Here is a 55277-nt window from a genome sequence, read left to right as displayed (position 1 = left end):
CGGCGGCCGAGCGAGGTGCATGGCGTCCACTACCGCTTCATCACCATCGACGAGTTCATGGAGATGCGCGACCGGGGCGACCTGCTGGAGTGGGCGGAGGTCCACGGCAACTACTACGGATCGCCGCGCCGCGAGATCGACAAGGCCCTGGGCGCCGGCCAGGACATCCTGTTCGATATCGACTACCAGGGCGCGATGCAGGTCCGGGAGAAGGCGGCCGGTGACGTCGTCAGCATCTTCATTCTGCCGCCCTCGATTCCGGAGTTGAAGCACCGCCTGGAGCGGCGCGCCGAGGACAGCGCCGAGGTGATCGCGCGCAGGCTGGGCGCCGCCAAGATCGAGATCGACCGCTGGCGGGATTACGACTACGTGCTGGTCAACGACGACCTGGACCGCACGTTCAGCCGGCTGCGGGCGATCCTGGTCGCCGAGCGCTTGCGGCGGGAGCGGCAGACCGGCTTGCCTGACTTCGTGCAGGGCCTGCTGAACGAGCTCTGAGGCACGGGCGTGCGCGAAGGCGGACGTGGAGCGGCCTGAAATCAGGCCGCTCGCCCCCCATGCCGTCGCGCAAGGGTCGCCAGAGCCGCCGTCCCGAGGATTGGCGGGTCCAGAACTTCGCGACCCGCTCGCTCAGCATCGCGATCTCGGAGAGCAGCGACTCGCAAGTTGCGCATCTGCAAAAACTGCAACCCTAAGTGTTTGACCGGATCTCCTCACGTCGCCGGCGGAAGGCGCGAGCCAGGGCGACGAAGCCCTCGATTGGCACTGTTTCCGCGCGCGCGGTGGGATCGAGGCCTGCCGCCTCCAGAAGGGGGGCAGGGTCCGACGCCAGCGGCTTCAGGCTTTGCCGCAGCATCTTGCGGCGCTGGCCGAAGGCCGCGGCGGTGACGGCCGAGAGATCTTGCCTCGAGCAGGGCAGGGGGTCGGGCCGAGGAACCAGCTGGACCACGGAGGATGTCACCTTGGGCGGCGGCGTAAAGGCCGAGGGTGGCACATCGAAGAGGATGCGCGCCTTTGTGCGCCAGCCGCAGAGCACGCCCAGGCGGCCGTAGTCGATGCGGTTGTCCGTGGTCGCCACGATCCGTTCCGCGACCTCGCGCTGGAACATCAGCGTCAGGCTCTCATAGAAGGGGGGCCAGGGCTCGGCTTCCACCCAGTGGGTCAGGAGCAGCGTGCCGATGTTGTAGGGGAGGTTGGCGACGACTCGGACGGGAGAATCCGGCGCTGCCCGATGTTCAGCCGCCAGAGCGTTCCAGTTGGTCTCGAGGGCGTCGCCCGGGATGACCGTGAGCCGCCCGGGGTAGCGGGCTGCGATCGCGGCCAAGGCTGGCAGGCAGCGCTCATCGCGCTCGACGGCCACCACCTTGGCGGCGCCGCAGGCCAGCAGGGCGCGCGTGAGGCCGCCGGGGCCCGGGCCAACCTCGAACACGGTGACGCCTTCGAGCGGGCCGGAGGCGCGCGCGATCTTGGACGTGAGATTGAGGTCCAGGAGGAAGTTCTGGCCCAGCGACTTCTTGGCTGCGAGGTCGTGCTCGCGGATCACGTCGCGCAGGGGCGGCAGGTCGTCGATGGCGCTCAAGACTCGGTGGTTTCCGTCAAGCGGCCGGCAAGTTTCAGGGCGGCGATCAGGCTGTCCGGACGAGCCACGCCCTGGCCGGCGATGTCGAAGGCTGTTCCGTGATCCGGCGAGGTGCGGATGAACGGCAAACCCAAAGTGACGTTCACGCCCTCGTCGAAGGCCAGCGCCTTGATGGGGATCAGCGCCTGGTCGTGGTACATGCACAGGGCCACGTCGTAGTTCGCTCGCGCCCGGGCGTGGAACATCGTGTCCGCCGGAAGCGGCCCGACGGCGTCGACGCCCTCGGCCTGCAGGATTTCGACAGCCGGGCGGACCACCGCGTCGTCCTCGGTCCCAAGCGCGCCGCCTTCGCCCGCATGCGGGTTGAGGCCCGAAAGGGCGAGCCGAGGCTTCGCCAGCCCGAAACGCTCGCGCATGTCCCGGTCAGTGATTCGGGCCGTGTCCACGATGAGTTCGGTCGTCAGCAGTTCCGGCACGGACCGCAGCGGGACGTGAATCGTGACCGGGACCACGGCCAGCGTCTCCGACCACAGCATCATGACGGCTCGCGGCTCGGCCCCGCCCCAGAAACGCGCCGAGAGGGCGGCGAGGTATTCGGTGTGGCCTGGGTGGCGGAAACCCGCCTGGTAGAGAACGGACTTCGCGATGGGGTTGGTGACGACGGCTGACGCTCGCCCCTGGCGTACCAGTTCCACGGCCCGGTCGATGGACCCGATGGTGACGCTCGCCGTCGCGGGCGATGGCTTTCCCGGCTCGACATCGATTTCGGGACTGCCGGCCAGAACGGGCAGGCTCGTCGCAAAGGCGGCCTGAGCGTCTTCGGGCTCCACCTTGGAGAACGGTACGGCCAAACCCAGCTTCCGCGCCACTTTCTCCAGTTGCTCGCGACCCGCCGCGACCGCAAACGGCGGCAAGCCCGAGGCTTCACGGCCGAGCCACGCCTTGAGAGTGAGCTCAGGTCCGATTCCGGCCGGCTCTCCCAGTGTCAGGACCAAAGGCCGGGTCATGCAGTCAGGCCTTCTCGTCGGACGGTCTCAATAATGAGTGATGCCGTCTGACGTCTGGATCGTGCTCTGGTTGTACGAGTAGCTTGCCCCACCCAGGGTGCGCAGCTCGAGACGGAGCAGAACCGTCTGAACGCGCTCCTTGGTCCCTTCGGCAAGGCTGCCCTTTGCCGAGTTCTGGTAGACGACCGAGAAGGTCGTGCACTCGTCGTGGTAGCCCGCCCCCAGCGAAATGGCGCCCACGCCCACCGGGTTCGACGCCTGATAACCCTGGATCTGGTAGAAGCGCTCGGCTGCATGCCGGCTAAGGTCGAGGAGGACGCTTCCGGTCACGTACCAGTTCGGCGTGATGTTGTACCGCACCGAAGTCGAGACGCCCTCGCGCTTCGTGTAGATGCCCAACTCCGGCTGCGGCGCATACCGGGCGTAGATGATGCTGGTGGTCAGGTCGCCGAAGGTCGACTGGGCCTGCATTTCGACTCGCTTGAGCGCGAAGTCTTCCTCGTTGAATCGCGAGCGGGCCGTGAGCACGATGTTGCTGGTGGGAGCGATCTGGATCCGCGAAACGTAATCGGAGCGGGCGGTGTCCAGCCCCGAATTCAGCCCAGTGCGGGTGAGGTCCGGGTTTGCATAGGAGTTGAGGCCCGCAATCTGGTACGACTGTCCGAACAGCGAACTGATGTAGCCGCCGTTCAGCATGGTGAAGGTGTACTGCGCGCCGATATTGGCGCGCGTGCCGCCTTCCATGCGGTCATAGCCCGAGAACTTGGTCGTCGAGAACAGGTTGGTGTCGTCGAACACGAGGCTCTGGGCGTCCTCGTTGACGATTTTGCCGATGTTGGTCTCGTTCGGCCGCGCGATGATCTGGCCGATCGGCTCGATCACATGCGTGCCCCAGCTCGTGTCCGCCACGAACGGATAGCGGTACGTCACGCCGACGGCGGGCATGCCGCGGAACACGACGTCATCATTCGTGTCGAAGAAGTTGGGCAGGTACTGATTGAAAGGCGGCGACAGGTCGGGCGACTTGAACAGCACGTCCCCGCGCGCGGATAGGAACGGCGTCCATGTCTGGCCCAACGGGTCGATGAAGGTGCGGCGCCACGAGACGTCTGCGGTCATGCGCGTGTAGGTGCCTGCGGGGCCGCGCACGTAGCACTTGTCAGGTGTGTAGAACCCCGGCGCGCAGGTGTCGTAGAGGCGCGGATTTGTTCGCGAAAGCGGGTCGTACGCGAGGGGGAACAGGTACCGTCCGGGGGTGACGCCATTCTCCTGGACAAGGCTCTGATAGTCGGTCTGGGACCGGGTCAGGCTCGTCAAGTTCGCGTTGACGCTCAGTTCTCCGCCGATGAACGCAGGCGTGAATCTCCGGTCATAGTCGACCACCGGATGCACGACGGGCTGAACCTTCTGCCAGTCTGCATAGGACAGGCCGCGGAAGTAATAGGCGCGGGCGTCGAACCAGCTGCGCTCACCCTGGCCGGTCAAATAGATCGTCGAAGTGCTTTCACGGAAGCCGATCGTATTGCCGAAGGCGCTGAGGGCGGAGTCGTTCTGGTATCCGCGAAACTTGTAGTTGGAATAGTACCACTTGTCGGTGGATCCGGAGACATCCCAGCCCCAGACCCATTTGTCATTGATCAGGAAGCGCCCGCGCGACTCGACGGCGCCGCGGAAGTCGCGATTGCCCGCGCCGTAAGGCGGCTCCAGGAATGCGCCCGGGTCGGCCTGGAAGATGCCGGAGGCTCGGACCGTGTAGCTGCCGTTGATCAGCCGGTGCCGCCATTCGACATCGCCCAGCACGCCCTGCCGGGTGAGGAAAGTGGGAGTAAGCGTCAGATCGTAATTGGGCGCCAAAGCCCAGAAATACGGAACCGAGACGCCGTATCCGATGGCCGACGAAGCGATGTAGCGCGGAGCGAGAAAGCCGCTCTTGCGCTTCACCGTGGAGTCGGGCGCCGAGAAATACGGGATATAGGCGATCGGAACGCCATAGAACTCGAGCGTCGCGTCCTCGTAGTAGACCGTGCGCTCTTCATTCTTGTGGATGATGCGCTTGGCGCGCACCTGCCACAGCGGCGGCTTTGTTGGATCTTCCTTGCAGGCGTCGCAGGCCGTGTAGGTGCCCCGCTCGAAGACGGTCGTCTCGCCCCCGGTGCGCTCGCCTCGGGGGGCGACGAAGTGCGTCTTGTCGATCGTATCGATCCGCAGGGAATCGATAAAGCCGTCCTTGAAGTCGTCCGTGAGTTCGAATCGTGAGCCGTAGACGACCTGGCCATTGGCCTCGGTCATCTTGGCGTTGCCTTCGGCGTAGACGCGGTTGTGCTCGCGATCGTAAGTGACTCGATCAGCCTCCAGCACGCGGCCCTGGTAATAGAGGACGGCGTTGCCGACAGCTGAAACGGTATTCTTGTCCTTGTCGTAGACCAGTTCGCGCGATTCGACCGCCAGGCGGTCCTTTGATTGACCGGCCTTCTGCGATTTTTGAGACAGCCGCTCGGTCAACGTCTGGGCGACGGGCGCATCGGTCCACAGGACCGGCCCGACGCTTGCGATGCCGGCGGCCAGAGCCGCAATGTAACGACGCTTCACCATGCCCGAACCAGATCGGCCGAAGAACGCACGGCCCATGATCACCCGTCCTCTTGGTACAACAGAGCGAGCGTTCCGAGCAAACACCCGACAACCGCCGGCGACCATGCCGCGACCGTTGCCGAGAGAAGACCAGCGGCGCCGAGATCCTCGACCAAGTGGGTGACGACATAGAGCACGAACCCAGCCGTCACGCCACCAAGAACCATTTTCGCCACGCCACCAAACCGGAAAAATCTTAACGAAACCGATGCGGCGATGAAAACCATTGCTACGAAGAGTAAGGGACGGGCCAGAAGAGACTGAAATTGCAGCCGATATCGGGTTGCATCCAGGCCCGCGGCTTCAGTCTTTTCGACCAGTCCTGGCAGTTCCCAGAAAGGAACAGAATCCGCTGATGAGAATGAATTGCGCACCTGATCGGGCGTCAAAGCGGTGGCGACATTGTAGGAAGCGAAGCTCTGTGGCTCCATCCCCACACCCGTCAGGCGCGCGTCCTGGAGCTCCCAGAATCCGTCGCGCAGCAGGGCCTCGCGAGCCTCGACTCGGTCCAGAAACGAGCCGTCCTTGTTGAATTCGAAGACGGTGACGCGACTCAACCGCGTTCCGGCCTCCATGGAGCGCTCGGCGCGGATGATCGCCTGGCCGTCGAGGCTGCGCTGACGAATCCACAGCTCCTTTTCGCCAGCCGTCTTGGAGCGGCCGAGCTTGGCCGTCTCGACCTGAATCGCGCGCTCCTTCAGCCGGGCGGAGACCGGGTTGTAGACAGTGGCCGCGAAGAGGCCGATTCCCACCGCGACCAGCAACGGCGTCGCGAGGAACTGCCACACCGACACCCCCGCCGAGCGCATCACCACGAGTTCAAGCTTCCGTGAGAGGTTCAGCAGGGCCGCCATCGAGCCGAACAGCACTGCGAAGGGCAGGATCTGTTCGGCCACGGTGGGCGTGCGGAAGAGAGACAACTCGGCCAGGAGCGGTGTGGAGAGGTCAGCGACGTCGCTGGTGCGACGGACCAGCTCGACGAAGTCCAAGGTGTAGATGAGCGCGAAAACCGTGACGAAAACGCCCGTGATGGCGCGCACGAATCGAGCGGCCAGGTAGCGGCCGAGAGTGGGACCGATCAGCATGTCGGCTTTCTCCGGTCAGGCTGCAGCCGGGGCCCGGCCCCGGCGCGAGGGTGTCCGAAGTCTCAGCGTGCTCAGGGAGGGTCCCATCGCGAAAGCGAGCCCGCCAAGGAAGCCAAGCATCGGGATCAGATAGGCGAGGGCCACGGCCCAGGACGCCCGGGCCACGAGGCTGGAAACAGCGAAGCCGGCGATACGAAGCAGACCGACCGCGATGATGGACATGCCGATGGCCGCGCCCCGGCCCTGGCGGGTGGTGCGAGGCGTCCCAAGCGCGCCGAAGGCGATGGCCATCATGGCGAGGCAGTAAAGCGGGGCCGAAAGCCGGTCGTGCAACTCCGTGCGGAAACGGCCGGGGGTCCCGGGCATCTTGTAGTAGGTCTCGTTCACGTCCGGGCGGATGAGCGCCATCGTGTCGCGCTCGCGCGGCTTGTAGACCAACGCGCCGTTGTCCGAGCCGAACTGGCTCAGGTCGATGGCGTAGCGCTCGAAGACCACGAAGGCAGGATCGGAGGCCCCCGGCTGCTCCCTTTGAATGCTGCCCTTCTCGAGCACGAGGTAGGGCGTTCCGTCGATCTCGACGGTCTGGCCACGTTCGGCGATATAGATGGATGGCTTCTGCCTGTCGCGCCGGTCCTGCATGAAGATGCCGAGCAGCGCGTCTCCCGCGCGTTCGCGGTAGTGGAACGTGATCCCGATATCCAGCGTCGTGAATTGTCCTTCCTTCACGACATTGGTCACGAAGTCGGCGCGCACGTTCGTGATCAGGTCGCGCAGGGCGCGGAAGCTCGCCGGCATGGCCCAGGTCGTCATCAAGCTCACCAGGATGGTGACCAGCACAGTCAGCATCATCAGCGGGCGCAAAATCCGGCCCGGCGGGGCTCCGGCGGCGCTCATGACGATCAGTTCAGAATCGCCGTTGAGCTTGTTCAGCGCGTAGACCGTCGCGATGAACAGGGCCACGGGGGCGATGATCGCAACCAGCGCGGGAAGCGACAGGCTGGTGATCGTGAGAAAGGTGAGGATGGACTGGCCCTTGCCTGTCACCAGGTCGATCTCACGCAGCGCCTGCGTGACCCAGATGACGCCGGTCAGGCCCAGCACTGTCGCCACGAAGGCGACCCCGGCGATCCGGAAGATGTAGCGGTCCAGCAGGCTCATGAGGTCGCGTCGCGGTGGTGGCGGAAGCGGTAAAGGGTTCGGCGTGTCCGGGCAAGCCGGAGCATCGCTCCGGGCCGCCTGCAATGGCGCCTGAACCGGGCGGCCGCAAGGCCAGACCCAGCAAGAGCGTGAGGCATGGCGCCGCCGGGCGCGGGCCGCGGCGGAAACTGGCGTCCGTCGCGCGGGCGCGCTAAGACCCTTGTCTCCCGCCTGTTTTCCATTCCCGGAGCCTTCCATGTCCGAGCGTCTGAGAGCGTCTTTCGCCGAGCCGAGCCTGCCTGCCTCCGGGGCGATCGTCGTCCTGCTCGGGGATGACCTCGGCCTGCCCTCCGAGGTCCGGGACCTCATCGGCGAAAACGCGGCGGATGCTGTCGTGAAGGCCGCCGCGGCCGAGGGCTTCAAGGGCAAGTCCGGGTCCGGCTTCTCCATCCTGGCCCCCGCCGGCCTGCAAGCCGCCCGCCTCGTCGTCGTCGGCGTCGGCGGCGCGACGGAGCGCGCCTCCGCCGATTTCGTGACCCTGGGCGGGACGATCCTCGGCAAGGTGGGGAAGAGCCGTTCGGTGACCGTGCTCTTCCATGACGCCCCGGTCGGGTTGCGCCGTGACGCCGAGGCCGCCGCGGACATCGCGCTGGGCATGCGGCTGCGTTCCTATTCCTTCGACAAGTACAAGACCAAGAAGGGCGACAAGGACGAACCCGAGGGCGACATCGAGGCCGTCATCGCGGTGGCCGACCCGAAGGCTGCGGGCAAGGCCTACAAGAGCCGCAGCGCCGTGGCCGAGGGCGTCGTCATGGCCCGCACGCTCGTCAACGAGCCGCCGAACGTCCTCGATCCGGAGGAGTTCGCCCGGCGCGCCGAACAGCTCGAAAAGCTCGGCGTCGAGGTCGAGGTGCTCGACGAGAAGAAGCTCGACAAGATCGGCATGCGCGCTCTGCTGGGCGTGGGCCAGGGCTCCCGCAAGGAGAGCCGCGTCGTCATCATGCGGTGGAACGGGGCGAAGAATAAGGAGAAGCCCCTGGCCTTCGTCGGCAAGGGGGTGTGCTTCGACACGGGCGGCATCTCCATCAAGCCGGCCGCCAGCATGGAGGACATGAAGGGCGACATGGCCGGCGCGGCTTGCGTGGTCGGCCTCATGCACGCGCTCGCCTCCCGCAAGGCGAAGGCCAACGTCATCGGGGCGATCGGCCTTGTCGAGAACATGCCGAGTGGCGAGGCGCAACGCCCCGGAGACATCGTCACCTCGCTCTCGGGCCAGACCATCGAGATCATCAACACGGACGCGGAAGGCCGGCTCGTGCTGGCCGACGTGCTCTGGTACGTGCAGGACCGGTTCAAGCCGGCCTTCATGGTCGACCTCGCCACCCTGACCGGCGCGGTCCTGGTCGCGCTTGGCCAGGAGAACGCCGGGCTGTTCTCCAATGACGACGCCCTGGCCGAGAAGCTGCAGGCCGCATCCAAGGCGACCGGGGAGGGCGTGTGGCGCATGCCCTTGAGCCCCGCTTACGACAAGATCATCGACAGCAAGTTCGCCGACGTGAAGAACTCCGGCGGCCGGCACGCAGGCTCGGTCACGGCGGCGCAATTCCTGAAGCGCTTCGTGAACGACACGCCCTGGGCGCACCTCGACATCGCAGGCACCGCCATGGGGTCGCCCCAGAGCGAGATCAACCGTGGATGGGCGTCCGGCTGGGGCGTGCGGCTGCTCGACCGACTCGTCGCGGACAACTACGAGGGGTAGGGCGCGGCTGGGGGCCTGATGGCCGAGATTCTCTTCTATCACTTGCTGCAGCAGCCGCTCGAGGCGGTGCTTCCGCCCCTTCTCGAGCGCAGCCTGGCGCGCGGATGGAAGGCGGTGGTGCATGCGCCGACAGCCGAGCGGGCCGCGGCGCTCGACGACCACCTGTGGACCTACGCCGAGGACAGCTTCCTGCCCCATGCGGTGGACACGGAGCCTGGCGCTGCGGCGGAGGCGGTCGTGATCACGACGGGAGAGGGCAACCCGAACGGCGCCCAGGTCCGCTTCCTCGTGGACGGCGCCCCAATTCCGCCGGATGCGGCGTCTTATGAGCGCATCGTGCTCATCTTCGACGGGCGCGACGACGAGGCCGTCACCGCCGCCCGTGTCGTGTGGAAGGGCCTCAGGGGCCAGGACCACGCGATGAGCTACTGGCAGCAGAACGAGAGCGGGCGCTGGGAGAAAAAGGCATGATGGATGCGGCGCGGACCCGGCGGCTCGCCGGTTGGGGAGTTGCGGGCGTGATGGCGACGGTGTCGCTGGCGCTCTCCGGCTGCGCCGTGGAGGTGGGCGGCTTCATGAACGACAAGTCCGCCACGGCGCGGGTCGCTACCACTGAGGCCGTGGTGGGCGAGGATGGGCGCTGCACCGCCGACCTGTCGATTGACCCCTCCAAGTTCCGCGGGCGTGAAGGCGAGGGCCTTGTGGGTCTCACGGAATGCGAGCTCGTCGCCCTGAAGGGCGAGCCGCTCAGCGTCCAGACGGGCTCCAGCCCGCGCGCCAAGCGCGAGACCACGATGCTCTACATGGAGCAGACCGGGAAAGCGCTCTACCTTTTCCAGGACAACAGGCTGGTGCGCGTCGTGCGCGGCGGCGGAGCCGGCTAGGCTCTGAAACGGCCCAGCTTCGTTAGAGGCTCGGGATCACCCAGCGCGTCGCCATGAACACGAAAACGGCGGCCACGAGGCCGGCGAAGCGCGTTTCCGTGCGCAGGTCCGGAAGCTTGCCCGCGGCCACGGCGGGCCGAATGGCGACGTCCACCGCCAGCGACGCCAGGAGCGGCCAGAGGAAGCTTGGGACGACGGCGTCCTCAAGGTGGGGCCAGCGCGCGAAGGCGAGGCCCTGGAGCAGGCCGAACAGGGCCAGACCAGCGACGAAGATAATCGAGAAGCGGTTCATGAGGCCTGTCGCGCGTCGTGTCTTCTGTCAGCATGCCGCCAATGAAAAAGGCGCCGCAAGGGGTGCGGCGCCTTCGTAGTCTTGGAAATTGTCGCTCAGGCCGAGCTGGCGGCCTTCACGCCCAGGGCCGCCTGGGCGGCGGCGAGGCGGGCGATCGGCACGCGATAGGGCGAGCACGACACGTAGTCGAGGCCGACCTGCTCGCAGAAGGCGATGGAGGCCGGGTCGCCGCCGTGCTCGCCGCAGATGCCGAGCTTGATGTCGGGGCGCACCTTGCGGCCGCGCTCCACGCCAATCTTCACCAGTTCGCCCACGCCCTCCACGTCCAGCGTGACGAACGGGTCCGACGGAAGGATGCCCTTGCTCGTGTAGGGGCCCAGGAAGCTCGCCGCGTCGTCGCGGGAGATGCCGAGGCCCGTCTGGGTGAGGTCGTTGGTCCCGAAGGAGAAGAACTCCGCGGTCTGCGCGATCTCGTCCGCCTTGAGGCAGGCGCGGGGCAGCTCGATCATCGTGCCGACCTGGAACTCCAGCTTGGCGCCCGTCTCCTTCTCCACCGCCGCCGCCATGGCGAGGATGCGGTCCCGCACGATGTCGAACTCGGGCCGGCCCATCACCAGCGGAACCATGATCTCGGGGATCACGGGCTTGCCGGTCGCCTTCGCGGCCTCCACCGAGGCCTCGAAGATGGCGCGCGCCTGCATCTCCGCGATCTCCGGATAGGCGATCGCGAGACGGCAGCCACGGAAGCCGAGCATGGGGTTGAACTCGTGCAACTCCGCCGCACGGCGCTTCAGCTTGTCGGCCGAGGCGCCCATGGCGGCCGCCACCTCGGCGACCTCCTCGTCGGAGTGGGGCAGGAATTCGTGCAGCGGCGGGTCGAGCAGGCGGATGGTGACCGGCAGGCCGTTCATGATTGTGAACAGCTCCACGAAATCCGCCCGCTGCATCGGCAGCAGCTTGGCGAGCGCCGCGCGGCGGCCCGCCTCGTCATCCGCCAGGATCATCTCGCGCACCGCCACGATGCGCTCGCCCTCGAAGAACATGTGCTCCGTGCGCGACAGGCCGATGCCCTCCGCGCCGAACTGGCGGGCGGTGCGGGCGTCGAGCGGGGTCTCGGCGTTGGCGCGGATCTTCATGCGGCGCGCGCGGTCGGCCCAGCTCATGAGGGTCGCGAACTCGCCCGAGAGTTCGGGCTCGAGCATCTTGACTTCGCCCTGCATCACCTGGCCGGTGGCGCCGTCGATCGTGATCCAGTCGCCCTTCTTCAGGGTGACGCCGTTGGCCGTCATGGTCTGGGCGGCGTAGTCGACCCGAAGCCCGCCTGCGCCGGAGACGCAGGGCTTGCCCATGCCGCGGGCCACCACGGCCGCGTGAGAGGTCATGCCGCCACGGGTGGTGAGGATGCCTTCCGCGGCGTGCATGCCGTGGATGTCCTCCGGGCTCGTCTCGATGCGGACCAGGATGACCCTGCGACCGGCCGCGCGGGCGGATTCCGCCTCATCCGAGTCGAACACGATCTCGCCGCCGGCGGCGCCGGGCGAGGCGGGCAGGCCGGTGGCCAGCACCTTGCGCTCGGCCTTGGGGTCGATGGTCGGGTGCAGCAGCTGGTCGAGGGAGGCCGGCTCGATGCGGGCGACCGCCTCCTCCTCCGTGATCAGGCCCTCGGCCGCGAGCTCCACCGCGATCTTCAGCGCCGCCTTGGCGGTGCGCTTGCCGTTGCGGGTCTGGAGCATCCAGAGCTTGCCGCGCTCGATGGTGAACTCGACGTCTTGGACGTCCCGGTAATGCTTCTCGAGCAGGCCGCAGATGCGGATGAACTCGGCATAGGCCTCCGGCATCGCCGTCTCCAGCGACGGACGGTCGGAGCCTGCGCCGATGCGGGCCTTCTCGGTGATGTCCTGCGGCGTGCGGATGCCGGCCACCACGTCCTCACCCTGGGCGTTGATGAGGAACTCGCCGTAGAGCTCCTTCTCGCCGGTGGACGGATTGCGGGTGAAGGCCACGCCGGTGGCCGAGGTCTCTCCCAGGTTGCCGAACACCATGGCCTGCACGTTCACGGCCGTGCCCCAGCTCGCCGGGATGCCGTGCAGCTCACGGTACTTGTTGGCGCGAGGATTCATCCAGGAGCCGAAGACGGCGCCGATCGCGCCCCAGAGCTGGTCCTTGGGATCCTGCGGGAAGGGCTTGCCGAGCTCGGCCTGCACCGTCTCCTTGTAGCGGCCGACGATGAGCTTCCAGTCGTCCGCGGTCAGGTCCGTGTCGAGCGAGTAGGCCTTGAGGTCCTTGTACTCCTCGAGGATGTCTTCGAAATGATGGTGCTCCACGCCGAGCACCACGTCCGAGTACATCTGGATGAAGCGGCGGTAGCTGTCATAGGCGAAGCGGGCGTCGCCCGAGCTCGCCGCCACGGCTTCGACGGTGACGTCATTGAGGCCGAGGTTGAGCACCGTGTCCATCATGCCCGGCATGGACGCGCGGGCGCCGGAGCGTACGGATACGAGCAGCGGGTTCGCGGCGTCGCCGAACGTCTTGCCGGTGAGAGCGCCGACATGCTTCAGCGCGGCCTCGACCTGGTCGCCGAGGTCGGACGGGTAGGTCCGCTCATGGGCGTAGTAATAGGTGCAGACCTCGGTGGAGATGGTGAAGCCGGGAGGGACTGGAAGACCGAGGTTGCTCATCTCGGCCAGATTGGCGCCCTTGCCGCCCAACAGCTCCCGCATGCCGGCCTGGCCCTCCGCCTTGCCGTCACCGAAGGTGTAAACCCACTTGGTCATCAGCCCCGTCCTTTATTGCAGCCCGCGCGCGGGCGCAGCGCGACTTCCAATTGCTCAGCCCCAGCCAAAAGGCAATCGCCCAATCGACTCGTGTGCGAGCCGGAATTTGCGCACGACCATGGCTGAAGCGGGGCGGTGAACGCCCGCACCGCAACGCCTTGGCCTGCCCTTGGTTCCGGTCGCCCGTGGTCTTGGTATACCAGCGTCCGCTTACGCGCGACGCAACGCAAGTCCCATCGCGATCCAGCTCGTCCCGGCGAAGATCAGGTCGATGCCCAGGAACAGGCCGAGCACGAACAGGCTCGAGGCCGGCCAGTGGGAAAGGATCATGCCGCCGAGAAGCAGCGTGATGAGGCCCGAGAGCGCAACCCAGACCCAGGGCGTTCCCTCACGCATCTGGAAGGCGAGAACGATGCGGACGATCCCGGACGCAATCAGGCCCGCGCCCAGCAGCAACGTCAGCACCGTCGCGGCCAGGAAGGGGTTCAGGATGGCGAAGACGCCGGCCAGCGCGTAGAGCGCGCCGAGCAGCACCCAGAGAAAGAAGCGGCCCCAGCTTTTGGACGCGAAGCCGTGCGCCATCTCCGCGGCGCCGCTCAGCACCATCATGAAGCCCACAATGGTGACGCTGACGGCGGTCGCCAGCATCACGCTGCCGAGCGCGATTACGCCACAGATCGCCAGCAGGACGCCGATTGCGACGATCCAACCCCAGCGCGATCGCAGCGCTGCGATGCCGCTGCCCAGCGAGGAGCCGGTGCGCGGGTAATTTTCCGAAGCCATGGTCATGGGTTCGCCTCCTGTTCAGGGGGATCATGAACGCGGCGGGGCGCTGACGAGCATACATCTTAAAGTGGTGGAACGCAGCGGCGTTCCGATCCATTGTCTCGTTTACGGCGCCCCCTTTCGGCGGGCGGCGCCTCTCCGGCCGCCGGAAGCCGGGCCCAGAATAGCAAGGGACGGAACGCCCATGAGCCGCGCCTTCGTGAAGGAACAGGAGGGCGGAGAGGCCTTCGAGGACCTCCCGGACCGCCCCGTAAGCCCCCACCCGAATCTCGTGACCCCTGAGGGCCTGCGCCAGATCGAGGAGGCCGTGGAGCGTCTGCGCCGCGAACACGGGGAGGCGGTGGAGGCGGGGGATCGGCCCCGGGTGGCTCGGGCCGCGCGCGACCTGCGCTACTGGCAGCACCGTCTCTCCAACGCCGAGCTGGTCCACCCCTCCGCGGACAAGCAGACCGTTCACTTCGGAGCCTCCGTCACCATCGAACGCGACGACGGCCGGCGACAGACCTGGCGCATCGTCGGCGAGGACGAGGCCGATCCGGCCCATGGCACGCTTCCGCACGTGGCGCCGCTTGCCCAGGCTCTCCTGGGCAAGCGCGTGGGCGACGTCGTGGAGGCGGGGCAGGGCGAAGCCGAGGTCGTGGCGATCAGCTGACGGGGCGCAGGCGCGACGGATCTGGCATGGTAGGGCGCATGTCGTATGGAGCGCCCGTGAACACCTGCCCGACCTTGCCGCCCCAGTTCCCCCATGAGCCTGCCGGCCGCGGAGACGTGGTCGTGCTGGTAGGCCGCATTGCTGACTGGAGCGCCTCGCCGGACCTCCTGTCCGCCCCAGAACGCGAACGGCTGGGGAGCCTGCGCCATCCCGGAACCGCCGCCGCCTTCGTGGCGGGGCGCACCCTGGCGCGCCTGGCGTTGGCGCGATGGCTCCACTGCACGCCCGGGGAGGTAGCCATCAGCCTGGGCCGGCATGAGAAGCCGTCGCTCTGCCGCGAAGCCCCCGTGCGTTTCAACCTCACCCATTCCGACAGGCATGTCGCGCTGGCGCTCACGGTAGAGTGCGAGGTGGGCGTCGACATCGAGCCCACGGCGCCGCCGGACCGGGACGCCGTCGCGGAGGTCGTCATGGTGGAGGCGGAGATCGCCGCCTATAAGCGGCTGCCCCAAGGCGACCGCGACGCCGCGTTCCTGCGGCTCTGGACCCGGAAGGAGGCGGTGCTCAAGGCGGCCGGGTCCGGTTTTTCGGTCGACCCCACGGCCCTGTCGGTCGGCTTCGGCCCGATCGCCGGAACCGTGGCCCTGCCGGGCTACGCCGGGTGGTTCTCGGTCGCGGACGTGACGATCGTGACGCAGGAGGGCGCCTTGCCGGCGGCGGTCTCGCTCTGGAACGAAACCGTCGGCTCGGTCTCGGTGTTGCGCGCCTGATTATTCCATCACGTGGGCTTCGGACGGGTCGGGCTTGCCCTGGGGCCGCGCCGATTTCTTGATCAGGAGCAGCAGGGGAAAGGCGGACAGGCTGATGAACATCATCAGCTTGAAGTCGTTCGAATAGGCGATCACCGCGGCCTGCTGGGTCACAATGGCGTCGAGCATGGCCCGGCCCGCGTCTGAGGTCCAATCCATCACCGACTTCACATCCGGCATGTTGAGCGCGTCGTTGAAGGGCGTGACGTGCTCCACCAGCTGGCTGTGGAACTGGGTGGTCTTGCTGGTCAGCTCCGCGATCACGATCGAGATGCCGATGGAGCTGCCGATGTTCCGGATCAGGGTCCAGAGCGCCGTGCCGTCGGTGCGCAGTTCGGCCGGCAGTGTGGCGAAGGCGACCGTGTTGAGCGGCACGAACACGAAGCCGAGCCCCAGCCCCTGCACGATGTTCACCACGTTGATGTGCGTGGCCGAGGTGTTCGGCGAGAAGCCGATCATGGCCCAAAGCGCCCAGGTGGAGGCAGCCAGTCCCAGGAACACCAGGATGCGCGCGTCCACGAACCGCAGCAGCCGGCCCACGACCATCATGGCGATCAGGGTGCCGATGCCGCGGGTGCCCAGAAGGAGGCCGGAGGTGAGGACCGGGTAGCCCAGGACGTTCTGGATGAAGGGCGTCACCAGCGCCATGGTGGCGAGCAGGATGATGCCCACGATGAACATGAAGACCACGCCGACCGCGAAGTTCCGGTCCCTGAAGATGTGGATCGGGATGAACGGCCGCGGCGTCGTGAAGGCGTGCGACAGGAAGAAATAGAACCCGGCGATCGCGATGGCGAGCTCGGCCACGATCTCGCTCGAGTCGAACCACCCGACCTGCTCGCCCCGGTCCAGCATCAGCTGCAGGGAGCCGATCCCGACCGACAGGGCGATGAAGCCCAGCCAGTCGAAGGTGAGGCTCTTGTTGGTCTTCGTCTCCTCCATGATGGCCGACAGGCCGAGCACGGTGAGCACGCCGAAGGGCAGGTTGACGAAGAACACCCAGCGCCAGCTGTAGGTCTCGGTGAGCCAGCCGCCCAGCGTCGGGCCCATGATGGGCCCCAGCATGACGCCCATGCCCCAGATGGCCATGGCCGAGCCGCGCTGCTCGACCGGGTATGCGTCCAGCATCACGGACTGGGAGAGCGGCACCAGGGCCGCGCCGAACACGCCCTGGAGGAGGCGGAACAACACCATCTGCTCGATGGTCTGGGCCGCGCCGCAGAGCATGGAGGCCAGCGTGAACCCGGCGGTGCAGACGATGAACAGCCGCTTGCGGCCGAAGCGTGCCGACATCCAGCCGAGCGGGGACGTCATGATGGCGGCGGCCACGATGTAGGAGGTCAGGACCCAGTTCACCTGGTCCTGGGTCGTGCCGAGGCCGCCCTGCATGTAAGGCAGGGCGACGTTTGCGATGGTCGTGTCCAGCGCCTGCATGATGGTGGCCATCATCACGCACACGGTGAGCAGCATGCGCCGGGCGCCGCCCTCGTGGGCCGGCGCGGCCTGAAGGGAGGCGGCTGCGGCGGACATCAGTTGGCGCTCGCGTCCTTGCTGCCGGCGACGGCGCCGCCGAAGCCGAAGAGGCCGGCGAGGCTGCGCTGGCGGCGGGTGTCGATGGAGACGTTCGTGCTCATGCCGGCGCGCAGGTCGCGCACGTCCTGGCCCTGGTCGAACTCGATGCGCACGGGCACGCGCTGAACCACCTTCACCCAGTTGCCGCTGGCGTTCTGGGGCGGGAGGATCGAGAACTGCGCGCCCGTTCCCGGGCTGATGGCGGCCACGTGCCCATGCCAGACGCGGTCCGGATAGGCGTCCACCGTGACCTCGGCCTCCTGGCCGGGCTGAACGTAGGTGAGGTCCGTCTCCTTGGGATTGGCGTCGACCCAGGGTTGGTCGTCGGCCACGATGCTGAACACGGGCGCGCCCGCCTGGAGGTAGCGGCCCATCTGGATGCTGGTCACCTGCGTGGCGACGCCCGCGATGGGCGCGCGCAGGACGGTGAGCGACAGATCGCGCTGGGCGCGGTCCAGGGCCGCCTTGGCCTCCATCCAGGGGGCGAAGCCCTCGATGGGGAGGTTGGGGTTTCCCGCCAGCTGCGACAGGATGCTGGCGCGCTGCTGTTCGAGCTGCTCGATCTGGGAGCGGGCCTGGGCCACGGCGATCTCGGATGTCTCGAGATCGGCGCGCGAGCCGGCGCGGCTCGCAAGCAGGTCCTGCTTGCGCCCGTAGTCCGCCTGTCGGAGCTGGAGCGTCTGGCGGGCCAGCTGGAGCTGCGAATCCAGGCTCTTCACCGTGGATTTCAGGGTGTCGAAATCCGTGGCCACCTTGGCGAGGTGGGCCTTGGCCTCGTCCACCGCGATCTTGAACGAGGTCTGGTCGACCTCGAACAGCTCGTCGCCCACGGCGAGGCGCTGGCCTTCCTGCACGAAGATCTTCGCGACCTTGCCGGACACCTCCGGCGTGACGAGCACCTTCTGGGCGCCCACATAGGCGTTGTCGGTGGTCACATAGCGTCCGCCGTGCAGGTACGCGTAGCCGCCGCCGGCCAGCGCCAGCGCCGGGATAATGAAAAACAGCACGAACCGCAGGCCCCGGCGCTTGCGCGGGGGCCTGGCCACGGGGGCCGGCGAAGGCGACGCGCCGGCGAGCGCCGCGGGCTCCGTTCCGGCTGCCTTCTCGAGGGTGGGGGAAGCGCCGGGGGTGGCGCTCTTGGCGTCGTCGGTCATGTTCCAGTCTTCAAATCGGCGTCTGAGGGGGTGGTGGAGGCGCCCACCTGGAGCAACTCCTTCAGGTTGTCCTTGACGACCTCGAGTTGCCGGACGAGCGCGCGCACGGTCGCGTCGTCGAGCCCGGCCAGGGTCGCCTGCATGATTTCGGTCCCGAGTTCGCCCAGGGAGGCCAGAACCGGGTAGGCCTTGGGGGTGAGGTACAGGCGCTTGACGCGCCGGTCCTCGGCGTCCGGTCGGCGCTCGACCAGTCCATCTTCGCAAAGGCGATCCACGAGGCGCGCCAGGGTGATGGGCTGGATGTCCAGCATGCAGGCCAGCTCGTTCTGGCTCATGCCCTGTCGCCGCTCGAGCCGGTTGAGAACGGCCCACTGGGCGCGGGTTGAGCCGAACTCGCGCGCGCGCTGATCGGTGTAGGTGCGGAGCAGGCGGGCGGCGTCCGAGATCAGGAAGCCGAACTCGCGCTGCGGAGAAAGGGATCGTTCGGGCATGGCGAATTCAGGTTTGGCCGGCGAGTCGCGTCCGGCAAAATTCATAAGCCTGCTTAATATAGGGTCCCTTACCACTTCGTCCAGAGCACGGCGTACGTTTTTGGCGCGCGGCCCGCAGGCGGGGAGGGTTCGATTGCAACCATCGATTGAGCAGCTGCGAGAGCCTCGTCAAAAAATACTGTGAAGATGTTCTTCCCGCCTTCTGCCGCCCTCAATTGCATCTGTTGCGGGGGACGGGTGGTGCTATGCTCAAAACAGAGAATCAGTAGGCCCGATAGCTTGAGCTTGGACTAGGCCTTCAACAACCGCTCGGGTGGTGTTTGCCGATGTCGGACGAATTTGTCGGGAAAACCAGGCCCATGCAGCAGGCCCATGATCCGTTAGGCATGGCCGGCGAGCAGGCCGGCGACGGAGAGCAGCTCGATCTCATCGAGATCTCGGGCGTGATCAAGTGGTTCGACGTCGCCAAGGGCTATGGGTTCATCGTGCCGGACAACGGCATGCCGGACGTGCTGCTGCACGCCACCTGCCTGCGCCGGGACGGCTTCCAGGTGGCCTATGAGGGCGCGCGCGTGGTCTGCGAGGCGCAGCGTCGGGCCCGTGGCTTCCAGGCGTTCCGCATCCTCTCCATGGACACGTCCACGGCGCCGCATCCGTCGTTGCTGCCCCCGGCGCGCACGCATGTGACGGTGACGCCCACGAGCGGGCTCGAGCCGGTGGTCGTGAAGTGGTTCAACCGCCTGCGCGGGTTCGGCTTCGTGTCCCGCGGAGACGGGACGCCCGACATCTTCGTCCACATGGAGACCCTGCGCCGCTACGGCATCACCGAGCTGCGCCCGGGGGAGACCGTGATGGTGCGGTTCGGCGACGGCCCCAAGGGCCTGATGGCGGCCGAGGTGCGTCTGCTGGCTGTGAGCGGGCAGGCGCCGTCCTCCCACTGAACGGGAGGTCACCTGCGCGGCGTGCGCATTTGACCGGCGCCACGGCCGGAGGCAGCATCCCTGCCTCTGCGAGGAGCCCCATGAGAATCACTTCCCTCCGCCGGGCCGTCGGCTCGGCCGTCTTGCCCGCCCTGATCGCCCTCGCGGTGACTGCGTCGTCCGCTGCGGCCTGGGCCGAATCGGCGCTCGAGAAATTGGTCGTCGTCACCGCCGGCGGACCGCGCGCCTTCGAGGTCGAGGTGATGCGCACCGAGCAGGAGCGCGCCAAGGGCCTGATGTTCCGGCGCTACATGCCGGAAGACCGCGGCATGCTGTTCGACTTCAAGGAGACGCAGCCTGTCATGATGTGGATGAAGGACACCTTCATTCCCCTCGACATGGTGTTCATCCGCAAGGACGGCACGATCGCCCGCATCGCCGAGAACACCGAGCCGCATTCCACCCGCACCATCTCGTCCGGCGAACCGGTCTACGCCGTTCTGGAGATCAACGCCGGCGTTTCGGCGAAGCTTGGCATGAAGCCGGGGGATGCGGTCCAGCATCCGCTCTTCGGCCGCAAGTGACCGGCCCCAGCCGACCCCGCGGCGCGGCGCTCCGGCAGCCCACAAACAAAGAGCCCCGCGGGAGCTGACACCGCGGGGCCTTTGAACTGCGACCGGAGGGGGGCGTGTCCGATTGCGTGTCAACAACGCATCACGGCGGCCCTTGTTCCCGGGCGCCCGCTGACGCAGGGCGCGTCGCTACCGCAGCCAGTAGAGCAGGCCGCAGAGCGCCGCGACGACGATGAGCACGTCCGGGAGCTTGCGGAGCAGTTCCCGGATCGTCCTGGACACGTAGCAGTCGCCGCACGAGTAGCGTGTGAGCCGGCGCACGCGCTTGAACAGGAAGAAGGCCCGCTTCTGGCGTCCAGGAGCTTCCACCGTGATGGTGCACCGGACGGCCCTGCCTTGTGGCACCAGGCGTCCGCAGCTGAAACATTCGTGTGATTTTTCGACAGCGCTCACGGTCGCCTCCCTGTGCGGGGAAACGTATTCGCTAAGTCTTTCTACGCAGTTACGCTGGCGGTGATTGGAGGAACCAGTCTGTCGGGGTGCGGTGTACATAATAAGTCAAACGACGTCTTGAAATTCGTGATCAACATGGGCTCTTGGCGGCGCGCTCCATCAGGTGCGTCGGACGCACGAGGCCGTGCACTGGCCTTGTTGCGCCAAAAGCCCATGTTCATCGAAGCCGCGTCCTCGGCGACAAGGAGCAGCCACATGAGACGGCTCTTCGGAACAAGCGTCATGCTCGCAGCCGCGATCGTCGTGGGCGGCCCTGCAGCGGCGCAGGGCGATCCGCATCTCACGGTGGAGCAACTGCTGAACGATGGCTGGAAGGTGGCCGGCTACGCCGGCCAGGGCACCATGTACATCCTGTTCCGGCATGATGACCGGCCATACCTGGTCCAGTGTTCCGTTCTCTACGACACCACCCGCGGCGCGCGCATGACGGAGCGGGTCAGGACGAACTGCTACGAGCTGCGCTGAGCGTCTGGCCGGAGAAGCCCCGCTTGCCAGAACGCGAGGGTACCGATCCGATCAATCAAGGGCCGGCTGGCGAAATGAAGAGGGCCAACGCTTCGCCGGACAGAGCCAGGAGCCGCGCAGAATGGAACCGCGCGTGGCGTGCCGACTTGTCCCCGTGCTCCGCTTCCGGGGGTGACGCAAAGGCGAGAGGCCCCGATGAGGAATGGAACGGACTATCTGCGGCCGCGGACAGAAGTGAACGGCCCTGCGTCGAAAGGCGTCGCCAGCTTCGCCGGCTGATGCGGGACGAGCCTATGCCCAGTTCAGAACAGCTCTTCCGACGGCAGAAGATCCTCGCTGACTTCGGCGAGTTCGCGCTGCGTTGCGAGAGCCTCGACGCCATTCTGGACAAGGCATGCCTGCAGGTCGCCGAGGCGCTCGGCGCCAAGCGATCCAAGATTCTTGAAATCCAGGGCGACAGTTGTCTGCTCCGGGCTGGGCGAGGCTGGGACGAAGGCCTGATCGGCGCGCTTCGCCTCCCGATGAAGGAGCTCTCGTCGGAGAGCTTCGCCATTAAGGCGGGCAAGCCTGTCATCACGCAGGACATCCACAAGGAGGACAGGTTCCAGGTCCCCGACTTCATGAAGAAGGCGGGCATCGTGGCGCTGGCGAACGCGCCGATCTTCCTGCCGGGGGGCAAGGCGTACGGTCTCATCGAGGTGGACGATACTCAGGCGCGGGACTTCAGCGAGGCGGACACCGAGTTCCTGCGCACCTACGCCATCGTCCTGGGCCCAGTCATCGACCGCCTCCAGATCTCGACCTCGTTGCGCAGCACCGAGGAGCAGTTCCGCCTGATCGTCGAGAGCGCTAGGGACTACGCCATCTTCACCACGGACCAGCAGGACCGGATTCGGGACTGGTATCCCGGCGCCCAGGCCGTGTTCGGGTGGACGGCGGATGAGGCGGCGGGGGAGCCCGCCGCCATCTTGTTCACGGAGGAAGACCGCGCGCAGAACGAGGACAAGAAGGAGGCGTCGACGGCGGCGCGCGACGGAGCCGCGCCCGACGTCCGGTGGCATGTGCGCAAGGACGGCTCCCTGGTCTTCATCCACGGCTCCGTCCGGGCCCTGCGGGACGAAGCCGGCGTCCTGCTGGGCTTCCTCAAGATCGGCCAGGATCTCACGGACCAGAAGAGAGCCCAGCAGCGCATGCAGGTGCTGATCAACGAACTTCAGCACCGCGGCCGCAACCTGCTCGGCGTGATCGCCGCCATCGCCAAGCGCACCATTGGCCAGGGAGGCCCGCTGGACGCCTTCGAGGACCGGCTTACCGCTCTCAGCCGCGCCCAAGGCCTGCTGAGCCGCTCCGTCATGGATCCTGTGCCACTGAGCGACATCATCCGAACTGAACTGGCGGCGCATGTGGACCTGGGCTCGCCCAAGCTCTCGATCTCGGGGCCATCTGTCCGCCTGAAGGCGGCCCAGGTTCAAAACTTCGCCCTCGCCCTGCACGAATTGGCGACCAACGCCATGAAGCATGGGGCCCTGAGGGAAGAGGCGGGACTTCTCTTCATATCCTGGAAGACAAAAGGCCGGGGCGAGAGCCGGCATCTCGTCCTCAACTGGACGGAGACCGGTGTGACGCTTCCCCAGGATGCGCAAAGCCATCGCGGGTACGGTCGCGAGCTGATCGAGCGAGGGCTCGGCTACGCCGTCGGCGCCCGCAGCAAGTTCGAACTCGGCTCCGACGGCGTGCGCTGCGAGATCGAAATGCCGCTGGGCGACGATCGTGACCAGCGGGAACAGGGGCCGGATTGAATGCAGGGACTGCTCGCGGGGCGCAGCATCCTCGTGGTGGAGGACGACTACCTGATCGCGATGGATGTCGACAACGCCTTGCGGCAAGCCGGGGCGCAGGTGCTCGGCCCCGTTCCGGGCGTGGCGGAAGCCATGGCCCTGGTTCGAACCGTCAACCTGGACGCCGCGGTGCTCGACGTCGCCCTTGGCCGCGAGACGGCGCACGAGCTGGCGAAGGAGCTCCGCGCCCGGCGGACGCCCTTCGTGCTGGCGACCGGGAACGTGAACGTCGCCGGCCAGCCGGATTTCGAAGGGGCTCCGGTGCTGGAGAAGCCGGTCCGGTCCCAAGATCTGGTCAGGGCGATCGCGGCGATCGTGAGTTAGACGGCTCGCGCCTTCTGGGGCTTTCGCGAGGCGCGCCCTACCGAAGTGACCGTGATTCTTCCGTCCCCGTCTCCTGCGCGTCGAAGACGAAGCGATCTCGGGAAGCCTGTGAGCTCCTCGCTCTGGATCCTGGCGCGGCACGCCCCCCGAGCGCTGCGAGGCGCCGGCGGCGGCGATGGGGAACCGTGCTCCGGTCTGCTGCTCGCAACAAGACGACCGCGTTTGGGGCCAGAGTGGCGAAATCGCCTCTTGCCGCGAGGGGCCAGAAAACGTAGACGCTTCAACGTGGCTCGCCACGCCGGGGTATAGCGCAGCCTGGTAGCGCGGAAGTTTTGGGTACTTCAGGTCGCAGGTTCGAATCCTGCTGCCCCGACCACCGGCGAGCCCCTTCGACGAATTCGAGCAGCGAGCAGGCCATGTCCGCACGGATCTACCGCCCCGCCAAGAACGCCATGCAGTCCGGGACGGCGAAGTACACCCGCTGGCTTCTCGAGTTCGAGCGCGAGGCGAAGGACATCGATCCGCTCATGGGGTGGACCAGCTCGGGCGACACCCGCCAACAGGTGAAGCTCTGGTTCGACACCAAGGAAGAGGCCATCGCCTACGCCGAGCGCAACGGCATCGCGGCCACCGTCGAGGAGCCGCACGAGCCCAAGCGACGCCAGATGGCCTACTCCGACAATTTCCGCTTCAACCGCGTGGGGCAGTGGACCCACTGACCCAATCGCCAGCCCGCTCGGGTTCGGCCCCGTAGCTCAGATGGATAGAGCAAGGACCTTCTAAGTCCGAGGTCGCAGGTTCGAATCCTGCCGGGGTCGCCAGTGTTTTTTATGTAGCGATTTCAATTGGTTGCGGGGCCGGCCAATGGGTTTAGGGGGATAGATTAGCCGCAGTTTAGCGGAACTATCCAGGGGACACTATGTCCCAACTCTTTCACTCTTTACATCTTCAATACTCAAAGTTTGAAATGACTTGCGTCAAGCAGCGACGCTCCTATGCTCGCGGCCGCGCACAATCCGGTGCGCGCCGGAGAGCCGCGCCCAGACGTAAAAGCAAACGCCCCAGGCGGGGAGGACCCACCTAGAGCGCTGCACTGCTCGGAGACTGAACACCCCGGACAGTGCAGCAACATCGAATCGCGGTCAACACCGCGAGGGGCGAAGCTTTGCCCATTTGAGCGCGGCCACCATGAGGTGGACCGTGAACTACTCCCGTTGGCTGCCCTCGTCTTACAGCGGCGGCTATCGCCTGCCCGGCCTCATCAGCGAACGCATCCGCATTATGCTGGCGAGCTTCAAGAACAAGGAAGCCGCCTTCAAGCTGTTCGTGTTTTTGGCGCGCTTCCACACCGGTTGGCGCTCCGGCATGCGCCGCATGACCATCGACCGACGCAAGCTCGCCGGCCATCCCGCCCTGAAGCTGACGGAGGATCAGATCAAGGGCGCCATCAAGACGCTGCGCGCCGCCTTCCTGCTGGAGCAGATCCCGTACGCCGAAGCTTACGCCGATGGCCTCTGCCGCAATCCCGGCGAGCCCCAGATGCGCGCGGCTTGGTACGCCTTTTCGGCTGAAATCGCCGCCCTTTTCCCTTCCCATGGCCGAGCCCAAAAGACGGCTCAACCTTCTACACCGAATACAGAGATGAATGGACCCGTAAGGGGACATCTGGGGGAGGAGAAGCCCAAGCCCGTCAAAGAGCCGCAGCCCGCCGATCAGGCTGAGGAGGAGACGGGGCTTTATCGGGGCGTGCCGCCGCACGTGGAGCCCTGGATGATGAGGAAGCGGCCTGAGCCGGTACCGGACGAGCACTACTGGGGAGCCATCATGTCGGATATCCGCGCCATCTTCTCGCCCACGGATCTCACCCGAGCCATTAACGCCTTCCGTGATCCCGCCCGGCGCTCCGAAGTGATTGCGGCGGAGCGCGAGCGGCTGGGCGGCGGCCTGGAGCATGCGATGCTCATGCTGACGGATCTGATGTTCGAGGAGGGCTGACAGCTTGATAGTTCCGGAAATCCACATCCGATGATGCAACGAGTGACCGCGCCGAACTCGGCCGCCAGTTCACGCCCTGGCGACCACATGGTGATGGCGTCACCTCGCGGCCGGGGGGCAGTTGGTGAGTGCGTCCGCTACATTGACTGCACTCGGTCTATTGGGAAAACCTCTGGCGGACCTTGACGCGGATCAGCGAAATGTTCTCTTTTTGTTCTCATGGTCCGAACCCGACGACTCTTCACGCCCTACGAAGCCGACGCCCTGCTGGCGGATCTGAAGGATTGTCGGCGCGCCTGCGTCCGCGCCCTGGCCAAGGCTCCCATCAACGGTCCAGTTGCGCGCGCGGTCAGCGGGGTGACGGCGGCCATAGATCAGGTCGCTGAGGTGATCACGGGCGACCGCGAGCACTTCTGGTCCAAGACAGCGAGCACCGGGCCTGAGATGCGCGCCCACTTCAAGCCGGAAGACTAGCGATCACGGCCTCACGCTGATCCTGGTCATCCGTTCCCAAGCTTCCAGGGCGCCATGCAACGAGGCCACCGTGCGACCGCCGGATAATCACCTCCATGGCCAGAAGAGTCTCCAGGGTCGTCTGATCCAGGTTGAGGCCCACGGTCAGCGGCCGCCGGTACGCCTTCGCCGCATCGGTCGCCTTCATGGGGGCGTGCTTGCCGCTCCATCGCAGGTCCGACCATCATGAGCGATGGTCAGGTATTTACGATAGAGGACGCTCTTGGCCTTATGGTCTAGCGCCTTCCAGAAGCACTCCCGGCAGGCTCGCCGGCCTTTCGGCTCTACGGCAATGGGGAGATGCTGATGGCTGCTGTAAGGGCTTCTACGAGGCCGTAAACAGGCGTGCCTCGATCACTTGAAGGAACATGCGGCGGTGAACGCGTCTGATGAAACTTGGACGATGTTCGGGGGCAGTATCTCTGGGTGTTGGTCCAAGTAACTCACCAGGACGCGCGAAGCCTGCCGGCTGGTGTTGGCTTGGGCGTGGCCCCTGCAATGAGCTTCGCCCTTTCGGTTCACTTGCAGGGCCATGCTTTCTTGAACGCATTCATGGCGAGGTCCGTGATGTCCAAGTTCAACCGTGCTGGGTGCGATTCCATGTAGTTCACCAGAACGCGCACGGCCTGCATGTTGGTTACGCCGTCCGGAATGCAGATGTGGAGACGGCCTCTCGAATACCGGATGGCGTGAACAGCGCCGATGCAGAAGCCCTGATCGTAGGGTCGCAGGCTCGATTCGCCGAGGATTAGGCGGCAGACTGCAAGCTGCGCATTGCCGTCGGTCTGATCAGCGCGGGCGGGGTACTGGGAGGCGACCAGGGTCATGGCTGCCAGAATAACTGCTGTTCGCATCTTGGGTCTCGTTCGATGAGGGGGAGGGCGACGATAATGGGTGGAACGTCGCCGGAGCAATGCGGTGCGGTAGTCGAAAGCAAAACCCTGCCCGGATCGCTCCGGGCAGGGTCTCCACTAGCTCCGAAAGCGAATCGATAAACGGAGCAAAGGTCGTCTTCGGATCTTTTAATTAGGCGAATACGGTGCTTCCAGCCGGCACCACATTGCGCGCGCACCACTACAGCTTCAAGCTGCGGTCGAACTGATCGCCATCACCGACCGGAGGAAGGCTTCCGCGACTTGCGGGAGATGGCGTTGCCGTACCCGCCCAGCTGCCCCACGCGGGCGGGAAATCCATCACCCACCGGCTGTGCGCCGGGTTCAACTGGGCGCCAACGTCCGTCGCTGGTTCGACGAAATCGCACCTGTCCCAGAACGTCGCCGCCCGGTCCACGCCCTGGCCTGCGCCGCAATGGTCACGGTCGCCTTGCGCCCGTCCGGACGCTTGCCCGTCAGGCTGGCCCCCTTCGCCGCCTGCGAGCCCGTGGCGTTGCCCACCTTGCGCGCGTAAGCTTGATTTTGCCCTGTTTTTTGGAAACTTTAGCCCCACATAGCCCCACTATTTAGCCCCACTGCCCATTGCCGGCCGACTTTTTTATTTCGATCCGCGCCCCATGCGCAGCATCGTGACGGCGCTCAGGGATCCAGCGGTGACGGTGACGCACAGCCCGGGAAGTACCTGGCACGAGCTGCTGGCTGAACGGTGGAGCAGCTCGAAAGCCTGCTCGGCGCTCTGGGCTTTAGCTCGGCGCGGGAGGAATTCGCATCGCGGTCGGCACGAGATCGAGGCAAAAGCCGCCACCTCCTGTGCAGGGTATCGACTTGATCTCGGGCAGCAGACGTGCTTCTTCAGCCACCTCTGGGAGCGCGCGCAAGATGGCCGAAAACGAACCAAAATCTCTGGAGGCCTTTTTCCAAAAAAGCAATTTTTTCCGCGTAGTCCACGCAGACGGCTGCTATGGAGGGCTAACGCCGCGTGGCTCAATCCACTGCGGTTTTTACAGTGAGCGAGTCGCGATTCCACAGCGGACCTCCATCCCGATTATCGACGGCCAGCCAGGCCCAGAAACCATACTGGAAGGCAAGGAAGGGTTGGTGCGGGAGCTTGATGTGGATGTCGTCATGGACTTCACGACCGCTGTGTCGTTTCACATCTGGATGCGCGACAAGCTGGAGACTTTGCGAGTTCAGATGCAAGTCTCTGACGAAGACTGGAACGCTCTTCTAGGCAGGGCCAAATGACTGACCGCCTCTTTGCGACAACAGGCCAATCATTAGAGCGCTGGAAGCAGCACCGCGCCGTTGCGGACGGGGTCCGTCCGGTCTCAATTGATCGGCAGAAGGCCCGGCGCGCGGATGCCTACATCCCCGTTGTCCTTATGGGGGATTCGTCTCAGCCCCGCTTTTCCATAGAGATCCCGGCGCTGACGCAGATTTCGCCCAAAGCTCAACCGGACGAGACCGAGAGTGACATTCTGGTGCGGATGACCGCTCGCCAGAGATGGGCATATATCGCTGACAAGCATCCCCTTGAATTTTGGCTCGGCGTTGTTTCGGTGTTTGCCGCTACCTACGTCGTGGTTCAGGGGCTTGTTACGCTCTGGCCTGCATTGCAGTTTTCGGTGATCTCGTCCGCATTCGCACAAACCGCAAAGTCAGGGGATGCGAACATAGCGGGTGTTAGTATCCAAACCTTAGTGGCCGTGGTGATGGCTCTGGCCCTGCTTTACTGCTATGGACTAGCGAGCTACACGACTGCAAAGGTCAAGATCGACCTTGCCCGCGAAAACATAAAAGCACTTCAACAGTTCCTGGTAGGTCTTGCGACAGGAGCGGGCGCAAGTCGCCTGTAAGTCTCGACGGTGCAGCAGCGGAGCTGAGTTGCTGGCAGGCGGCAGCTGGACGTGGGTCACGCATGGACCACGCTCCTCCGCGAGGGAGCCGCCGGCCGTGCGCCGGGTTCAATTGGTCGCCACAACCCGTCAGGGGTTTCGACGAGATGGTGTTGGCACCATGCGCTAGATGGCGGCCGGTCCAGGCCCGTGCGCCTGCATGTTCAAGCTGACCGTCGCCTTCGAGCCGTCCGGCCGCTTGCCCGTCAGGCTGGCGCCCTTCACCATCTGCGAGCCCAATGGGTTGCCCATCGTGGGCGTGGACCACCCAGTAGAGTGGCTGTCGCACGTGGGGTCCACCGAAGCCCGCAACGCGCCGCAGGTGCATACGCATTGCCACATCGTGTCACGTTTGGCGTTTCGTTCCATCCAAGTCAAATTCGAACATCATGGTGTCGAGGCGGTCTCAGATCGCGCCATGAAACCCGAAAGTCCGAAGCCCCCCGACATGGATCACATGTCAGAGGGCTACATGTACAGAGAGCGGAGTTTTCAATAAGCTTCGCGCCGGTTTCGACGCGTCACTGTCCTTCAGCAGTACTCAGTCAGAAATGTGAATGTTGGTAAACAGCGCAGGCCGTTCGACATCATCCCACACGCTGCCGGTGCGCGGGGGCCACAAGGTGTCGCCCGTCATCGAAAGCAGGAAAATGGCGTTGCGGTTAGGGCTGTAGATCCGGACGTAGGGTCTCCAATCGTATTCGCCGAAGTGCGTCCAGGCGCGGCGGCCATGGCGCCGATGCACCTCGAAGATCTCGCCAGGATACGCGGCGTGCAGCACGTTGCTAAACAATTCGAGCACCGGGTCGAGCAGATCTTGGTAGTAGATCTCTGCACCCGTGACCGGATGCTTCACGTGCCAGCCGGTGCCGGATCCGGCCGTTTCGAACAGCGTCGTGTTCCAGTTCGGGAAGCCGTCGGCGCGGTACCACTTCTTGCGGGGCTCGTCCCCGGGCACGGCGCACTTACCCTTGTAGTTGTAAAAAGCAGACATTGAAAATTCACTCACGAAACAATGCCTGAATGTACCGAGCCGGCCGTCCACCCCGCAATTTTTTTCAGCATGAGGGACATCACGTAGAGGCGTGGACGAGTTGGGTCAGCTTCCCGCCTTATGGTTTTCGAGCACTGTCGGAGCTCTGGAGAAGTATGGTGCCCAGCACTTGCACCGAATGACCTCTGGGCGGACGTAACCTCGCATCAGGACGCAAAGCACGATCTCCTCCGACCTCGGCACGTCCTGCGTGCCCGCGAGATGCCTGCATCGTTTTCTCGTTGATGCCCAGCAGCACGGCTATTGAACCCTGGTGAACCGCAGATCCTGCATCACCACGGTGACCGGGGTTATGGTGCCAGCGGGTGGGCGTCAGGATGGTGTCAGGCTTGGTGATTTCATTGATGTACGGATTGTACGTACAAAAGTCTTCAGCCGTCATGAAAGAGCATCTGTAGGAATCCGAACCCCCTTGCCATGGCGGTCGCGGTCTGACATCAAGGTCGCCGTGCAGGGATGGCATGCCACTGTCCTTTTCATGCACGGCATGCATACTCAAGCCATTTAGAGAGAAATTATGTCTGCTATCAACACCATCAGCGGTTACTACTGGGTCAAGTTCTACAACATCGGCGAGATCTGCTTCAGCGCGGGTCGCTTCCCTGGCGCCATCTGCGCCGAGCGGGAATCCCAGACCAACGAGGGCGGCGAAGAGCCGGACGGGTTCGACGCCGACTGGGAGATCGTCCGCGTCGATTTCGAGACCACCGAGGCGGCGGTCGCCTTCACCGCTGGGCGTAGCCGCCCGCTGAGCGCCGAGGAAATCGATGACCATCTCGATTGGACCGGTCAGAACGATGACGACGACGCGTGATGGAGGAGAGCGCCTTCCTCACCCACCCGACCACTGGCGAGACCCACATCGTCAAGTAGTGGACCCGTCGTGTTCACAACCAGACCAAGGTTTCTGGGCCAAGCTCAGGCTCGCCTGACAAAACGAAACCAAGATTTCAAGAACGAAATATTTGAGGACCATCGTGATCAAGACTAAGAAGATCGCAGCCATGCTCATTATCTACTACGCCGACGGCACGACTTCGGGCGCCCTCGTCAGGGTGAAGCCGCTGGCTGGACTCAAGTTCATGTTCCCGAGGGAACTGTTCGAGACCGACTCCGCCTACCACCAGCGCAAGCTCAGCTGCTTCGGCCGGGACCTTGTGGACGCCGCCGAGCGCGGCGCCGAGAAGGACATGCAGGTCCTGTTGAGTGCCATCGACATCGAAATGGGAGGAGGGTCGAACTACGTGATCGCGCTGGACGAGATCAAGGAAGAGGTGCGCGTGAACCGTACGGCCGCCACGCTGCGCCAGATGCGCACGATTGCCGAGAACGCCCGCAACAACGCCGCTTAATGCGACCCCGGCGCGGTAGAGGCGCCGCGAGCCTCCACCGCGCCGAGAGGTCAATCGCCTCGACTTCCATGCGCTCGCAATGGAATCCCGAAGCTGTCCTTCGCGCCGGCGCTGACGCATTAGCGTGTACCTCATGAAGACATGCGGATGAGACGCAATACGTGTCTCAATAGGATTGACTCTCAAGTTTTGAGACACTACAAAGACGGGGTCTAAACCCTATTGAGACAGGGCCGCCCGCCGATGGCTACCTACGGCTACGCCAGAGTTTCCTCCATCGATCAGAACCTGCAGGTTCAGACCGAGGCCCTCAAGTCCGCAGGATGCGAGATCGTCCGGGCAGAGAGGGCAAGCGGCACCTCGCGTAAGGGGCGTCCGGAACTTGAGAGTCTGCTGGAGTTCCTGCGAGCCGGCGACACGCTGGTGGTCACCAAGCTGGATCGGTTGGCCCGTTCCGTCGCGGACCTGTCGGCCATCGTGGCCTTACTTGAGGAGCGCGGGGCGAAGCTTCGTATCCTTAACGCAGCCCTGGACACCGGCACACCAACCGGTCGGGCATTTCTGCAAATGTTAGGAGTTTTTTCCGAATTTGAAACAGCGATTCGTCGCGAGCGCCAGATGGAAGGCATCGCCAGCGCGAAGGCCGAGAACGTCTACAAGGGCCGGAAGCGGTCCGTGAAGCGCGACGAAGTCGTAAGGCTCCACAGTGAGGGCATGCGGCCCAGCGACATCGCCAAGGCTCTTAGAGTCGCGCGAGCCAGCGTTTATCGGGCCCTGGCTGAAGCTCGTCAGAACGGCACTTGAATTCAGAGATAATTGTGCATGACGGTGCATGTCGATCAGGACACAGTAGAACGGCACCCCAAGTCATACGACGGCTGGGCCTTGCGCGCTGCTCTGAGGCTTTGCCCCGAACTTCTTGCGTCTTCCTTCTACTTCTCTCCACTCAGGCGGCAGTGCCTGTTTCTCGCATTGGCCACCTTCGAAATTGGCCAAGACGTGGAAATCCGCGCGCGGCTGTTGAAGGTCGCGCCAGCATTTCTGAATTCGTGCAGTACGCTCGGCGATGGCGTCGCTCGTTCGCTCGCTATGCTCCGCGCGAAGGCAATGCTTGAGGCGATTCTCGGACAAGTTCCTCCTCCGGGCCTCCTCGGAACGCTGGCGCGACTTGGGAGCCAGCCACTGCCGCTTCCTGGCTCCTACGAGCGGCTGGTCGGCATCTTCAAAAGCCGTTCCCCTTTGGACCGGCAGCGCGCCAAGGTTCTTGGGCAGATCTCCGGACCTATAGCGGTCGAAATGCTCCGTGTACTGCATGTTCTTGACCCCATCTTCCTCCACCCGGCGGTAGTGGCGAACGTAAATGTCCCAACGGCATACGCCGCCAACGCCGCCCTGAGGTGGGTTCGAGAACACTGCTCAACGGCATCGGACGCCAACATCCGCGAGTCTTTCGTCTTGTTCGCCCGTGGTGGCCTTAAACGTTGGTTGAGGGCCTGGGCAGAACGCATGACACGCCTTCCATTCGAGCCACCCGTTAATTTCGCTAGCGGGTTCATCCCGCTCGCAAGCGGCCCCGCCATGCTCGATGCCGGGAGGCGGTTCCGGAACTGCCTTGCGGAAAAGGTCCCTGAAGTGGCGCTTGGTCGGCGGTACTACGTTGAACTGATGAAGGGTCACTCGTCGGCGGGGGCAATTGTTGAACTGTCACGAATTTCTACTGGATGGCTTCTCGCGTCCGTATATGGCCCGAACAACGACCGCGTTCCGCTGCCGCTCCAGGAGGAGATTAGAATCATGCTGCGGAATGCAGGCATCTCGGTTCCGGATCATGCACCCGGTGATCCTGATTATTTGGCCAAGTTGGCGGAAAGCTTCGGCATGTGGGGCTGGAACCGCGACCGCCTCGACGGTTCTGACCTGTTGATTGAACCCTTGGACGAACCCGCATGAGCGTGATCCAGGTACTTCGAGACGCTCGGGGTGCCATCATCGGCCACATCGAAACACAGCGATTGGACGGCAAGGCGGCAGCGCGAGATGCACAGGACAACTGCTGGGGATCCACGATCCCCGCGGAAATTTCACCCGCGATCCCGTCGGAAAGATCGTCGGCCGAGGGGACCTCTTGGCTGGTCTGATCCTCTCGGCCGATTGAGGGACGGGGGATGGCTGCGGCCCCGGCTCACTTCCCGGAAACTTCAGCCTATGGCCTGCTCCAGCATGAACAGCAGCAAGAAGCCGGCGAAAAACATTTCCGTGACCCAGGAGTTGTCTGGCTGCTCATGCGCCTCCACCAGGAGCTCCTCGGTGACCAGGTAGAGTAGAGCGATCAAACCGAAGGCGAAGAAGCCGGTGACCACGGGCTGTGACAGCCCCGAGACTGGGACCGCAGCCAGTGCTCCCAGCGGGAGGAGGAAGGCGAGACCCGCAATCGCCGCAACGACGGCCGTCTTCGACCCGATGTACTCGCTCAACTCCGTAGTGACAGTCAGCCCCAGGAAGAGGATCTCCAGGGTCAGGGCTGCCGTGAGCAGCAGGCCCTCTCGCTGGCCGGCCACGAAACCGAGTCCGAGCACCAGTCCATCGATAAAGACATCCACGCCGACCGCAGCGAGCAGCCCAACGGAGCCACGTGCCACGCCCCCTAGGCGCTTGACTCCGAGCGTGGCGGCCACGCCCGCCACGGCGCCGAGCACCACGGGCCAGAATCCTTTGTGCTTGAGGTCGGGCAGGATCTCGCCGGCGGCGGCAGCGAAGACCACGCCCGCTGTGAAGTGCTGGATGGCGCTGGTGAGCGTCGGACCGGGCGGTCGGCGAACCGCGAGGACCGCGCCGCCGACCGCTGCCACCACTGGGATGAAGACATAGGCCCAAACCGGCATCGGGCCTCCTCAGCCAGCCGGCGCCCGCAGCAGGCGCATGGCGTTCGCGGTGACCAGCACGGTCGCCCCGGTGTCGGCGAGGATCGCCGGCCACAACCCGGTCAGGCCCATGATGGTGGTGACCAGGAACACGGCCTTTAGGCCGAGGGCGATGCCGATGTTCTGACGGATGTTGGCCATGGTGCGCTTGGACAACGCGATCATCTCGGCAATATCCGTCACCCGCCCGTGCAGCACCGCCGCGTCGGCGGTTTCCAAGGCCACGTCCGTCCCCCCGCCCATGGCGATGCCCACGTGGGCGGCGGCGAGCGCCGGGGCGTCGTTGATGCCGTCGCCGACCTTGGCGACGCGCTGGCCGGCGCCCTGCATCTCGCCGACGATGCGTTGCTTGTCCTGCGGCAATAACTCAGCCCGCACTTCGATGCCGAGCTCGCGCCCGACAGCCTCGGCGGTGCGGCGGTTATCCCCTGTCAGCATCACAGTTTTGAGCCCCGAGGCGGTGAGCGCCTTAAGGCCAGCCCTGGCGTCCGGCCGGGGCTCGTCCCGCATGGCAAGCGCCCCGGCGAGTTCGCCGCCGAGCACCAGCACCGCAACGGTCTTGCCCTCATGGTTGAGGGCTTCGATGCGCTCCTGAACCGCAGGGTCGAGTGCCGTCCTTGCGGCGGCTTCCTTGGGCGAGCCCAGAAACGCCTCGACGCCGTCCACCAGACCTGTGACCCCCTTGCCCCCGAGCGCCCTGCCATCGGCCGCCGGCGCCGGCGCGACGCCGTCCGCTGCCGCGCGGGCGAGGATGGCCTGGGCGAGCGGATGGCTGGAGCCAGTCTCCAGGCCGGCGGCGACGCGCAGCACCTCGCCGGAGTCGCGGGCGAAGCCGATCACGTCCGTCACCTGCGGCTTGCCCTGGGTTAGGGTCCCGGTCTTGTCCAGCGCCACGGCCGTGACCTTGCCGATGTTCTCCAGCACGGCACCGCCCTTGAGCAGCAGGCCACGCCGGGCGCCGGAAGAGAGGCTTGCCGCGATGGCGGCCGGCGTCGAAATCACCAGGGCGCAGGGGCAACCGATCAGCAGGATGGCAAGGCCCTTGTAGACCCACTCCGACCAGGAGGCGCCCGCGAGGATGGGCGGCGCGACCGCCACAAGCGCGGCGGCGACGACCACGCCAGGGGTATAGTAGCGTGAGAAGCGGTCGATGAAGCGCTCGGTCGGCGCCTTGCTCTCCTGCGCCTCCTCGACCAGTTTGACGACGCGCGCGATGGTGTTGTCGGCGGCGGCAGCGGTGACCTGGATGCGCAGGGCCGCGTCGCCGTTCACCGTGCCGGCGAAGACGGCTTCGTTCGGTCCCTTGCGCACCGGGACGCTCTCGCCGGACACGGGCGACTCGTCGATGGCGCTCTCGCCCGACAGGATCACCCCGTCCGCCGGCACGCGGTCGCCGGGGCGAACGAGCACGGCCGCGCCGACGGGCAAGGTCTCGGCCGGAACCTCCTTGGTCTTGCCGTCCGTCTCCACCAGGGCCGTCTTGGGCACGAGCTTCGTCAGCGCCTGGATGCTATCGCGGGCCTTGCCCGCGGCGACGCCCTCCAGCAACTCGCCGACGAGAAATAGGAAGACCACGGTGGCGCCCTCCTCGCCGGCGCCGATGATCACCGCGCCGACCGCCGCGATGGTGAGCAGCATCTCGATGGTGAACGGGATCCCGGCCAGCGCCGCCATGAACGCGCGCTTGGCGATGGGGATGAGACCGATCAGCATCGCCGCTTCGAAGGCCCAGCGTTCGACGCCGGGGACGAGCTTGCCGACCACATAGGCGCCGACGAGGCCGATCCCGCTGGTGATGGTCAGCAGGCCCTTCGAGGATTTCCACCACGGCCCCTCCATCGGGCCGTGGTCATGGCCGTGAAGGCCGGCGACCTCCGCACCGTGGGCGTGACCATTGTTGGGGTCCTTGTGATCGTGTGAATGGCCTTCGTGCTCATGGCCGTGATGGTGGTCGTGGCTGCAGCAGCCCGCGTGTGCGTCGGGCGGGACCGCCTTTGCAGCAGCATCTCCGGAGCGCACGGCCTTGTAGCCGAGGCCGGCCACCTTTTTCTCCATTGCCGCGAGGTCCGCGGCGGCCGTGTGGCGGAGCGTCATGGAGCCGGCGGTGGGGGAGACGGCGACGTCCAGCACGCCGGGCATGCGCCGTACGGCCGTCTCGATCTTGGCGGCGCAGGACGCGCAATCCATGCCAGTGACGCGGTAACGGGTTTGAACATCGTCGGTCATGCCGGCCTCTCGATTCCGTTTCCGCCCGCTCTACATCCTCTAGTTGCTAGAGGAGCAAGCCCCATGGCGGCAGAAACGTTCCCAATCGGCGAAGCTGCGCGCCGCTGCGGCGTCAAGGTCCCGACCATCCGGTATTACGAGGGCATCGGCCTGCTGCCGGCGCCGTCCCGCACGGAAGGCAACCGGCGCTTGTTCGACGCCGCCGACCTGCGGCGCCTGGCGTTCATCCGCCACGCCCGGGAGCTCGGGTTCGAGGTGGACGCGATCCGGACACTGCTTTCGCTACAGGACGATCCCGATCAGCCTTGCGCCGCGGCCGACGCCATCGCCCGCGAGCGCCTGGCCGACGTCGAGCAGCGGATCGCCAAGCTGATGGCGCTCAAGGACGAGTTGGAGCGCATGCTGGAGCAGTGCGCATCGGGTCGCGTTGCAGAGTGCCGGGTCATCGAGACCTTGGCGGACACCACCCACAGGCACGGCCCTTTCACGTGACCGGCAGGTCTGGGCCACCCCTGGGATCCCGGACGACATGCGGCTTGGCGGCAGCCGGTCAGGTGAACGCCGTGCATCCTGACACGCCAATGCGGCCCTCACTCGGCGGCAAGCCTGGCGTCCCCGCAACTTTCGTCCGCCGAGCTCACGTCGCCCGCCGCCCCGGGCAGCCCGCGTCCCTTGATGAGCCCGTAGATCGCGGGGATCACGACAAGGGTCAGCAGGGTCGAGGAGACCATGCCGCCAATCATCGGAACGGCGATCCGCTGCATGATCTCCGAGCCTGTCCCTGTACTCCAAAGGATCGGCAGCAGGCCAGCCATGATCGCGGCCACCGTCATCATCTTGGGCCGGACTCGCTCGACCGCGCCGACCATGATCGCCTCGTAGAGGTCGGCCCGGGTGAACCGACGCCCTTGGGCCGCCCGCTCGGCCGCCCGGTGCTCCAGGGCCTGGTCAAGATAGATCAGCATCACGACCCCGGTCTCCGCCGCGACGCCGGCCAGGGCGATGAACCCGACGGCCACCGCGACCGACATGTTGAACCCAAGCCACCACATCAGCCACACGCCGCCGATCAAGGCGAAGGGCAGCGACAGCATCACGATCAGCGTCTCCGTGATCCGACGGAAGTTAAGGTAGAGCAGCAGGAAGATGATCAGGAGCGTGACCGGCACGACGATCCTCAGGCGGGCCTCCGCTCGCTCCAGGTACTCGAACTGTCCGCTCCACTGGACGTAGGCGCCCGCGGGGAACTTCACCTCGTTCGCGACCGCACGTCGGGCCTCGGCGACGTAGCCCCCGAGGTCGCGGCCGGCCATGTCCACGAAGATGTAGATCGCCAGCTGCCCGTTCTCCGTGCGTATCGAAGTCGCGCCCCGGTTGAGCTTGACCTCGGCCACCTCCCCGAGCGGCACGGCGCCGCCCGCCGGCAGCGGCACTTGCACCTCGGTCGCGATGGCCCGCGGGTCAGAGCGCAGGTCGCGGGGATAGCGGATGGTGACGGCGTAGCGCTCCCGTCCCTCGACCGTTGTCGTGACGACTTCGCCCCCCATCGCCGTCGCGATTACGTCCTGCACGTCGCCGATGGTCAGGCCGTAGCGGCCGAGCGCCATTCGGTCGGGCACGACGTCGAGGTAGTAGCCCCCGATCACCCGCTCCGCGTAGGCGCTGGTGGTGCCGGGCACGGCCTTGACCACGGCCTCCACCTGGCGGGCCGTCCTCTCCATCTCGGCGAGGTCGGCGCCGAACACCTTGATGCCCACGGGCGTGCGGATGCCGGTCGAGAGCATGTCGATGCGCGCCCGGATCGGCATCGTCCAGGCGTTCGAGACACCGGGGAACTGGAGGGCCTGGTCCATCTCGGCCTTCAGGCTCGCCAGCGTCACCCCCGGCCGCCATTCGCCCTTCGGCTTCAGGTTGATAATCGTCTCGAACATCTCCGTGGGCGCGGGATCGGTGGCCGTGAGAGCCCGCCCGGCCTTGCCGTAGACGGAGGCGACCTCCGGGAAGGACTTGATGATCCGGTCCTGTGTCTGGAGGAGTTCCGCCGCCTTGGTCACCGACAGGCCCGGCAGGGTCGTCGGCATGTACATCAGAGTGCCCTCGTCGAGGTCCGGCATGAACTCCGAGCCGAGCTGGCGCGCCGGCCAAACCGTTGCCGCCAAGGCCGCGAGCGCGACGAGGATGGTCAGCGTCTTGGCCCGGAGCACGCCACGGATCACGGGTCGGTACATCCAGATCAGCAGCCGGTTGATGGGGTTGCGATGCTCCGGGACGATCCGCCCACGCACGAAGATCACCATCAAGGCCGGGACGAGCGTGACCGAGAGCAGGGCCGCCGCGGCCATTGCGAACGTCTTGGTGAAGGCAAGCGGGCCGAACAGCCGTCCCTCCTGGCTTTCCAAAGTGAAGATTGGCAGGAACGACACCGTGATGATCAGCAGGCTGAAGAACAGTGCCGGCCCGACTTCGCTCGCGGCAGCGATCAGGAGTTTGATCCGGGGCTTGTCCTTCGGCGCCCGCTCCAGGTGCTTGTGGGCGTTCTCGATCATCACGATGGCCGCGTCGATCATCGCCCCGATGGCGATGGCGATGCCTCCCAGGCTCATGATGTTCGAGCCGAGGCCCATCAGCCTCATGCCTGCGAACGCCATCAGGATGCCGACGGGCAGCATCAGGATGGCCACGAGCGCGCTTCTGACGTGCAGGAGGAAGACGATGCACACCAGCGCGACGACGACGCTCTCCTCGACCAGCGTGTGCCTGAGGGTGGCGATGGCGTCGTTGATCAACTGAGAACGGTCGTAGACCGGGACGATCTTGGCGCCCTTGGGCAGGCTGGCCGCGATCTCGGTTAGTTTGGACTTGGCGCTGTCGATGACATTGAGGGCGTTGGCCCCGAACCGCTGCAAGATGATGCCGCTCGCGACCTCTCCCTCGCCGTTCAGCTCCGTGAGGCCGCGGCGCTCGTCCGGTCCGAGTTCGACTCGGGCGACGTCGCCGACGCGGACGGGAACGCCCGCCTCGGTCTTGAGCACGATAGCCTCGATGTCCTGGATGCTCTTCAGGTAGCCCCGCCCGCGGACCATGAACTCGAACTCGGACAGCTCGACCGTGCGTCCGCCGACGTCCATGTTGCTGGTGCGGATCGCGTCCCTCAGCCTTTGGAGCGGGATGCCCTGCGCCCGAAGACGGCGCGGATCGACGACCACGTTGTACTGCTTGACGAAGCCGCCGACGCTCGCGACCTCGGCCACCCCTTCGGCCTTGGAGGCGGCATAGCGCACCACCCAGTCCTGGAGCGAGCGCAATTCGGCCAGCGTCATGTCCTTGGCCACGACGGCGTACTGGTAGACCCAGCCCACGCCGGTCGCATCCGGCCCGAGGCTTGGGGTCACGCCCGCCGGGAGGCGCCTGGAGGCGGAGTTCAGGTATTCGAGCACCCGGCTGCGGGCCCAGTACGGGTCCGTGCCGTCCTCGAAGATCACGTAGACGAAAGACACGCCGAAGAACGAGAAGCCGCGCACGACCTTCGACTTCGGCACCGTCAGCATCGACGTCGTCAATGGATAGGTGACCTGATCCTCGACCACCTGCGGCGCCTGGCCGGGGTAATCGGTGTAGACGATGACCTGCACATCCGAGAGGTCGGGAATGGCGTCGAGCGGCAGGGTGCGCAGCGCGTAGACGCCCGCCAAGACAGCAAACGCCGCGCCGATGAACACCAACAGCAGGTTACGGGCCGACCAGGCAATGAGACGAGCGATCATGGCGTCGCCTTCGACGTGGCCATGCCCTGGAGCGCGGCCTTCAGGTTGCTTTCGGCATCAATGAGGAAGTTGGCCGACACCACCACCCGGTCACCTTCGGCGACCCCGTTCCGAATTTCGGTGAAGCCGGATCCCCGCACGCCGACCTGGACCTCGCGCGGCGCGAACCTGCCCTCGCCCCTGTCGAGGATCACGACCTGTCGCGCGCCCGTGTCGATCACGGCGCTGTCCGGCACGGCAACGACGGGCGCACGTGATCCGGACTCCAGTTCCACATCGGCGTACATGGCCGGCCGCAGAACCCCGTCCGGGTTGGCGAGCTCGATTCGGATGCGAACCGTCCGGGTCTCCGCCGACAGGTGCGGATAGATCCGGGCGACAACTCCCGTGAACGTCCGCCCGGGAAAGCTCCGGACCCGAACGGTCGCGGGTTGGCCCTCTTCGACACCGGCCAAGTCGCGCTCGGAGACGTCAGCCATGACCCAGACCGACGAATGGTCGACGATGCGGAACAGCACGTCGCCAGGCATCGCCCGCATGCCGTTGCTGACGTTCCGCTGGACGACTGCGCCGTCTCGCGGCGCCGTCCAGGTGATGGTCAGAGGCACCTTGCGGGTGCGTTCGATCTCATTGACGACATCGGGCGGAACTCCGAGGTTCTGAAGGCGACGCCGCGCTCCCTCCATGCCGATAGCGGTGAGGTACTGGGCAGCCGCGGCGGCGATCTCGGGCGAGTAGAGCCGGAACAAGGGTTGCCCCCTGTGGACGTGATCGCCCGTCGTGACGTTCTCGACGGCCTCGATGAAGGACTCCGAGCGCACCGATACGACCGAAACCCGGCGCTCGTCCTCGTCGAGGGCACCGGGGGCCCGAACAGGCCTCGTCAGAGCGCGCCGTTCCACCACCTCGGACCGTACCCCGGTCCGCTGGAGCTTGCCCGGAGAGATGGCGACGGTCGAAGCCTCGGCTTCGCCCTCGTAGACCGGGATGTAATCCATCCCCATCGAGTCTTTCTTCGGCGCGGTCGAGGTGTCCGGCAGGCCCATCGGGTTTCGGTAGAAGAGGACGCGCCTTGCTCCCGGCGTCACCGGGCGTGCGGGCTGCTCCGACACGGGCGGCGGATCACCCTCGAAGCTGATGTCCTCGCTGGCGTGGACGGGACGGTAGTCCCGTCCATCCTCGCTCTGCTTCGACTCCAAGGAATAAAACGGCTTCCCGTCCGGATGGCGGTAGTAGACCACCGGGCCGGCCGGCGCCGATCTGGGTTCCTCGGAGGCGGCCTTCGACTGCTCCAGACCGATTTGCTTCTGGACCGTTGACGCCAGCTCACTCACCTCCGGCAGCTTGAGTCCGTCGCGGCCCGCCCAATAGCCTCCCGCCCCCGCCGCGAGCGCGGCGAGAGCTCCGGCGATCCATGAGCCCTTAGTCATTGTGTGGCCTTGAGGACCAGCTTGTTCTCGACCGTTCCTTCCTCGCCCTGGATCTTGGCGCCGAGCGAGAGTTGCCAGCCGCCGGCCATCGTCAGCCGTGTCTTGAAGCGATAGACGCCGGGCTCGGTGGAGGGCTCCTGCTCGATGGGCGATGCCATCATCGCCATGCCGTCCGGGGCCATGTCGATGCGCTTGGCGAAGATCACAGCATCCGGCACGGGCTTGCCAGAGCGCCTGTCGACGAGACGGGCTGCGACGACGGCCTCGCCTACCTTGATTTCCTTCTGAACGAGTTGGAATTCGTAATCCTTGGGGTCGGCTTTTGCAGATCCGACAAGGGCAAGGCCAAGCAGCGCGGCCCCGAGTACGAGCGAGGGTTTCGACGACTTCATCGTCTGTGTCTCCTGAGATGCTGGCGGCCGCGGGATGCGACCTGTCGCCCGCGTGACCAAAGCCACGCGGGATCAAACCGGCCCAGGGGCCGGGCGACGATCTCAGGCTTGCGGTGGTCTGGGCGGTGGCGAGGGCGCCTGCGTCTCCGGCGTCGCGTCATCTACCGGGAGGAACGCCATGGCGAGGTCGATGCGGGCCCGCACCGCGCTAACAGGCAGGACGCCTTGGATAAGCTTGGCGAAGCACAAGGTCGCGAGCGGACAGGCCTTCCGGCAATCTGCATCCGCGGGCTTCGCAGGCGGACAGCACGGCATATCTACCGTCGCTGTGGCACCGTCATTGGACGTGTTGTCCGACGCTGCGCCGGGCATCTCCTTGGCCATGCCGCCGGCTCCCGCCGGCGCGGTGAACGGCGCAAGCACGACGCTGACAATCGCAATGATTGATAGCAGGCGTGTGATGGCGAGCCAAAGTCTCATGCGGCGGCACCCTCTCACACCAGGGCCGGGTTGGGAAGTCCGGGCGCGTCACGAGCGCGAGAGTGTCCGAGGCGGCATGCGACCACGATGGCCGCGCATGGGTCCGAGATGCCGCGGACCAGAACCTCACCATCGCTGGGCTCGGCGCGGCCCGGCGGTATCTGCACTGATGGCCATGGCGCGGCCGCCGTGGGAAGCGGATCGCGTTGGCGGGGCGTCACGCCGCTGTCATGAGGCGCATCTAGGAAAGGCTTGCGCCGTCCTAGCGGATAGTGCACCTGTAAGTCTCAACCTCTCTTGAGATCATGATAGATGCTGGAACGTGACGCCGTCCCCGCCTTTGCGGCGCTCGCCCAGGAAACCCGGCTACAGATCGTGCGCCTGCTGGTGAAGGCCGGCCCGGACGGCATGGCCGCCGGCGCGTTGGGCGAGGCTGTGGGGGCCACGTCCTCGCGCCTGTCCTTCCACCTCAAGGAGCTGGAGCACGCGGGCCTCGTCACGTCGCGCCGCCAGTCCCGCTCGATCATCTACAGCGCCTCGTTTTCCGGCCTGGGCGAGGTCCTCCGCTTCCTGACGGAGGACTGTTGCCAGGGTCATCCCGAAGTCTGCAGCCCGGCGCTGGCCGGGCTCGCCCGCTGCTGCCCGGAGCCCGCCGATGCCTGACAAGGTGTTCAACGTCCTGTTCCTCTGCACGGGCAACAGCGCCCGCTCGATCCTGGCCGAGGGCATCCTGCGCAAGGACGGGGAGGGGCGCTTCCAAGCCTTCTCGGCGGGGAGCCAGCCCAAGGGCGCGGTGAACCCGCTGGCGCCCAAGGTCCTCGGCAACTTCGGCTACCCTGCCGAGGGCTACCGGTCGAAGAGCTGGGACGAGTTCGCCGTCCCCGGCGCCCCGGTCATGGACTTCGTCTTCACCGTCTGCGACAGCGCCGCCGGCGAGGCCTGCCCGGTGTGGCCGGGCCAGCCGGTGACCGCCCATTGGGGGATCGAGGACCCCGCCGCCGTCGAGGGGACCGCCGCCGAGAAGGAGCGCGCCTTCGTCGAGGCCTTCCGGCTGATGCGCAACCGGATCTCCGCCTTCCTGGCGCTGCCGATGGCCAAGCTCGACGCCGCCTCGCTGCGCAACCGGGTCCGCGAGATCGGCGCCGCCGAGGGCGCCTCCGCCGGCGCGCGCCAATCCAAGCTCACCGTCTGAGGCCGGCATGTCGATCTTCGAACGCTACCTGACCCTCTGGGTCGCCCTGTGCATCGTCGTCGGCGTGGCGCTCGGCCACGCCTTTCCGGCCGTCTTCCATGCGGTGGGCGCCATGGAGGTCGCCAAGGTCAACGTCCCCGTGGCGGTGCTGATTTGGCTCATGATCGTCCCCATGCTGGTGAAGATCGATTTCGCCTCGCTGGGCCAGGTGCGCGAGCACTGGCGTGGCATCGGCGTCACCCTGTTCATCAACTGGGCCGTGAAGCCGTTCTCCATGGCGCTGCTCGGGTGGCTCTTCGTCGGCTACCTGTTCCGGCCCTACCTGCCTGCGGACCAGATCAGCTCCTATATCGCCGGCCTGATCATCCTCGCCGCCGCGCCGTGCACCGCCATGGTGTTCGTGTGGAGCCACCTGACCAAGGGCGAGCCCCACTTCACCCTGTCGCAGGTGGCGCTCAACGACGTGATCATGGTGGTCGCCTTCGCGCCCATCGTCGGCCTGCTGCTCGGGCTCTCAGCGATCACCGTGCCGTGGGACACGCTGGCGATCTCCGTCGTGCTCTACATCGTCGTGCCGGTGATCTTCGCGCAGGTGCTGCGCCGCAGCCTCCTGTCCCAGGGCGAGGCGGCGCTCGCCGGCCTGCTGCGGACCCTGCAGCCGCTGTCGCTCGTCGCCCTGCTCGCTACTCTGGTGCTGCTGTTCGGATTTCAGGGCGAGCAGATCCTGGCTCAGCCGGCGGTGATCGCCATGCTGGCCGTCCCGATCCTGATCCAGGTCTACCTGAACTCCGGGCTGGCCTACCTGCTGAACCGGATCGCCGGCGAGCAGCACTGCGTCGCGGGCCCCTCCGCCCTGATCGGCGCCAGCAACTTCTTCGAACTCGCCGTGGCGGCCGCCATCAGCCTGTTCGGGTTCAACTCTGGCGCGGCGCTGGCGACCGTGGTGGGCGTCCTCATCGAGGTCCCGGTCATGCTGTCCGTGGTCTGGATCGTGAACCGGTCCAAGGACTGGTACGAGCGCGGCGCCGGCGAAACCCCGACCAAGCCCGTGGAGGCCAAGCCGTGACCGTCACCATCTACCACAACCCCGCCTGCGGGACGTCCCGCAACACCTTGGCCATGATCCGGCAGAGCGGCGAGGAGCCGGTCGTCATCGAGTACCTGAAGACGCCGCCAAGCCGCGAGCGCCTGATCGAGCTCATCGCCAAGATAGGTATCACCCCGCGCCAGCTGCTGCGCGAGAAGGGGACCCCCTACGGCGAGCTCGGGCTGGCGGACCCGAAGTGGACGGACGACCAGCTGATCGACTTCATGATGATGCACCCGATCCTGATCAACCGGCCCATCGTGGAGACGCCGAAGGGCGCGCGGCTGTGCCGCCCCTCCGAAGCTGTGCTGGAGATCCTGCCGAACCCGGACATTGGCCGGTACGTGAAGGAGGACGGCGACGTCGTCGAGAGCGGCTCACCCCGTGCTTGAGGACCTCCCGAACGTCGCGGCGGAGGCGTTCAGCCCCGTCGACCAAGCCGCGCTGCGGCGTGAGGCTCCGAGCCACCCGCCGCGCATCCTGCTGCTCTACGGATCGGTGAGGCAGCGCTCCTACAGCCGGTTTCTGACGCATGAGGCGGCCCGGCTGCTTGAAGCCTACGGGGCCGAGACGCGGATCTTCGACCCGAGCGGCCTGCCGCTGCCGGATGACGCCCCCGCCGATCACCCCAAGGTGCGCGAGCTTCGGGACCTGTCGGCTTGGTCCGAGGGCCAGGTCTGGTGCAGCCCGGAGCGGCACGGCGCCATCACGGGAATTATGAAGGCGCAGATCGACTGGATCCCGCTGTCCATCGGCGCCGTCCGGCCCACTCAGGGCAAGACGCTGGCCGTCATGCAGGTCAGCGGAGGCTCGCAGTCCTTCAACGCCGTGAACCAGCTGCGCGTGCTCGGGCGCTGGATGAGGATGATCACGATTCCGAACCAGTCCTCGGTTGCCAAGGCCTACGAGCAGTTCGACGAGGCGGGCCGGATGCTGCCTTCCTCCTACTACGACCGGGTCGTCGACGTGATGGAAGAACTGATGAAGTTCACGCTCCTGACCCGCGGCGTGTCGGATTACCTGACCAGCCGCTACAGCGAGCGGAAGGAGGCGGCCGAGAAGCTGGCCCAGCGCACCGGCCTGGGGCGGATCTAGGCACATCCTCCGAAGCGGTGAAAGGCCAGCTCCATCCCGGCCGGCACATGCGCGACGGCGGCCGGGATCTCGGCCAGGCCGTCCGCCAGGACGAGAGGCATCAGGCGGGCGGATCCGCCGCGGCCGAGGATCTCCAGGCCCTTCCCGCCGTCAGGACGGGTCACGACGCGAGCAGGCGCGAACTCGGTCCGGCCCGGCCTGCGCTGGTGGGCGACGGCGCAGGTCAGCGGTTCGCCCCGTGGCCGCTCGAAGTCGAACCCGCGCAGGCGGCCGAGGACCGCGCTGCCCAGCATGAGCCACGACACCAGCGCGGCGACCGGGTTGCCCGGCAGCCCGAGGTAGGCGGCTTCGCCCATCCGGCCCACCACGGCTGGCTTGCCCGGCTTCAAGGCGATGCGCAGGACTTCGCCATGACCACCGGCTCGTTTGAGGGCCGCAAAGGAGTGGTCCTCCTCGCTAACGGAGGCCCCGCCGGTCGTCACGACGAGCTGGCATGTCGCCGCGAGGTCCTGCATCCGCGCGGCGAGCGCGTCGGCCTCGTCGTCCACCCATCCCCCGTCAACCACCTCCGCCCCGGCATGGGCGGCCAGCGTCGCAAGCATCGGCCTGTTGCTGTCGTAGATCTGCGCGGCCTCCAGCTCGCGTCCCGGCTGGACGAGCTCTCGGCCGGTCGAGATCACGCCGACCCGGATGCGCTGCTGGATCCTGACGAGCGCGTGGCCCTGGCTCGCGATCAGGGCGACGTGACGTGCGTCCAGCCTCTGTCCCGCGCTCAGGAGAAGCTCTCCAGGCTGAATGTCTTCGCCTTGCCGACGGATGTTGTCGCCCGGCATGAGCGCCCGCCGAAGCACGATGTGATCCCCGTCGCGAAGGACGTGCTCCTGCATCACGACCGCGTCGGCGCCCGCGGGCAACGAGGCCCCGGTGAAGATCCTCGCGCAGGTGCCGGGAGAAATAGGTGTCGCCACGGATCCGGCCGGTGTCCTGGACGTCACCTGCAGCCTTGAGCCGGCCTCAAGCGGCTCCCCGTTGGTGAAGGCCGCGTAGCCGTCCATGGCGGAGTTGTCGAACGGCGGTTGCGCATGCCTCGCCCTCAGGTCGGCGGCGAGCACACGTCCCGCGGCGCAGACGAGCGGCGCGACCTCGGTCGCCAACCCGGAGCCGGCGTAAGAGGCAGCGCGCTCGCGCGCCTCGTCGATCCCGATCAGCCCGCGCTCTTGCGCCAGCACCTCGGGCGGCATCGCTTGGAAGTTCATGGGCGCCCCCTCTGCAGAAGCAGCCCGGGCGGCGGTTGGCCGCCCGGGCGAGGCCCGGGATCAAGCGGGCGGCGTGTATTCCTTGGACTTGAAGGAGTAGCCTCGCAGCGCCTCGGGCGCGTCCGCGAGTTTCCGGATGTTGCCCCAGGTTTGCTTGTAGTTGGGGATGATGAACTCGTTCACTCCCGCGGACACCACGTTGCCCTGCACGCCAGACGGGAAACCGAACAGCATGAAGGTCTGCTTCCGCCGGGCCCGGTCTGTCGGGTACGCCATGGCCTGGGTCGAGCCGTTGTCGTTGTAGACCTCGACGAGGTCTCCCGGCTTGAGGCCGAGCTCAGCCATGTCGTCAGGGTGCATCTCGATGAACGGCCAGGGGTTGCGGTCGACCACGAAGTCGTTCTGCTGATCCAGGTACGCGCTCTGCCAGACGTGGTTCGTCCGCCCGTTGTTGATGAGGAAGGCGAACTTTTTCGACTCCTCCTCCTTTCCGGCGGCCTGGAGCCCGCGCCACTTGGTCTCCATGAAGACGGCCTTGCCGTCCTTGGTGTTGAACTTGCCGTCGGCGTAAAGGCGCTTGGTGCCGACGATCCGCTCGGAGCCGGCCACCACGCCTGCGGCCGAACCTCCCGGCTGGGGGGACGCGAGCAGGACCGGCTCCTTGCCCCTGGCGCCCTGGATGGCGGGACCCTGGAGGACGACGCCGGCCGTCTGCCCGGTGGTCGTGCCGCCTGCCGCCGGCGGTCCGCCCTCCAGGCCGATGGCCGGCTCCTGGAAGCCGTTCGTCCCCATCGCCCGGAGCCGGGCGTAGGTGACGAACTCGCCGCCTTTCTCATGCTGGTGGTAGCCGTCCATGAAGGCGTCTTCCTCGGTCTTCCAGTCGAAGCCCTTGAAGCGGTCGGCCACCTCGTTCTTGCCCTGCTCGCGGAAGACCCGCTCCAGGTTGTTCGCGATCCGGGCCGCGATGAGGCAGTCCGGCATGGCCCGCCCGGGCGGATCCATGTAGCGCTCCGTGAGCCTCATGCGGCGCTCGCCGTTCATGGAGGTGAGGTTCATCTCGCCCGAGGTCGCGGCGGGCAGCCACACGTGGGCGGCCTGGCCGATCTGGGTCGGGATGATGTCGACGTCGACCGAGAACAGACCGCCCTTGCGGATGGCGTCCATGATGGCGGCCACCATCGCCGGCCGGTCGCCCCAGGGCACGGCCGACATGGCGTCCTTCACCATGTCCGTCCGGCGCTTGTACGCCTGCTTGAACTTCAGGGCGTTGAGAGTGGTCTTGTAATGGTCGCAGCCCCAGATGTGGTGCACGCCGCCCTTGCCGCCGATCAGCAGCTGGTCGACGTAGGGGGCCGGGCGCCCGACATGCGCGTCGGACGGCCTGGAGTACCCCTCCTGGTGGCCGCCGAGCCGGACGCAGCCGCCGCCGGGCCGGCCGATGTTGCCGGTGGCCAGCGCCACGTTCACCAGGGCGCCGTTGGTGCGGTAATTGTCGTTGCCCCAGATCAGCCCCTTCTCGTAGGCGAACATGGTGCGACGACGCGCGCCGCCCTCCTTGGGCTGGGCGATCCACTCAGCCGACTGACGGATCTCGTCGACGCTCAGACCCGTAATCCTGGCGGCCTCCTCCAGCGTCGTCCGGTTGCCCGTCAGCGCCTGGTCGAAGTTGCCGGTGGAGGTCTGAATGAACGCCTTGTCCGTCCAGCCCTTGTCCGCGATGTAGGTCAGCCATGCGTTGAACAGAGCGAGGTCGGTGCCCGAGTTGATCGCGAGGTGCATCACCCGGTCCTTGCCCACCTCGATCTCGCATGCGTTCACGGTCACGGTGCGGCGGGGGTCAACGATGATGACCCTGGCCGGGGCGTGCGCTTCGTTCGGAAGCTGCTCCTTTTTCTTGTCCATGGAGATGCCGCGCAGGTTGGGCACCCAGTGGTTCAGGAAGTAGTTCGTCTGCGTCTCAAGGCTGTTGGCGCCGACCGCCACGATGGTGTCGGCCAGCTCGGCGTCCTCGTAGCAGTTGTTGAGTTCGCCGACGCCCATGTCGCGGGTGGCGTGCACCTCGGAGTTGTAGGCGGGTCGGTTGTGGATGCGGATGTTCTTCACCTTCATGGCGGTGAAGTAGAGCTTCCCGGTGCCCCAGGTGTTCTCGTAGCCGCCGCCGGCGCCGCCGTGGTCGAAGGCCGAGACGAAGAGACCGTCCTCGCCCTGCTCATTGATCACCGCGGCCGTGACCCGCGCCACGAGGTCGAGGGCGTCCTCCCAGGACGTCGGCTGCATCTGACCGTAGCGCCAGACCATCGGGTCGGTGAGGCGCTGCAGCTCCGTGTTGCGCACGGGCGAGTAGGTCATTTCGGCCATCCGGGCGCCCCGGATCGATCCCAGGCCCGAGTTCACGACGCAGCCCGGGTCGGGCTTGATGACGAGGTGGACGTCTTTGCCGTTCTGCCGGACGACGTTGTACATCGACGGCGAGTACCAGGCCTCCGTCTCGGCCCCCTGCTGCTTGGACAGGTCAGTGTTGAACTTGTTGCCGCCGGGCTCGGTCGTGCCCTGCTGGTCCATGTCCCAGGTGTAGGCTTTGTAGCCGCAGCCCACGATGCAGTAGTGGCAGGTGACGTTGTGCTCCTTGGCGTTGGCCGGGATGATCGGGAGCCGGTCGGTTTGACGCTTGTAAGCCATGACGACCTCCTCACAGCACGTTCGAAAGGCGGCCGTAGAGGAGCTCGTCCAGCCCCTCCGCGAACACGTCGCCGTTGGCGTCCACCCGCAGCGAATACTGCGGCAGGTTCTGGGTCGCGTGACCCCACGTCTCCTGGCCGCCGGCCTCGCAGTCGAACACCGAGTAGTGGCCGGAGCAGTTCAGCGTGCGCCGCTCATGGTTGTAGTGGAGGGGGAAGCCCTTGTGCGGGCACATGGTGGTGAAGCCGACCACGTCCCGGTCCGGGCCTACGCCGCCGGGGACGGCCTTGCCGAGCTTGATGATCACCCCCGGCGCGTCAGCGTCGGGATAAGTCACCGCGATGGGCTCGTTCTCCTTCAGGTCCTTGATGTTGACCAAGCGCGCGGAGGGATAGGTGACGCGGGCGGGGGCTGTGGCTGCGCGAGCCGGCGCCTGCGGAACCATGGTGGTTGCGGCCGCGCCAGCGGCCGCCAGGCCGGCGCCGGACAGGAAGCGTCGACGGCCGACGTCGACGAGCAGATCGCATCTCTTCATAGGCGTACTCCCCCGCTGTGTGTTGTTTTGGCGGGATGGAGCTACGCAGGGGACATGCCAGGAGGCGCGTTGGTCTAAACAGCTGACATCGCGAAGGTAAATTGGACGCGGTTGTGGGGGCGTTAGGATTTCCGAACGTCGCTCTGGCGAGCGTGTCAGGCATTCCGAACATCCTCCTCAGCCATCGATCCCGTACTTGCGCATCTTCTCCCACAAAGTCGTGCGCGAGACGCCGAGCCGGCTGGCGGCGGCGCCCAGCACGCCCCCTGCTTCCTGGATGGCCTGCTGGATGAGCCGCTTCTCCGCCGCGTTGCGGCCCTCCTCCAAGGTCGCCGCGGGCCGCTCCGGAACATGGGCGTTTTCGGGGAACAGGTCGCCGGGCAGGACCCAGGGGCCGAGGGCCATGCCGGCCGCCCGCTCCATGCGGTTGCGGAGCTCGCGCACGTTGCCCGGCCACCCATGTCCGCAAAGGGCGGTAACGGCGTTGGCGCTGAGCCCCAGCAGCTCTGTATCAGCCTCCCGCGAGAACTCCTGGAAAAAGCGCTCCGCGAGCCACTCGATGTCGTCGGGCCGGTCGCGCAGGGGAGGGACCTGCAGGGCGAGGACGTTGATCCGGTACAGGAGGTCCTCGCGGAAGGCGCCAGTCCGGACGCGGGCGGAGAGGTCGGCGTTCGTTGCGCACACCAGGCGGGCCTGGATCCTGACGGGCTCCTCGCCGCCGACACGGTGGAACACGCGATCCTCGATCAGCCGGAGTAGCTTGGCCTGAAGCTTGGGCTCTAGTTCGCTGATCTCGTCCAGGAACAACGTGCCCTTGCCGGCGCGCTCGGCGTAACCGCGGTGGCGCGCCTGCGCGCCCGTGAACGCCCCACGTTCATGTCCGAACAGCTCGCTCTCCAGCAGATCCTTCGGGATAGCCGCGCAGTTCACGGCCATGAAGGGGTGGCCGCCCCGTGAGAGATCGTGGAGGAAGCGGGCGCACACCTCTTTGCCCGCGCCGGTCTCACCCTGGAGCAGGACGGGCGCGGACAGCCTGGCGAACCTCCTGAGCAGGCGCTCGGTTTCCGCCATCCGAGCGGAAACCCCGAGAACCGGCTCATCAGGTGGCGTCCTCGCGCGGATAAGCTGCTCCACGCGCGCCAGGAAGGCCGAGGTCTCGAACGGCTTCGTCACGTAGTCGCCTGCGCCGTTCTTCATCAGGCGAACCGCCTGGTCGATGTCGCCAAAGCCGGTCATGAAGATGAAGGGCGGGGCGTCGGGCACGGCGCTCGAGGCCGCATAGATGTCCTCGCCGGTCCCGTCCGGAAGACGTATGTCGCAGAGCACGATGTCGGGAGCCTGCTCGGCGATCCCGGCCGCCGCCGCCCGGCACGTCGAGAACCAGTGCACTTTGGCCCCGTCCAGGGTGAGGCGGTCCACAAGCGACTCGCCCATGATCGGATCGTCTTCGACGAGCGCGATTGTCCGGCCTTCAAGCGACATCGGCGAGAACCTCCGAAGGCAACGGGACGACGACGCGGATCAGGGTTCCGCCGCTGGGACTGGGGTGGACGGTCGCCGAGCCTCCCAAGTCCGTCAGCAGCCGCTGCACGATCAACAGCCCCAGCCCTCGTTCCCTTGGAACGAAGTTCGCCTGGCTCTCAAGGATGCTCCGCAGGCGGTCCGGTGGGCCAGGGCCGTCGTCGTCGACCACGGCGACGAACTGGCCTTCGTCGACATCGGCCGAGAACCGGATCTCGCCACCGAAGCGTGTCGCCTCGCAGGCGTTCAGTAGCAGGTTCAGCAGAACCTGACGGACAGGCGACGCTCCGAGCGGCAAGGGAGCATAGGCCCCATTGGTCCAAGCCAAGGCGATGTCCTTGCGCCTAATCTCCGGCGCGACGAGCAGCCTCAGGTCGTCGACATCCTCCCGGTGGAGCAGCCGGGGCGCCTCGTCCGCCCTGTACGTGACGAGCGCGGCCCGAACCACGTCACGGATGCCGCGCAGCCCCCGCTCTATGAGATCCAGTGTCTTGGCCCTGACGTCGGAGCGCTCGCCGTGCTGGCGCAGGGTGTCCAGTGCGTTGAACAGCCCGCCAAGGGGGTTATTGATCTCGTGCGCCATGCCGGAGGCGAGCCGGCCGAGGCTCGCCAGCCGCTCGTCTTCCGCCATCCGCTGCGACCACTCCTCGCGCTCGCGGACCGCCACGGCCATGTCGTTGTACGAGGCGTAGAGACGCTTGAACTCCTTGAGAGCACGCTCGATCACGGAAGCTGGGATCGGCTCGACCCCGCGGTCGGCACCCGCCTGCAGATGGCCGGCCAACACACCGACCGGGCGCATCATGCGCCGCACCACCAGGAAGGCGACGCCCGCCAGGACGCTGGTAAGCGCGAGATTGGTCCCGATCAGGGTGATCAACACCGAGCGCCGCTCCGCCAGGAGCGGGGCGGTGTCGAACACAGCGTGGATCGAGCCCACGACCTGCCCGCCGGTCGAGAGGTCGACCCGCGCCACGGCTTCGGATTCCTGGTCACGCGGCTCGATGGCGGGGGTGGCGGCGCCCTGGTGAAGGAAGCGGGAAGGCAGTTCGGACCAGGACGGTACGGCTTTCGGGTCCGACGAGGCGATGACGCGCCCCGCGGTGTTGGCCACCACCGTGAGCACAGGCTTCAGTCCGGCATTGGTCTGACGGGCGCGGTCCAAGATATCGAACGTCTCCCAGACATCCTCCCGCACGACCGGGCTCGCCAGCGCCGACGACAGACCGTCGAGATACACCGTCGCCAGGTCGCCGAGGTGCCGCGCCTGGGTCTCCTCAAGGCGCACCAACACCCGCTCCGACACGAACGCGGCCACAACGGCCATGAACACGGTCACCACGACCGGAAGCTTGATCGCGAGCGGGATGGAGCGCTCGGTCATCCCGCAGCTCCCCGCACCACAGCGACTTCCTGTGCGATGCCGTCGAAAAGGGAAGGGGGCTCGATGCTGAACGCATCCAGGCGCAACATGGACAGCACAGCGCGACCCTGATCGGTGTCCCGCATGCCGACGAGGGCGGACTGAAGGGCAGCCGTGCGCGGCTCCCTGGCCGAGGAGGCCGCGCAGGCCACGGGTGGAAAGCCAAGCAGGTCGGATCGCGCGACCACACGGGTCTGTCCGACGAGGTCGGCGTCGGTCTCCCGCATGACCTCGTAGACGTAGCCGTCCACGCTGCCGCTTTGAGCCAAGCCCGACGCCACCGCGCGGATCACGTTGCGATGGCCCCAGGTGTAGATTGACTGGGAGAAGAAGGTGTCGGGCGCCTGGTTGCGCCGCGCCAGCGCCGTCGCCGTCACCAGCCAGCCCGAGTTGCTGTCCGGATCGGAAAAGGCGTGGACGTCGCCCCTGAGGTCGTCGATGGAGTTCGCCGGGCGGTCTCGACCGGTGATCAGGTACGACCGGTAGAGCGGCTTCCCTTGCCATACCGGCACCGCGACGAGGGCGAGCTGCGGCCTGTAGACCACATAGGGAAACCCGCAGATCCAGGCCGCGTCGATCTGGCCCGACAGCAGCAGCGCCGTTATCTCCTGGTACGTGCGCCGGGTGATCAGGCGCACCGGGAAGCCGGTCGATTTCTCCAGATAGGCCTTCAGGCGCGCGAGCAGTTCCAGGTCGGAGGTGAGGAACACGGGCGTGAGCCCGAACCGAAGTTCAGACGAGGCCGAGCGCGCCTGGCTTGAGCCGCCGAGCACAGCCGCGGCGGTCCACGCCAGGACCTGGCGGCGGTCGACCTTGTCGAACAATCGCCCCTCCCTCCCGTACAGATGGCCGAGGTTACGCGCTTCACCACGTGGAGCAAGGCCACGCTTGGGCGAGCCCGCGGAGCGGGGGGCCACCTCAAGCACGGTCTGGAGCTGGGCCACGGACACAGCCTCGCGGCTAGGGCGGCGCGCGGCGCCCCCGCAGGAGCTCGTTCTGCTCTCGGAGGAGCGCGATGATGGTCTCGTTCTGCGCCTGCAACTTCGGCAGGATCGACATGACCAGCTTGGGCGGCGCGTTCTCGGGCAGGCTCGCCATCATGCGCTCCATGTGATCGAGCATGTGCCTCGCCAGCCAGCCTTGCCTTGGCGCGCCCGGGCCTTGGCGGCCCGACTGCGACAGGTTCCAGGCGATCACGCCAGCCGCTCCCGCCAGTGCAGCGACGACCAGTCGGTCCATGCCGGCCTCCTTCTCCACGGCTGCCAGAGCGGAAAGGGCGCCGTTCTCAGTGCGCCAAAGCTACCGCCTCGGGTCGACGTCGAGATGATGCGGCTCAATTCCTTTGGTCGGCGGCTCGGCTTCGGGCCGAGATCCTATAGCTGCGAACGGTCCCGCAGCGCCTGTCAGCCTGGCTGGAGTTCAACACCGTGCCCGGCCGCCACGGCCAGTGGAAGGTCGTGGCGGCCCAGATCGGCGTCAGCCACGAGGCGCTGTACCGCGAACTCGCGAGGCGGCGCGCGGTCGATCAGAGGGGCGTGGCGCCCCTGTAGCGCGCGAACACCTTCGGGCTCCCGCCGCCGAACAGGACCACCGCGTAGGCGTCCGCCGCCGCGCCCCGGACCTCCATGCCGGGCGAGCCGACGGGCATGCCCGGAACCGCGAGCCCCTTGCCGGCAGGGTGCTCGGCCAGGAGGCGCTTGACCGCGTCAGCCGGCACGTGGCCCTCGACGACGTAGGCTTCGACCAGGGCGGTGTGGCAGGAGGCGAGGTCCTCCGGCACCCCGAGGCGCCGCTTCACCGCCTCCATGTCCTGCGCCTCCGTGACGTCGACCTGGAAACCTGCGCGCCGCATGTGCGCCACCCAGCCCGCGCAGCACGAGCAGGACGGATCCTTGCTCACCGCGACCTTGGGCAGGGCCTGGGCCCGCGCGGGCACGGCGGCGAGGGCCAGCGGGGCGGCCAGCATCATCAGGGCGGCGCGCCGGTCGGGATGTGTGGTCATCGTCTCCGTTCCATGTTCGTGCGCCCGGCAGGCGCGATTCCAATCACTATACGGCAGTATTTAGGGCTGCGGACGGAGCGCTGGGCGGGCCGTCGCGCGCCCGGCGCACTGCATGTCACCGTCGAACGAGCCGGTTGTAGACTGGCACGAACAGAAGCGTCGCTAGCCACGCGCCGGCGATGCTGCCCAGCACGCCCTCGACGAAGGTCCGGCCGACGTTGTCCGGGTCGCTGGCGAACAGGCGGACCCAGCCGTGCGCCAGCCCCGCGGTCGGCCACACCAGGGCCGCGAGCTCGCATAACACGAACAGGCCGACCAGGGTCGCGGT

At 66.4% G+C, this 55277-nt stretch carries 57 protein-coding genes and 2 tRNA genes (1 of these 59 running past the window's edge); 30 read left to right on the top strand and 29 right to left on the bottom strand.

What is annotated here, in order from left to right:
• Nucleotides 1-498 carry the 3' portion of a guanylate kinase gene (gmk, locus tag SLNSH_RS06840; RefSeq protein ID WP_425352983.1) on the top strand. The gene continues 168 nt to the left of window position 1, outside the view, so the window shows 498 of its 666 coding nt (coding positions 169-666); its start codon lies beyond the left edge, outside the window; the stop codon is at nt 496-498.
• A gap of 193 nt (nt 499-691) precedes the next feature.
• Here gmk and rsmA read toward each other — a convergent pair whose 3' ends face one another.
• The 5 genes from rsmA to lptF are packed head-to-tail and all read right to left on the bottom strand — an operon-like array spanning nt 692 to nt 7460.
• A complete protein-coding gene (gene rsmA, locus SLNSH_RS06835) occupies nt 692-1579 on the bottom strand; it encodes a 16S rRNA (adenine(1518)-N(6)/adenine(1519)-N(6))-dimethyltransferase RsmA (RefSeq protein WP_106335932.1) in 888 nt (295 codons plus the stop codon).
• On the bottom strand, nt 1576-2586 hold the full coding sequence (gene pdxA / locus SLNSH_RS06830) for a 4-hydroxythreonine-4-phosphate dehydrogenase PdxA (RefSeq protein WP_106335931.1): 1011 nt from the start codon (nt 2584-2586) through the stop codon (nt 1576-1578). The genes rsmA and pdxA overlap by 4 nt, the downstream gene beginning before the upstream one ends.
• A 27-nt stretch (nt 2587-2613) precedes the next feature.
• The gene (locus tag SLNSH_RS06825) at nt 2614-5214 is read right to left on the bottom strand and encodes an LPS-assembly protein LptD (protein ID WP_245422114.1); all 2601 of its coding nucleotides are present in this window, start codon (nt 5212-5214) and stop codon (nt 2614-2616) included.
• Between the two features lie 2 nt (nt 5215-5216).
• Nucleotides 5217-6302 carry an LPS export ABC transporter permease LptG gene (lptG, locus tag SLNSH_RS06820; RefSeq protein ID WP_106335930.1) on the bottom strand — a complete coding sequence of 362 codons (1086 nt, stop codon included), beginning with the start codon at nt 6300-6302 and terminating at the stop codon, nt 5217-5219.
• 15 nt (nt 6303-6317) lie between these two features.
• Nucleotides 6318-7460, bottom strand: coding sequence for an LPS export ABC transporter permease LptF (gene lptF, locus SLNSH_RS06815; protein ID WP_106335929.1), 1143 nt, complete (start codon nt 7458-7460; stop codon nt 6318-6320).
• Nucleotides 7461-7695: 235 nt separating this feature from the next.
• Here lptF and SLNSH_RS06810 point away from each other — a divergent pair, with 235 nt between their 5' ends.
• From SLNSH_RS06810 to SLNSH_RS06800, 3 genes are read left to right on the top strand one after another with little or no spacing between them, the layout of a single operon-like run.
• Nucleotides 7696-9198 (top strand): leucyl aminopeptidase, encoded by a 1503-nt coding sequence (locus SLNSH_RS06810; RefSeq protein ID WP_106335928.1) that lies wholly within the window; start codon nt 7696-7698, stop codon nt 9196-9198.
• 18 nt (nt 9199-9216) lie between these two features.
• Entirely contained in the window at nt 9217-9669 is a 453-nt protein-coding gene (locus SLNSH_RS06805; protein ID WP_106335927.1) for a DNA polymerase III subunit chi, read from the top strand.
• Nucleotides 9666-10082 (top strand): hypothetical protein, encoded by a 417-nt coding sequence (locus SLNSH_RS06800; protein ID WP_106335926.1) that lies wholly within the window; start codon nt 9666-9668, stop codon nt 10080-10082. The genes SLNSH_RS06805 and SLNSH_RS06800 overlap by 4 nt, the downstream gene beginning before the upstream one ends.
• 22 nt (nt 10083-10104) lie before the next feature.
• On the opposite strand, the gene SLNSH_RS06795 is transcribed toward SLNSH_RS06800, so the two are convergent.
• The 3 genes from SLNSH_RS06795 to SLNSH_RS06785 form a co-directional block, all read right to left on the bottom strand.
• On the bottom strand, nt 10105-10374 hold the full coding sequence (locus SLNSH_RS06795; protein WP_106335925.1) for a hypothetical protein: 270 nt from the start codon (nt 10372-10374) through the stop codon (nt 10105-10107).
• Nucleotides 10375-10469: 95 nt separating this feature from the next.
• The gene (gene ppdK, locus SLNSH_RS06790; protein WP_106335924.1) at nt 10470-13148 is read right to left on the bottom strand and encodes a pyruvate, phosphate dikinase; all 2679 of its coding nucleotides are present in this window, start codon (nt 13146-13148) and stop codon (nt 10470-10472) included.
• 210 nt (nt 13149-13358) lie between these two features.
• A complete protein-coding gene (locus SLNSH_RS06785) occupies nt 13359-13937 on the bottom strand; it encodes an HdeD family acid-resistance protein (RefSeq protein WP_106335923.1) in 579 nt (192 codons plus the stop codon).
• Between the two features lie 181 nt (nt 13938-14118).
• Between SLNSH_RS06785 and greA the strand changes: the two genes are divergently transcribed.
• Nucleotides 14119-14586 carry a transcription elongation factor GreA gene (gene greA / locus SLNSH_RS06780; protein WP_106335922.1) on the top strand — a complete coding sequence of 156 codons (468 nt, stop codon included), beginning with the start codon at nt 14119-14121 and terminating at the stop codon, nt 14584-14586.
• A gap of 38 nt (nt 14587-14624) precedes the next feature.
• A complete protein-coding gene (locus tag SLNSH_RS06775) occupies nt 14625-15356 on the top strand; it encodes a 4'-phosphopantetheinyl transferase family protein (RefSeq protein WP_158266704.1) in 732 nt (243 codons plus the stop codon).
• Here SLNSH_RS06775 and SLNSH_RS06770 read toward each other — a convergent pair whose 3' ends face one another.
• Genes SLNSH_RS06770 through SLNSH_RS06760 form a run of 3 tightly spaced genes read right to left on the bottom strand, consistent with a single transcriptional unit; the run spans nt 15357 to nt 18612 of the window.
• Nucleotides 15357-16925: a DHA2 family efflux MFS transporter permease subunit gene (locus SLNSH_RS06770; RefSeq protein ID WP_106335920.1), complete on the bottom strand. Its 1569-nt coding sequence runs from the start codon at nt 16923-16925 to the stop codon at nt 15357-15359.
• The gene (locus SLNSH_RS06765; RefSeq protein ID WP_106335919.1) at nt 16925-18121 is read right to left on the bottom strand and encodes an HlyD family secretion protein; all 1197 of its coding nucleotides are present in this window, start codon (nt 18119-18121) and stop codon (nt 16925-16927) included. Before SLNSH_RS06765 ends, SLNSH_RS06770 begins: the two co-directional genes overlap by 1 nt.
• A complete protein-coding gene (locus tag SLNSH_RS06760) occupies nt 18118-18612 on the bottom strand; it encodes a MarR family winged helix-turn-helix transcriptional regulator (protein ID WP_106336076.1) in 495 nt (164 codons plus the stop codon). Before SLNSH_RS06760 ends, SLNSH_RS06765 begins: the two co-directional genes overlap by 4 nt.
• Nucleotides 18613-18971: 359 nt before the next feature.
• On the opposite strand from SLNSH_RS06760, the gene SLNSH_RS06755 reads away from it, so the two are divergent.
• Together SLNSH_RS06755 and SLNSH_RS06750 are read left to right on the top strand one after the other, a co-directional pair.
• Nucleotides 18972-19553 (top strand): cold-shock protein, encoded by a 582-nt coding sequence (locus SLNSH_RS06755; RefSeq protein ID WP_106335918.1) that lies wholly within the window; start codon nt 18972-18974, stop codon nt 19551-19553.
• 80 nt (nt 19554-19633) lie between these two features.
• Nucleotides 19634-20116 (top strand): DUF192 domain-containing protein, encoded by a 483-nt coding sequence (locus SLNSH_RS06750; RefSeq protein ID WP_106335917.1) that lies wholly within the window; start codon nt 19634-19636, stop codon nt 20114-20116.
• 177 nt (nt 20117-20293) lie between these two features.
• Here the strand turns inward: SLNSH_RS06750 and SLNSH_RS06745 are convergent, their stop codons facing one another.
• The gene (locus SLNSH_RS06745) at nt 20294-20509 is read right to left on the bottom strand and encodes a hypothetical protein (protein WP_106335916.1); all 216 of its coding nucleotides are present in this window, start codon (nt 20507-20509) and stop codon (nt 20294-20296) included.
• Between the two features lie 303 nt (nt 20510-20812).
• On the opposite strand from SLNSH_RS06745, the gene SLNSH_RS06740 reads away from it, so the two are divergent.
• The 8 genes from SLNSH_RS06740 to SLNSH_RS06705 all read left to right on the top strand — a co-directional run bounded on the left by SLNSH_RS06740 (nt 20813) and on the right by SLNSH_RS06705 (nt 25713).
• Nucleotides 20813-21082, top strand: a complete 270-nt coding sequence (locus SLNSH_RS06740) for a hypothetical protein (protein ID WP_245422112.1) — start codon at nt 20813-20815, stop codon at nt 21080-21082.
• Nucleotides 21083-21375: 293 nt separating this feature from the next.
• Complete coding sequence (locus SLNSH_RS06735) at nt 21376-22881, top strand: sensor histidine kinase (protein ID WP_106335915.1); 1506 nt, start codon at nt 21376-21378, stop codon at nt 22879-22881.
• Complete coding sequence (locus SLNSH_RS06730) at nt 22882-23244, top strand: response regulator (protein WP_106335914.1); 363 nt, start codon at nt 22882-22884, stop codon at nt 23242-23244.
• A gap of 299 nt (nt 23245-23543) precedes the next feature.
• Nucleotides 23544-23620: transfer RNA gene (locus SLNSH_RS06725), tRNA-Pro, on the top strand.
• Between the two features lie 40 nt (nt 23621-23660).
• Nucleotides 23661-23963, top strand: coding sequence for an ETC complex I subunit (locus SLNSH_RS06720; RefSeq protein ID WP_106335913.1), 303 nt, complete (start codon nt 23661-23663; stop codon nt 23961-23963).
• Nucleotides 23964-23988: 25 nt separating this feature from the next.
• A tRNA-Arg gene (locus SLNSH_RS06715) sits at nt 23989-24065 on the top strand.
• Nucleotides 24066-24444: 379 nt separating this feature from the next.
• Nucleotides 24445-25239, top strand: coding sequence for a hypothetical protein (locus tag SLNSH_RS06710; protein WP_106335912.1), 795 nt, complete (start codon nt 24445-24447; stop codon nt 25237-25239).
• Between the two features lie 219 nt (nt 25240-25458).
• Complete coding sequence (locus SLNSH_RS06705; RefSeq protein ID WP_106335911.1) at nt 25459-25713, top strand: hypothetical protein; 255 nt, start codon at nt 25459-25461, stop codon at nt 25711-25713.
• Nucleotides 25714-26270: 557 nt separating this feature from the next.
• On the opposite strand, the gene SLNSH_RS06695 is transcribed toward SLNSH_RS06705, so the two are convergent.
• Entirely contained in the window at nt 26271-26606 is a 336-nt protein-coding gene (locus SLNSH_RS06695) for a Rap1a/Tai family immunity protein (protein WP_146140210.1), read from the bottom strand.
• Nucleotides 26607-27524: 918 nt separating this feature from the next.
• Here SLNSH_RS06695 and SLNSH_RS24540 point away from each other — a divergent pair.
• The 3 genes from SLNSH_RS24540 to SLNSH_RS06685 all read left to right on the top strand — a co-directional run bounded on the left by SLNSH_RS24540 (nt 27525) and on the right by SLNSH_RS06685 (nt 29039).
• Nucleotides 27525-27890 (top strand): hypothetical protein, encoded by a 366-nt coding sequence (locus SLNSH_RS24540; protein ID WP_146140209.1) that lies wholly within the window; start codon nt 27525-27527, stop codon nt 27888-27890.
• Complete coding sequence (locus SLNSH_RS06690; RefSeq protein ID WP_106335908.1) at nt 27887-28501, top strand: hypothetical protein; 615 nt, start codon at nt 27887-27889, stop codon at nt 28499-28501. The genes SLNSH_RS24540 and SLNSH_RS06690 overlap by 4 nt, the downstream gene beginning before the upstream one ends.
• 199 nt (nt 28502-28700) lie before the next feature.
• The gene (locus SLNSH_RS06685) at nt 28701-29039 is read left to right on the top strand and encodes a hypothetical protein (protein ID WP_146140208.1); all 339 of its coding nucleotides are present in this window, start codon (nt 28701-28703) and stop codon (nt 29037-29039) included.
• A gap of 42 nt (nt 29040-29081) precedes the next feature.
• Here the strand turns inward: SLNSH_RS06685 and SLNSH_RS06680 are convergent, their stop codons facing one another.
• Nucleotides 29082-29534 (bottom strand): hypothetical protein, encoded by a 453-nt coding sequence (locus SLNSH_RS06680; protein ID WP_106335906.1) that lies wholly within the window; start codon nt 29532-29534, stop codon nt 29082-29084.
• Nucleotides 29535-30111: 577 nt separating this feature from the next.
• Between SLNSH_RS06680 and SLNSH_RS06675 the strand changes: the two genes are divergently transcribed.
• The 4 genes from SLNSH_RS06675 to SLNSH_RS24535 all read left to right on the top strand — a co-directional run bounded on the left by SLNSH_RS06675 (nt 30112) and on the right by SLNSH_RS24535 (nt 32896).
• Complete coding sequence (locus SLNSH_RS06675; protein ID WP_106335905.1) at nt 30112-30408, top strand: hypothetical protein; 297 nt, start codon at nt 30112-30114, stop codon at nt 30406-30408.
• A gap of 163 nt (nt 30409-30571) precedes the next feature.
• Nucleotides 30572-30946: a hypothetical protein gene (locus SLNSH_RS06670; RefSeq protein WP_146140207.1), complete on the top strand. Its 375-nt coding sequence runs from the start codon at nt 30572-30574 to the stop codon at nt 30944-30946.
• 243 nt (nt 30947-31189) lie between these two features.
• Nucleotides 31190-31750: a recombinase family protein gene (locus SLNSH_RS06665; protein WP_106335903.1), complete on the top strand. Its 561-nt coding sequence runs from the start codon at nt 31190-31192 to the stop codon at nt 31748-31750.
• Nucleotides 31751-31768: 18 nt separating this feature from the next.
• On the top strand, nt 31769-32896 hold the full coding sequence (locus SLNSH_RS24535) for a hypothetical protein (protein ID WP_146140206.1): 1128 nt from the start codon (nt 31769-31771) through the stop codon (nt 32894-32896).
• Between the two features lie 248 nt (nt 32897-33144).
• On the opposite strand, the gene SLNSH_RS06660 is transcribed toward SLNSH_RS24535, so the two are convergent.
• Together SLNSH_RS06660 and SLNSH_RS06655 are read right to left on the bottom strand one after the other, a co-directional pair.
• Nucleotides 33145-33828: a ZIP family metal transporter gene (locus SLNSH_RS06660; protein ID WP_106335902.1), complete on the bottom strand. Its 684-nt coding sequence runs from the start codon at nt 33826-33828 to the stop codon at nt 33145-33147.
• A gap of 9 nt (nt 33829-33837) precedes the next feature.
• Nucleotides 33838-36093: a heavy metal translocating P-type ATPase gene (locus SLNSH_RS06655; protein WP_106335901.1), complete on the bottom strand. Its 2256-nt coding sequence runs from the start codon at nt 36091-36093 to the stop codon at nt 33838-33840.
• A gap of 63 nt (nt 36094-36156) precedes the next feature.
• Between SLNSH_RS06655 and SLNSH_RS06650 the strand changes: the two genes are divergently transcribed.
• On the top strand, nt 36157-36585 hold the full coding sequence (locus SLNSH_RS06650; protein ID WP_106335900.1) for a MerR family transcriptional regulator: 429 nt from the start codon (nt 36157-36159) through the stop codon (nt 36583-36585).
• Nucleotides 36586-36683: 98 nt separating this feature from the next.
• On the opposite strand, the gene SLNSH_RS06645 is transcribed toward SLNSH_RS06650, so the two are convergent.
• The 4 genes from SLNSH_RS06645 to SLNSH_RS06630 form a co-directional block, all read right to left on the bottom strand.
• The gene (locus SLNSH_RS06645) at nt 36684-39857 is read right to left on the bottom strand and encodes an efflux RND transporter permease subunit (protein WP_106335899.1); all 3174 of its coding nucleotides are present in this window, start codon (nt 39855-39857) and stop codon (nt 36684-36686) included.
• Nucleotides 39854-41287 carry an efflux RND transporter periplasmic adaptor subunit gene (locus tag SLNSH_RS06640; RefSeq protein ID WP_106335898.1) on the bottom strand — a complete coding sequence of 478 codons (1434 nt, stop codon included), beginning with the start codon at nt 41285-41287 and terminating at the stop codon, nt 39854-39856. The genes SLNSH_RS06645 and SLNSH_RS06640 overlap by 4 nt, the downstream gene beginning before the upstream one ends.
• A complete protein-coding gene (locus SLNSH_RS06635) occupies nt 41284-41679 on the bottom strand; it encodes a FixH family protein (protein ID WP_106335897.1) in 396 nt (131 codons plus the stop codon). Before SLNSH_RS06635 ends, SLNSH_RS06640 begins: the two co-directional genes overlap by 4 nt.
• Nucleotides 41680-41781: 102 nt before the next feature.
• A complete protein-coding gene (locus SLNSH_RS06630; protein ID WP_106335896.1) occupies nt 41782-42159 on the bottom strand; it encodes a hypothetical protein in 378 nt (125 codons plus the stop codon).
• A 312-nt stretch (nt 42160-42471) separates the two neighbouring features.
• Between SLNSH_RS06630 and SLNSH_RS06625 the strand changes: the two genes are divergently transcribed.
• The 5 genes from SLNSH_RS06625 to arsH are packed head-to-tail and all read left to right on the top strand — an operon-like array spanning nt 42472 to nt 45533.
• Entirely contained in the window at nt 42472-42822 is a 351-nt protein-coding gene (locus SLNSH_RS06625) for an ArsR/SmtB family transcription factor (protein ID WP_106335895.1), read from the top strand.
• Complete coding sequence (locus tag SLNSH_RS06620) at nt 42815-43351, top strand: arsenate reductase ArsC (RefSeq protein WP_106335894.1); 537 nt, start codon at nt 42815-42817, stop codon at nt 43349-43351. Before SLNSH_RS06625 ends, SLNSH_RS06620 begins: the two co-directional genes overlap by 8 nt.
• Nucleotides 43352-43358: 7 nt before the next feature.
• On the top strand, nt 43359-44417 hold the full coding sequence (gene arsB, locus SLNSH_RS06615) for an ACR3 family arsenite efflux transporter (protein ID WP_106335893.1): 1059 nt from the start codon (nt 43359-43361) through the stop codon (nt 44415-44417).
• Nucleotides 44414-44830, top strand: a complete 417-nt coding sequence (gene arsC, locus SLNSH_RS06610) for an arsenate reductase (glutaredoxin) (RefSeq protein ID WP_106335892.1) — start codon at nt 44414-44416, stop codon at nt 44828-44830. The genes arsB and arsC overlap by 4 nt, the downstream gene beginning before the upstream one ends.
• A complete protein-coding gene (gene arsH / locus SLNSH_RS06605) occupies nt 44823-45533 on the top strand; it encodes an arsenical resistance protein ArsH (RefSeq protein WP_106335891.1) in 711 nt (236 codons plus the stop codon). The genes arsC and arsH overlap by 8 nt, the downstream gene beginning before the upstream one ends.
• Here the strand turns inward: arsH and SLNSH_RS06600 are convergent.
• The 7 genes from SLNSH_RS06600 to SLNSH_RS06570 form a co-directional block, all read right to left on the bottom strand.
• Nucleotides 45530-46789 carry a molybdopterin molybdotransferase MoeA gene (locus tag SLNSH_RS06600; protein ID WP_106335890.1) on the bottom strand — a complete coding sequence of 420 codons (1260 nt, stop codon included), beginning with the start codon at nt 46787-46789 and terminating at the stop codon, nt 45530-45532. The two genes, arsH and SLNSH_RS06600, sit on opposite strands and share 4 nt — an antisense overlap.
• Before the next feature lie 60 nt (nt 46790-46849).
• Complete coding sequence (locus SLNSH_RS06595; protein WP_106335889.1) at nt 46850-49468, bottom strand: arsenate reductase (azurin) large subunit; 2619 nt, start codon at nt 49466-49468, stop codon at nt 46850-46852.
• Nucleotides 49469-49478: 10 nt separating this feature from the next.
• Nucleotides 49479-50003 (bottom strand): arsenate reductase (azurin) small subunit, encoded by a 525-nt coding sequence (locus tag SLNSH_RS06590; protein ID WP_106335888.1) that lies wholly within the window; start codon nt 50001-50003, stop codon nt 49479-49481.
• Between the two features lie 177 nt (nt 50004-50180).
• Nucleotides 50181-51485, bottom strand: a complete 1305-nt coding sequence (locus tag SLNSH_RS06585) for a sigma-54-dependent transcriptional regulator (protein ID WP_106335887.1) — start codon at nt 51483-51485, stop codon at nt 50181-50183.
• Nucleotides 51475-52908: a sensor histidine kinase gene (locus SLNSH_RS06580; RefSeq protein WP_106335886.1), complete on the bottom strand. Its 1434-nt coding sequence runs from the start codon at nt 52906-52908 to the stop codon at nt 51475-51477. The genes SLNSH_RS06585 and SLNSH_RS06580 overlap by 11 nt, the downstream gene beginning before the upstream one ends.
• Nucleotides 52905-53771, bottom strand: coding sequence for a substrate-binding domain-containing protein (locus SLNSH_RS06575; RefSeq protein ID WP_245422110.1), 867 nt, complete (start codon nt 53769-53771; stop codon nt 52905-52907). The genes SLNSH_RS06580 and SLNSH_RS06575 overlap by 4 nt, the downstream gene beginning before the upstream one ends.
• A 136-nt stretch (nt 53772-53907) precedes the next feature.
• On the bottom strand, nt 53908-54186 hold the full coding sequence (locus SLNSH_RS06570) for a hypothetical protein (protein WP_146140205.1): 279 nt from the start codon (nt 54184-54186) through the stop codon (nt 53908-53910).
• 188 nt (nt 54187-54374) lie between these two features.
• Between SLNSH_RS06570 and SLNSH_RS25560 the strand changes: the two genes are divergently transcribed.
• Nucleotides 54375-54497 (top strand): hypothetical protein, encoded by a 123-nt coding sequence (locus SLNSH_RS25560; protein ID WP_280954458.1) that lies wholly within the window; start codon nt 54375-54377, stop codon nt 54495-54497.
• On the opposite strand, the gene SLNSH_RS06565 is transcribed toward SLNSH_RS25560, so the two are convergent.
• A complete protein-coding gene (locus SLNSH_RS06565) occupies nt 54473-54949 on the bottom strand; it encodes a DUF411 domain-containing protein (protein WP_106335884.1) in 477 nt (158 codons plus the stop codon). The genes SLNSH_RS25560 and SLNSH_RS06565 overlap by 25 nt on opposite strands.
• 115 nt (nt 54950-55064) lie before the next feature.
• The coding region (locus SLNSH_RS24845; RefSeq protein WP_158266703.1) for a hypothetical protein at nt 55065-55277 on the bottom strand (213 nt) is incomplete at its 5' end.

This window comes from Alsobacter soli (genome assembly GCF_003004785.1).
Lineage (GTDB): Bacteria > Pseudomonadota > Alphaproteobacteria > Rhizobiales > Beijerinckiaceae > Alsobacter > Alsobacter soli.
This window is presented reverse-complemented; position numbering and strand designations above follow the sequence as displayed.

Bases quoted from the DNA above. Each gene is read 5' to 3' on its own strand.
- pdxA (WP_106335931.1), bottom strand. From the start codon at position 2,586: ATGACCCGGCCTTTGGTCCTGACACTGGGAGAGCCGGCCGGAATCGGA.
- SLNSH_RS06825 (WP_245422114.1), bottom strand. From the start codon at position 5,214: ATGGGCCGTGCGTTCTTCGGCCGATCTGGTTCGGGCATGGTGAAGCGT.
- lptG (WP_106335930.1), bottom strand. From the start codon at position 6,302: ATGCTGATCGGTCCCACTCTCGGCCGCTACCTGGCCGCTCGATTCGTG.
- lptF (WP_106335929.1), bottom strand. From the start codon at position 7,460: ATGAGCCTGCTGGACCGCTACATCTTCCGGATCGCCGGGGTCGCCTTC.
- SLNSH_RS06810 (WP_106335928.1), top strand. From the start codon at position 7,696: ATGTCCGAGCGTCTGAGAGCGTCTTTCGCCGAGCCGAGCCTGCCTGCC.
- SLNSH_RS06805 (WP_106335927.1), top strand. From the start codon at position 9,217: ATGGCCGAGATTCTCTTCTATCACTTGCTGCAGCAGCCGCTCGAGGCG.
- SLNSH_RS06800 (WP_106335926.1), top strand. From the start codon at position 9,666: ATGATGGATGCGGCGCGGACCCGGCGGCTCGCCGGTTGGGGAGTTGCG.
- SLNSH_RS06795 (WP_106335925.1), bottom strand. From the start codon at position 10,374: ATGAACCGCTTCTCGATTATCTTCGTCGCTGGTCTGGCCCTGTTCGGC.
- ppdK (WP_106335924.1), bottom strand. From the start codon at position 13,148: ATGACCAAGTGGGTTTACACCTTCGGTGACGGCAAGGCGGAGGGCCAG.
- SLNSH_RS06785 (WP_106335923.1), bottom strand. From the start codon at position 13,937: ATGACCATGGCTTCGGAAAATTACCCGCGCACCGGCTCCTCGCTGGGC.
- greA (WP_106335922.1), top strand. From the start codon at position 14,119: ATGAGCCGCGCCTTCGTGAAGGAACAGGAGGGCGGAGAGGCCTTCGAG.
- SLNSH_RS06775 (WP_158266704.1), top strand. From the start codon at position 14,625: ATGTCGTATGGAGCGCCCGTGAACACCTGCCCGACCTTGCCGCCCCAG.
- SLNSH_RS06770 (WP_106335920.1), bottom strand. From the start codon at position 16,925: ATGTCCGCCGCAGCCGCCTCCCTTCAGGCCGCGCCGGCCCACGAGGGC.
- SLNSH_RS06765 (WP_106335919.1), bottom strand. From the start codon at position 18,121: ATGACCGACGACGCCAAGAGCGCCACCCCCGGCGCTTCCCCCACCCTC.
- SLNSH_RS06760 (WP_106336076.1), bottom strand. From the start codon at position 18,612: ATGCCCGAACGATCCCTTTCTCCGCAGCGCGAGTTCGGCTTCCTGATC.
- SLNSH_RS06755 (WP_106335918.1), top strand. From the start codon at position 18,972: ATGCAGCAGGCCCATGATCCGTTAGGCATGGCCGGCGAGCAGGCCGGC.
- SLNSH_RS06750 (WP_106335917.1), top strand. From the start codon at position 19,634: ATGAGAATCACTTCCCTCCGCCGGGCCGTCGGCTCGGCCGTCTTGCCC.
- SLNSH_RS06740 (WP_245422112.1), top strand. From the start codon at position 20,813: ATGAGACGGCTCTTCGGAACAAGCGTCATGCTCGCAGCCGCGATCGTC.
- SLNSH_RS06735 (WP_106335915.1), top strand. From the start codon at position 21,376: ATGCCCAGTTCAGAACAGCTCTTCCGACGGCAGAAGATCCTCGCTGAC.
- SLNSH_RS06730 (WP_106335914.1), top strand. From the start codon at position 22,882: ATGCAGGGACTGCTCGCGGGGCGCAGCATCCTCGTGGTGGAGGACGAC.
- SLNSH_RS06720 (WP_106335913.1), top strand. From the start codon at position 23,661: ATGTCCGCACGGATCTACCGCCCCGCCAAGAACGCCATGCAGTCCGGG.
- SLNSH_RS06705 (WP_106335911.1), top strand. From the start codon at position 25,459: ATGGTCCGAACCCGACGACTCTTCACGCCCTACGAAGCCGACGCCCTG.
- SLNSH_RS06695 (WP_146140210.1), bottom strand. From the start codon at position 26,606: ATGCGAACAGCAGTTATTCTGGCAGCCATGACCCTGGTCGCCTCCCAG.
- SLNSH_RS24540 (WP_146140209.1), top strand. From the start codon at position 27,525: ATGGCCGAAAACGAACCAAAATCTCTGGAGGCCTTTTTCCAAAAAAGC.
- SLNSH_RS06690 (WP_106335908.1), top strand. From the start codon at position 27,887: ATGACTGACCGCCTCTTTGCGACAACAGGCCAATCATTAGAGCGCTGG.
- SLNSH_RS06685 (WP_146140208.1), top strand. From the start codon at position 28,701: ATGTTCAAGCTGACCGTCGCCTTCGAGCCGTCCGGCCGCTTGCCCGTC.
- SLNSH_RS06680 (WP_106335906.1), bottom strand. From the start codon at position 29,534: ATGTCTGCTTTTTACAACTACAAGGGTAAGTGCGCCGTGCCCGGGGAC.
- SLNSH_RS06675 (WP_106335905.1), top strand. From the start codon at position 30,112: ATGTCTGCTATCAACACCATCAGCGGTTACTACTGGGTCAAGTTCTAC.
- SLNSH_RS06665 (WP_106335903.1), top strand. From the start codon at position 31,190: ATGGCTACCTACGGCTACGCCAGAGTTTCCTCCATCGATCAGAACCTG.
- SLNSH_RS24535 (WP_146140206.1), top strand. From the start codon at position 31,769: ATGACGGTGCATGTCGATCAGGACACAGTAGAACGGCACCCCAAGTCA.
- SLNSH_RS06660 (WP_106335902.1), bottom strand. From the start codon at position 33,828: ATGCCGGTTTGGGCCTATGTCTTCATCCCAGTGGTGGCAGCGGTCGGC.
- SLNSH_RS06655 (WP_106335901.1), bottom strand. From the start codon at position 36,093: ATGACCGACGATGTTCAAACCCGTTACCGCGTCACTGGCATGGATTGC.
- SLNSH_RS06650 (WP_106335900.1), top strand. From the start codon at position 36,157: ATGGCGGCAGAAACGTTCCCAATCGGCGAAGCTGCGCGCCGCTGCGGC.
- SLNSH_RS06645 (WP_106335899.1), bottom strand. From the start codon at position 39,857: ATGATCGCTCGTCTCATTGCCTGGTCGGCCCGTAACCTGCTGTTGGTG.
- SLNSH_RS06640 (WP_106335898.1), bottom strand. From the start codon at position 41,287: ATGACTAAGGGCTCATGGATCGCCGGAGCTCTCGCCGCGCTCGCGGCG.
- SLNSH_RS06635 (WP_106335897.1), bottom strand. From the start codon at position 41,679: ATGAAGTCGTCGAAACCCTCGCTCGTACTCGGGGCCGCGCTGCTTGGC.
- SLNSH_RS06630 (WP_106335896.1), bottom strand. From the start codon at position 42,159: ATGAGACTTTGGCTCGCCATCACACGCCTGCTATCAATCATTGCGATT.
- SLNSH_RS06625 (WP_106335895.1), top strand. From the start codon at position 42,472: ATGCTGGAACGTGACGCCGTCCCCGCCTTTGCGGCGCTCGCCCAGGAA.
- SLNSH_RS06620 (WP_106335894.1), top strand. From the start codon at position 42,815: ATGCCTGACAAGGTGTTCAACGTCCTGTTCCTCTGCACGGGCAACAGC.
- arsB (WP_106335893.1), top strand. From the start codon at position 43,359: ATGTCGATCTTCGAACGCTACCTGACCCTCTGGGTCGCCCTGTGCATC.
- SLNSH_RS06600 (WP_106335890.1), bottom strand. From the start codon at position 46,789: ATGAACTTCCAAGCGATGCCGCCCGAGGTGCTGGCGCAAGAGCGCGGG.
- SLNSH_RS06595 (WP_106335889.1), bottom strand. From the start codon at position 49,468: ATGGCTTACAAGCGTCAAACCGACCGGCTCCCGATCATCCCGGCCAAC.
- SLNSH_RS06590 (WP_106335888.1), bottom strand. From the start codon at position 50,003: ATGAAGAGATGCGATCTGCTCGTCGACGTCGGCCGTCGACGCTTCCTG.
- SLNSH_RS06585 (WP_106335887.1), bottom strand. From the start codon at position 51,485: ATGTCGCTTGAAGGCCGGACAATCGCGCTCGTCGAAGACGATCCGATC.
- SLNSH_RS06580 (WP_106335886.1), bottom strand. From the start codon at position 52,908: ATGACCGAGCGCTCCATCCCGCTCGCGATCAAGCTTCCGGTCGTGGTG.
- SLNSH_RS06570 (WP_146140205.1), bottom strand. From the start codon at position 54,186: ATGGACCGACTGGTCGTCGCTGCACTGGCGGGAGCGGCTGGCGTGATC.
- SLNSH_RS06565 (WP_106335884.1), bottom strand. From the start codon at position 54,949: ATGACCACACATCCCGACCGGCGCGCCGCCCTGATGATGCTGGCCGCC.